We start from the raw sequence: 55,508 nt of genomic DNA, 5'->3' as shown, positions 1-55,508 counted from the left end.
AGGCGGACGTCGGGGTTGGCGTGCGTCAGGTCCTCGTAGCGCAGGGCCGTGATCGTGGTGGAACCGTCGGTGTTCTGCACACGCTCGTTGAGGTGTACGCGCACGCGTTCGGTGCCGGCCGCGTCGACGCCCGTGTAGAGGTCGGTCGCGGTGTTGATCCAGACGCCGTTGACGAAGACGGCGCTCGAGGGGTTGGCGAACGACACGGATGATGTGCCGTCGGCCTTAACGGCCAGCTCGAGGCCGTAGACGCGCAGGGCGTTCCAGCGGTATTCGCCGAGCTCGGAGCGGTCGGGAACCTGCGTGAATTCGCCGACCGACGCGGTGGCCGAGCCATCCGCCCCTGTCGCGACCGTCACGTCGCGGGCCGTTGCCGGGAAGCCGTCGTCGGCCTGGAGCAGGTCGGCGGTCTCGGTCGCGCCGGCGCGAGTCACGCTCGGCTTGCCGTCGATGAGCTCGGTGCCGTCGGGAGCTGTGACGCGCACGCCGCTCACCTGGGGCGAGGTCGCCACTGGGTCACTCGGGTTGCCGGGCGTCGGGGCCGGTGTGGGCACCGGCGCGGGAGTCGGCGCCGGTGTCGACTCGGGGGTCGGAGTGGCGGCGGGCGCGACCCCGCAGATCACCTGTCCCGCACGAACCCGCCAGATCTCCGACGCGCCCGATTCGCCCTCGACCCGCAGGGCCGTCGTGGTCTGTCGTCCGTCGGCCGCGACCGTCCGCTCGCCCACGATGATGCGCGTGGGGCCATAGATCGAATCCGGGAGCGCGTAGCTGAAGCCCGGGGATGCCAGGGCGGATGCCGTGATGTCGACGCCGTCGACAGTCAGTTTCGAGAAGTCGACCGCCGAGCCACCGCTCGTGTCGCACGTGGCCGACAGCCCCGTGAAGACGACGGGCACGCGGTTGCGCAGCGTGAACTCACCCGAGGCGATCGTGGCGGAGGCTCCGTCGGCGCGCGCCTCGGCCACCAGGCCGCTCGTGCGCGTCGTGTTGAGCTTCAACACGTCACCCGTGCTGTCGGCGGTCTGCCGCACGGTCGCCCCGGACGACCAGGCCGCGAGGGGTTTCTTGGCTTGCAGCGTGCCGCCGTCGATGTCGAAGATCTCGACACCGGATGCCTGAGTCAGGGGTGCGGTGTCGGCGGTCGCCGAGAGGGCGCCCCCGATCACGGCGCCGCCGGCGAGGAACACCGCGAGCGCGCCCGCGACGATTCCGCGAGCGCTCGGTCGCAGCGATCGCGCGCTCGGCCCAGCGCCAGCGCCAGAGCCGGATCCGGATCCGAGGCCGGAACCGGATTGGGGGTGGGTGTGCTGTTGTGGTTCCGGGGAGGGGGTCAGAGTCGTCATTTGAGCTTTCCAAAGTTCTCGATGAAGGAGGAGCCGGTCGGCACGCCCAGGCCCGTCACGTTGTCCCAGCCGCGCGCCGATTGCAGCGACTGCGGTTTGGTGTCCCAGACGAAGATCGTCTCGGGGTAGAGCGCATCCTTCTCGGTGCCGTTCGGCGACCACGTGGCGGCCGAGGCCGGGGTCACGTCGCGCAAAGCATCCGTGCCGGCGAGCTCATAGAGGAAGGGAGTGGCCAGGCCGACTTCGACGCCGGTCTTCGCCTTGGCGAGCGCCACCATCGACGCGACCATGGGTGTCGCGAGGCTCGTGCCACCGTGGCTCACGTATTGCGTGCTCCCGACGTGAGGGCCATAGACCGTGAACCCGGTGTTGGGGTCGGCGAGCGACGCGACATCCGGAAGCAGACGCCCGGTGCCCGTCTGTCCGGGCAGGTCCAGCTGCCAGCTCGGCCGGTCGTAGACGACGGATTCGCCGCCGCCCGATCCGAAGACGAAACCGGGCGGGATGATGGCGCCGTTGCGCGCGAAACGCGTCTGCGTCTCCCAGCCGGCCTCGACCGCGAGCGAGCCGTCCTGGTTCAGGCCCGTGCTCGTGCCACCGACGGCCGTGATGTAGGGGCTCGATGCGGGCGATGTGACCTCGGCCCCACCCGCGTGGTCGCCGAAGTTGCTGTAGTCGCCGTCGTTTCCGGCCGACGAGAAGACCGAGATGTTGCGGGCGGCGGCCTCGACGAGAACGCGGTTCAGCAGGGTGCGGTCGTCGGCCGTGTCGAGCTCTTCGAGGGCTCCGAACGAGAGGGAGATGACATCCGGGTCGCCGTTTTCGACAGCGTCGAGGATGCGGGTGAACATCGACGTGGTGGTGCAATCATCCGACCCCCAGTAGATGACCCGGGCGTCGGGTGCCATGGCGTGAACGGCCTGCACGTCGAGGTGTTGCTCCTCGGTCCACGAGGACGGGCCGCCGCAGCGCGTGGGGTCGGGGTTGGATGGCGAGTGGCTCACGTATTGGCCGGGCGCGAAGGGCTGCTCCCCCTGAGCCGTGAAGTACGTGTTGGTGTTCGCCTCGACGTCGAGGTCGTCGTAGGCGGCGACGATGGCGATGGTCGCGCCGACGCCCGTGACGTCGGCGGGAACCTGCTGCACGGCGCGCAGTTGGGCCGGGGTGTAGCCGCAGAGGGAGTTCGAGCGCTTCTCGATGTCGAGGCCGGCCGGCCACTGGTCGCTCAGCTTCTCGCCCCAGTAGGTGGCGCAGTCGGGGCTGACGACGGGTGCGGCGGCGCGGGGCGACGACAGCGTGGGGCGGAAGGTATCGGCCTGGATGAGGCCGGAGACACCGACGACGGCGGGCAACTCGGTGGGCACCGAGAGCGCGCTGCGCGGTGCGATGGCGTCGGTGCCGCCCACCTCATACGCCTGGAACGAGGTCGCGAAGGCTGCGCTGACGGCATCGACGGTGCCGGTCGCGGGCAGAATGCCGGCCGAGGCGCGGTAGTCGCCCGGCTGCAGTCCGTTTCGCGTGAGCCAGGCGGCGACCTCGGGCACATCGTCGGCGCGCTTCTCGTCGATGATGACGCTGAATCGGATGTCGAGCTCGCGATCGGCGGCCGCCAAGGGCGTTCCGGTCCGATCGTCCGACCAGCTGGGCACAGAACCGGGCAGGGCCACCCGGTTCGGGTCTATCGGGGTGCTGTGGGTGGCGATGACGCCTGTGGAGACCAGAACGGCTCCGAGGGCGAAGATCCCCAAGGGAACGCGTGAGCGCATGAAGTTCCTTGCTAGATGAGGGGCGGGTAAAGGCAGCGGGCGCGTCGGTGCCGCTCGGCTGCGATCGAACTCTATCTGATAATGAGAACGTTTATCGTTAAGCGCCGACGAACAACGTCACCCATGGTCACGAGACAGGTGAACCCGATTACGGTTATCGATTAGATAGATACATTGCAATTCGTTTATGTATCTGTTTTGCTGGTGTCAACGACGTTCACCAACCGAAGGAGCCACCATGGCTGACACCGAAGTCCACGCAGAACACACCCTCGAGCAGCACCAGCACGGCACCGACTGCGGTCACGAGGCCGTCACCCACGGTGAGCACGTCGACTTCCTGCACGACGGCCACAAGCACGCCGAGCACGGCGACCACTACGACGAGCACTGAGCCTCGCCCACCCCGTGACAGACCCCGGTTCGCGCCGGGGTCTTTCTCGTTTCGGCGGGGAACGCATTCGCGATCGCTAATATGAGTGGATGACCGACGACGCCCGCCTCGCCGCCACCGCGGAGCTCTTCAAAGCGCTCTCCTCGGCCTCGCGGCTCGTCATCCTGCGGCACCTGGCCGCCGCTCCGGCATCCGTCACGGCCCTCGTCGAGGCGACCCGCCTCTCGCAGCCGCTCGTCTCCCAACACCTGCGCGTCCTGCGCACCGCCGGGCTCGTCCACGTCGAGCGCTCGGGGCGCGACGCCACCTACTCGGTGGCCGATACGCATGTCGCCCACATCGTCGACGACGCCTTCGACCACGCCTCCGAACCGGCGCGCCACTAGCCTCGCGGGCCGCTGAATCCGCAGCCCGCGCGCGGACGGCGTGGACGGCATCCCGCACAACAGCAACGAGCACACCGAGGGGACCACTCCCCATCGCCCCGGCCCCGCGCATGCCGATAGGGTCGGGCACGGATGTGGTCGATCGTCGAAAGTCGGCGGGAGGACCAGGAGGGGGCGATATGCATACGGCAAGCGGGGCACATGGTTCGAGCGATCCGGGGGTGCGGATGCGTGCGAAGGGCGGCGCGCTAGCAGTGCTCGCACTGGCCGGGGCGATCGCACTGAGCGCCTGCACGACGCCCGAGCCGCAATCGACGCCGAACCCGGTGGAGACCTCGAGCTCCGCACTGCGGGAGCAACTCCTGAAGGTCGACGGCCTCTCCGACCCGAGCCAGTCACTCGGCTACCCCGATTACACGCTGGAATTCGCCATCGAGGACCCCGACCGCGCCGAGGAGGCGACCCTCGAGGCGCTCGACCTGTTCTACGCGTCGGGTGTTCCCGAGGCCGTCACGCAAGACGTCGCCGACACCTACGACGCCCCGGCCCGCTTCCAGCTCAGCATCATCGAGGCCGGCTCAAAGGGCGGGGGGCCACACCTCGACCTGCCGATGCCCCTGGACGCCGACACACAGGCCCTTGCCGACGCTGTCGCCACCTGGAGCCGAATGGGCCAGATCGAGGGCGTCGAGCTGCAGACGAGCAGCTTCGATGCCGGCGCTTTCGAGATGACCTATGCGGTCGACTTCGAGGGCCTGCTCGCCGGGGTGCGGCCGACGTCGGTCACACCGCAGCTGCACCAGATCCTCGCCGACAGCGGCTACGACCCCGCGGCATCCACGATCAGAGGGATCATCACCGCCCCCGAGGCGGTCAACACGGTCGGCGGCAAGGAAAAGTATGTGCAGGGCACCCGCTTCGCCCGCATCTTCCTCACCCTCAAGCCCGCGGCCGGCCCGAACTACGGCTCGGTGCTCTATTTCATCCCCGACGACACCATCGTCGATATCTACGTGCTGCCCCAGCTGGCGCCCGACGGCACGCTCCTCCCCCTCGACCTGACCGCCGAGACGGCGCGCACCGCCGGCCAGACGATCCAGACCGACAATCTCAACGACGCCTGGAAGCTGAGGGACATCATCGTGTTCACCCAAGACGGCATGCAGACCTTCCCCGCCGGCGCCTGAGCTGCGCAGGCCGGGGCCGGGCGGCACCGCCCCCCCTATCGGGCATTGATGCACACCCAGCACCCATGTACAGTGAACTTGACACGTAAAGCGAACTGTACATCGAGGAGTTACGACATGAGCGAAAACACCGAGCGCACAAAATGGGGCCGCACGAAGTTTGGGTCGGGTCGACGACCGGCAATGGCAATCGCACTACCGTGCGGGCTCCTCGTGGGCATCGCCATGGGGGTTGTCGGCGCGATGAGCGGCCTGACCGGGCCCGCACCATGGCTGGGCGCCGCGGTGTTCGCGCTGTGCTTGGCCGTGCCCGTCGTCTTGCTGGTGTGGGCGATCATCGTCGACCGGTCCACATTGCAGGGGGCGGCGAAGGATCCCGAGGAGTCGATCGAATCCCGCTGGTACACGCAGGCAGCAGCTGGCGCCCAGACGGATGTCATTCTTGCGGCGTCCCTCGGAGCTTTCGTTCTCACGTTGATGCCGGGGAGCGGCCAGATCGATGCCCGCTTGGTGCTGCTCGGGGTGATCGCCGCCTCATTCCTCAGCTTCTCCCTCCGCTACCAGCTGCTCCGCCGGAAGGCCTGAGGTGCGCAACATCATCGCTGACACACGCAGGTCCCGAGAGTGGTCACAGCAGCGACTCGCCGATGAGCTCGGCGTCTCGCGTCAGACGATCATCTCCATCGAGCGCGGGAAGTTCGACCCATCCCTCCCCCTCGCTTTTCGCCTGTCCGCGGTTTTCGAGCGGCCAATCGAGGAACTGTTCTTCCCCGAGGCGCCTGATCCCGCGTAATAGTCGACCACCAGCCTCCACGGCTCACGAGCTCGATACCGCTAAGACGCGATGTCGCGCCTGCGGAATGTGAACCACGCCGCCCCGCCCAGGAGAGCGGCCCAGCCCGCCATCACCGAAGCGCCCGCGACCGGCTCGAGCAGCCCGACGCCCGGGTAGCGGGTGAGGAGTTGGATCCCGGCGAGGTCGGGAAGGTACCTCACCGCCGGGAAAAACCCCAGCAGGGATAGGGTCAGGCCGAGCACCGACGGGACGAGCACGACGAGGGTGGCGACGACGGTGCGGGTGAGCACGGTGATCGATGCGGCGATCACCGCGATGAGCAGGTAGTTGAGGGCGACACCGAGCAGATTCCAGCCCATACCGGGCGTGAACTGGTCGATCCTCAGGCCGCGCTCTCCGAGGGCAGCGTGCTTGAGCAGCACGGCCGCTGTCGTGGCGACCAGCCCGATCAGAATGGCGAGGGCCGCGATCACGATGAGCTTCGCGGCAAGCACACGACCGCGGCGAGGGGTGGCGAGAGCGGTGGTGCGCAGTTGACCGTCTACGTACTCCGTGCCGGCGATGAGCGCGGCGAGCAGGATGACGAGAGGCTGCCCGAATCCCGCGGTTTCGAACCCGTGGGTCTCACGCGGAAACGCTGCCGAGGAGGGTGCAGACGGGTCGAACGCGAGCCCCGCAGCGAGAGCTAAGGCCGGCGGTGCCACGAGCGCGGCGAGAAGGGTTACTTGAATACCGCGCAGCGTGAACGCCTTGGTCAATTCCGCGCGGATCGAGTGCGCCAGGTGGGGCTGAGGGATCGGGGGGATCATCGAGCTTCACGGATCCCGACGGTTGAAGACGATCCCCGCGATCACGAGCAGGACGAGTGCCCAGGCGGCCTGCACGAGTCCGCCGGCCAGGGGGGCGAGAAGGCCGGCAGCGGGATCGCTGTAAAGCGCAGCCCCGGCAGCGATAGGGAGGTACCTCGCGCCATCCCAGAATCCGGTGACGAAATCACCGACGCCGACCACGAGTGGCGTGATGAGGATGAGGGGCAGGATCGCGCTCCGGGCGAGGCTGCCGAGAGCGAAGGCGATAAGGGCCGTGAAGGTCCAGGCAAGCGCAACGCCACCGATATTCGCCCAGATAGCGGGTGTCAGCTCCAGCGGATCGACCCCCGTGGAGCCTGCGGCGTGAGTGATGACGACGGAGCCGGCCATGGTCAGAAATCCGACCCCCGCGACCGTGGTCGCGAGGAGCAGGACTTTCACGAAGAACACCCGCGGTCGCTGAGGCGTAGCCAGCAGCGTGACCCGGATCTGCTGGCCCGCCCCGTATTCGCTGCCGGCCGACAGGGCCGCGAGGGCGACGACGAGAACGTAGCCGAAACCGGCCATCTCGAAGCCCTGATACTCCAGCGGGATGGGCTCTGCGGCGAACAACCGCGGATCGTCGGGCGCGATGCCGACGGCCGAGGCGGCGTTGGTCCAGGCCATCACCCACGTCCCAAGGATCGCGACCAGAGCGAGAATCAACGCCGGTCGAGACGTGACCGACTTGGTCAGCTCCGAACGAACGAGTGCGATGCCGGTCACCGTGTCCCGCCATCCGGACCGGTGGAGCGGAAATCGGCGCCCTCGTCGGTGAGGGCAAAGAAGGCGTCCTCGAGCGTGCGATGGCTGCCTGTGACGTCGGCCGCAGCGCCGGAGGCGACGACCCTGCCGCGGGCGATGACCACGAAATCATCCGCCGTGTCTTCCATCTCGGTCATGAGATGGCTGGAGACGAGCACCACTTTGCCCTCATCGGCGAGGGAACGCAGCAGTCGGCGCGTCCACCGGATGCCGTCGGGGTCGAGACCGTTCGTCGGTTCATCGAGCACGAGCACCCGCGGGTCGCCCAGCAGCGCGGCCGCAATGCCCAGACGTTGGCCCATGCCGAGGGAGAAACCGCCGATGCGTCGGCGCGCAGCATCCCTCAGACCGGTGTACTCCAGCACCTCGTCGACTCGCCGCTCGGGGATCGCGTTCGACTGGGCCACCCAGGTCAGATGGGCGCGCGCGGTGCGGCCAGCGTGGGCGCCCGGGCCGCCGAGCATCGCGCCGACGCTCAGCAGCGGGCGAGACAGCGAGCGATACGGGCTGCCGTCGATAGTTGCGACGCCCGAGGTCGCCCGGTCGAGGCCGAGCAGGATGCGGAGGGTGGAACTCTTGCCCGCGCCATTCGGGCCGAGCAACCCCGTCACCCGGCCGGGCAGAGCGGTAAAACTGACATCGTCGACGACCGTGCGGTGGCCGTGACGTTTGACGAGATGGCTGACTTCGATCATCCCATCACTCAAGCAAGCGCGACGGCATCCGTCAGTCTGCGAGAGTCGACAACATCGGCACGATCAGCCGTGCGGGTCGGTGCCGACGAGTCCGCTCTCATACGCGGCGACCACCAGTTGCGCCCGGTCGCGGGCATGAAGTTTCGTCAGGATGCGGCTCACATAGGTGCGGACAGTCGTTGAGGTCACGAACAGTGCGGTCGCGATCTCGGCATTCGACAGCCCTCGCCCGATCAGCACGAGCGTTTCGCGTTCCCGGGCGGTGAGGTGCTCGACCCGCGCATCTCCTCCCCTCGGAGCGAAACGCGCAATCAGCCGCCGGGTCACCTCGGGGGCGAGCAGGGCGTTGCCCTCATGCGCGACGCGGATGGCGCGCAGAATCTCGCCCGGCGGGCTGTTCTTCAGCAGAAAACCGGAGGCGCCCGCGCGCAGGGCCTCGTACACGTAATCGTCCCAATCGAACGTCGTCAGGACGAGGACCCGCGGGCCGTCAGCGCGTTCGCAGAGCAGGCGGGTCGCTTCGAGCCCATTCATCTGCGGCATCTGAACATCCATCAGCACGACATCCGGACTGTGTGCGCTCGAGAGCCGAACCACTTCGTCGCCGTCACCCGCCACCGCGACGACCGACATCTCCGGCTCGTCCTCGACGAGAACGCTCAAGGATGCTCGAATGTCGGGCTCGTCGTCAGCGATCAACACCCGGATGCTGGTCACGACGCGCCGCCTACCGGTGCGCCGATGAGCGGCAGGGATGCCGTGACGGTGAAACCGAGCGCGCCGGCAGTGACATCGAGCACACCGCCGACGAGCGCGACCCTCTCGCGCATGCCGGTCAAACCATGCCCCTCGCGAACACCCGTCGCCGCGCCGCGCCCATCGTCTCGAACCTCGATGCCAACGCAGTCGGAGGATGCTCGCACCGAGATGACCAACGATGAGGCCGTGGCATGACGGAGCGCATTGGTCACGGCCTCCTGCGTGACCCGGTGCACGGTGACGCGCACGGGGGCGGGAAGCTCATCGATCGCGCCGAAGAGATCGAGACGGGTTCGAAGCCCCGCGCGCTCTGCGTGCTCGACGGTGTCGGCAAGAAGGGTTGTCAGCTGTGCCGAGGGTGGTGTCAGACCTTCGGGCGCGTCGGAGCTGCCGGCGCGCTCGCGGTGCAGGAGTGTTTTCAGCTCGGCCAGTGACTCCCGTGCGCCTTGCTCGATGTCCCGTAAGGCGACACGCAGGTCGGCTTCGTCGAGCGAGGTCACGTGCGCGGCAACACCGGCACGCACCCCGATGGTGCCGAGAGAATGGGAGAGCACGTCGTGCACGTCGCGCGCGAGACGGAAGCGCTCCTCCGCTCGAGATCGAGCAGCCGCCTCGACCCGCGCTTGGCGTGTGCGCACCCCCAGGACCCAGGATGCCGAGAGCACCACCGCGCTCAGCAGCAGCCCGCGAAACCTCTCCTCGACGCCCTCGGCGCTGAGCCCTGCGGACGAGATGAGCAGAACTGCCACACCCGCAACCATCCACCAGGGGAACCGGCGGGAACCGCGCTGTTCCGCGAGCGCGAAAACGGTGAAGCCCGTCAGCGCGAAAGGATCGGCGGTCAGGCCAAGCAGCACGGCAACGCCGGTGGCGGTGCCCGTGACGGCGACGGCGAGCACTGGCCAGCGGCCACTCGCCACGAGGCCCGCCACAGCAAGCGCCGCGAGCGCCAGTTGAACCCAACGTCCCTCCCCGTCCGTGGGCGCCACGGTGATCCACAACCCGGCGACGACCGCGACCCCGAACGCGAATCTCAGCACCGGTGCTCGCCACGCGCGCGGCTGCCGAGCGGCACGACCCGACGCGGCACCATGCGTTCTCCTCGTCATGCCCAGCGCCGTCTCCATGCACCCATCGTAGGAGCGCGGCCGATGTCAGCCGCGAACGTCGGCGTTGAGGTGGGCGTCGAGAATGCGCTCCGTGCGTTTGCGAGCCGAGGGGCTGTCGTCGATGAGCAGGTGGAGTGCCAGCCCGTCGACGAGCGCGTGGAGCGCGGCGGCCGAGTCGTCCAACTCCCCCTCGGGTCCATTCGTGCCCAGGCGTTGGAGGAAGTGACGGCACGCCCGTCGCAGCTTCTCGGCCGATTCATCGCGAACCTCGCGGATCGCCTCCACGTGCGCCTCGGCGAACAGCGCGACGTTGACCTCCATCTCGGCACGACGGCCCGGGTCGAGCGGAAGGAACTCGAGCAGGGCGGCCCGCACTCGACCGCGGTCGCCGGCATCAGCTTCGGCCATGATCGCTGTCACGCGCGCAGTCACCCGGATGTTGACGAGCTGCATCGCATAGACGAGAAGGTCGACCTTCGAGGGGAAAACATGCCGGAGGGACCCGGTCGACAGGCCGGCTTCGGCAGCCACGGTTCGGATCGAGACGCCCGTGATGCCGTCGCGCATGATTACGCGCCAGGTGGCGTCGGCGAGGTCGTCCCGGCGTTCCGCATGGTCGATGAGCTTCGGCATTCGGTGAGAGTAACACGCGCGTGCTAGCTTGTTGGCAACACGTTCGTGTTATCAAACATTCCGTCAACCGCGAGGACGCCGTATGGAACCCGCCACCCAGAGTCGCCTCACCGATCGCCGCCGAGGAGCTCGACCAGCCATCCGCCTGCTCGTGTCAGCCCTGTTGGGCTGGGTGTGCCTCGGTGTCGCTCTCGGCCTCGCGACCGGAATCACGAGAGCGCTCCAGCAGCATCTCGACCTGGATGCCCTGCCGGTTGCGCTCATCCAAGCCGTCATCATGGCGGCTCTCGCCATCTCGTCGATCGTCATGCTGCGTCGATACCTGGACAAACGATCACTCGGCGAGCTCGGCGTCGACCGACGTGCCGCGGCGCCTCTCGCGCTCGGGCTCGCCGTGGGCGCGGCGACGGGCATCGTCATCTGGGGATCAGCGGTCGCCCTCGGGTGGATCCGCATCGACAGCGTCGACGTCCCCACGTTCGCCACCTTCCTCGTGATCAACGGAGCCGTTCTCGCCCTGTACGAAGCACTCCCCGAAGAGCTGGCCCTTCGAGGGCACGTCTGGACCAACCTCAAGGACGGTTTCGGTGTCGCCGCCGCGACCATCGGCACGACCGCCCTGTTCCCCTTCCTCGGTGTCATCGTCGGGCCAGTAGCCTGGCTGACCGTTACCGCACTCGGAGCAGAGCCTGCCACCATCAGAATTTTTCCGGCAGGCAACGACCCGATCGTTTACATCATCCAGCTCACGCTCTTCGGGCTGGCCCTGGTCGCCGCACGCCGCATTCCGATTCGCGGAGCCCTGTTCATCGCCGTCGCTTTTCACTGGACCCAGCTGACCGTGACCCGCACCCTCCTCGGCGGCACGGGTTGGGCCGACTCCGGGTGGCGCATCGACTGGGTCGAACCGGATGCCATCGCTCTCGTGCTCGTTCACATCATCGTCGCGGGCGCACTCTTCACCACCATCCGGTGGGCCCTGACCCGCTCGCGGAAATCTACCGCGGCGCCGGCCCCTCTGCCAACCAGGCGGTGATGCGTTCGGCAAACCACTCAGGTCGCTGCAGAGGGATGCCATGGCCGCATCCACTGACTATCTCGAGGGTGCTCCTCGGCACAGCCGCATGGATGGCCTCGGCCGAATCACGCATCAAGCGGCGCTCCGTGCTGCCGACCATCACGAGGGCTGAGCCGGCGAATGACGCCCAGCCCGATGGCACGCGGAACGCGATGTTGTCCCCGACCGCCGCGAGCAGCGTCGGCACCGTGATTGCCGCGCTCGTCGCGATGTAGTCCTCCATCAGCCGGGGCGGGATGAAGAGTTCCTTCGCCTGCAGTTGTGCGAACCAGCGCTGGCGGGCCAGAGGAGCGGTGAGTTTCAGCGCCCGCAGAGTGAGGGCCGAGAAGGGCAACGGTTTGGCCTGGGCACTGACCGCGGCCACGCGTCGCACGAGGCCCGGCCACTCCGATGCGGCTCGGATGCCGAGCTGAGCGCCGAGCGAGAAACCGACGATCGAGAGGGGCCGGCGGGCAGCGATTGGTCCCACGTCGCGGCGCAGGAGCTCGAGCGTCCGCGTGTGTGACACGTACGGTTCATCCGCCGATCGGCCGTGCCCGGGAAGGTCAGGGACGACGACCCGGTGCGTTGTCTCGAGTCGCGCGCGGAGGTCATCCCACATCCAGCCGGCAACGCCCCCGCCGTGCAGCAGGAGAACCGGATCGGCGTCGGGCGGCCCGGACTCGGAGACATACATGCCGCGCCGCTCAGCTCGTCGCTCTTGAGGTTGTGGATGAGGTCGCCCCGGCAGGTTCCTCCGCGAGGGTGAGCGGCCACACCTCTTCGGCGGGGCTCGCGGGGGCACCCGACGCGGCTTCGATGACGAGCTGGCCGAGGCGCGTGCCGAGCGCGTGCAGGTCGAGGTGGAATGTCGAGAGGTGGGGCTGCAGCATCGAGCAGACGGGGTTGTCGCGAAAACCGATGACCGCGAGCTCTGAGCCGATGGCCACGCGAGCCCGCTCGAGCTCCGGATAGAGGCCGAGCGCCAGCGTCTCTTGCAGCAGCATCAACCCGTCGGGCCGCTCACCCTGCCCCGCCAGCAACCGCGAGGCCAGCTCAGTGCCGCCAGCCGCCGAGTCTCGCACGCGGATGACGGTCGATTCGGCCAGCCCGGCGGCGCGCACGGCGTCGTGCCACGCCTCAATGAAGATATTGGTGCCGGTGATGTCGCGGTCGTCGCTGGCCAGCGCGAGATGCCGCCGCCCCTCACCCGCGAGCCGCTCGACCGTCTGGCGCGCCACACCCGCGAAGTCGAGGTCGATCGCCGGATGGTCGCGGCGCTCGGTGCGCCCCAACGTCACGAAGGGCACGGCCGCGTTCTGCAGATAGTCGACGCGCGCATCGATCCAGCTCGTGTTCGTCAGCACGTAGGCGTCGGCGATCGAGCGCTCGACCATGCCGCGCACCTGTCGCAGGCCGTCGCCATCCGACCGCGTGGGCACCATCACGACATCCAGGCCGCTGTCGTTCAGGATGTCTTGCAGCCCGCCCACGAGCGAGAAGTAGAAGGTCTCACCGAGCGAGGTTCGAGCCGTATCGACGGGAACGAACAGGGCGACCGAACCCGTGGATCCGCGCCGCAGTGCACGACCCGCCTGGTTCGGGCGATAGCCGAGACGAGATGCGGCCTCGCGCACGCGCGCAACGGTCTGCGGGCTGGCCTCTGGATGCCCGCTCATGGCCCGCGAAACGGTCGAGATCGAGAGCCCGAGCGCCTCGGCGACATCGCGTATGCCGACCTGCGCCATGTGGACTCCTTTCGAGGTCATCCAAGAATGCCATACGCGGGGCTCGACTTAACGGAAACGTTTCCGGTAGCGTGTCGGCAAGCAACGTCCAAAGGAGGACACGTGGCCATTACGACCCCCACTCAAGAAAAAGCGGTCATCCGCAAACTCGCCTGGCGCGTCATGCCGCTGCTCGTGGCCGGTTATTTCATCGCCATCATCGACCGCGCCAACATCGGCGTCGCGGCCCTCACGATGAACGCCGACCTGGGCATCACACCCGCCATCTTCGGCCTGGCCGCCGGTGTCTTCTTCATCCCCTACGTGCTGCTCGAAATCCCGTCCAACCTGGCACTCGCCCGCTTCAGCGCGCGCGTCTGGCTCGCCCGCATCATGGTCACCTGGGGCATCTTCTCGGCGCTGCACGCCATCGTCTGGGATGGCACGAGCTTCCTCGTCATGCGCGCGTTCCTCGGTGCCGCCGAGGCCGGTTTCTTCCCGGGCGTCATCTTCCTGCTGACGCAGTGGTTCCCACGCGAATACCGCGGGCGCATGATGGCCATCTTCACCATGGGCATCCCCATCGCCCTCGTCATCGGCACGCCCCTCTCGGGCCTGCTGCTGCACATGGACGGCATCCTGGGCCTGCGCGGCTGGCAGTGGCTGTTCATCATCGAGGGCCTGCCCGCCGTCGTCATCGCGTTCATGCTCTTCTTCATGCTGCCCAAGAGCCTCGAAACGGCGAAGTTCCTCAACGACTCCGAACGCAGCTGGCTCACCACCACCCTCGAGCGTGAGCGCGCCGAAGCCCCCGGCGAAAAGAAGCACCAGAGCATTCTTCGGATGCTGCTGAACCCCCGCATCCTCGTCTTCGCCCTGGCCTACTACGGCCTCACCAACCTCAACGGCGCCATCAGCACGTTCCTGCCCCAGATTCTCGGACCGCTCGGCCTCGACAACACGGGCACCACGTTCGTCGCCGCCGTGCCTTACGCCTTCGGCCTGCTCGGCATGATCCTGCTCGGCCGTTACGCCGACCGGGCCAAGCGTCGATCGGATGCCGTCTACCTCGCGCTCGGCATCGCGGTCGTCGGGCTCGTGGGTGCCGCCTTGGCCCCCACCCCGATCATCCAGTTCGTGGCCCTGTGCATCGCCGCGATCGGCGTCTTCGGCGTGCTGCCCGCCTACTGGGGCGTGCCGACCGCGCTGCTCGGTGGCGCCGCCGCGGCCGGAAGCATCGCGTTCATCAACGCCTTCGGCAACATCTCGAGTGTCGTCAACCCGGCCGTCATCGGCGCCATCAAGGAGTCGACCGGAACCTTCCAGGGCGGCCTGCTGTGGCTGGCGCTCATGGGCGTGCTCGCGGCCGTCGCCCTCACGTTCGCCATCCGCCTCGCGGCGAAGCAGGCCGGCGGCATCGCCCAGGCCAGCGGAACCGCGTTCCGCCCCTCGAAGGAGCTCCGATGACCGAATACACCGAGACGCCCACCGACGCACCTGTTACCGTCGACCCTGCCGTTACCGCGGGAACCGGCGCATCCGCCCTTTCCGGGGCCTCTCCCGACACCGCGATCGCGTCCGTCCGCATCCTGAGCCTCGCGGGAACGCTGCCGACCGAGGGCGACCTCTGGGAGGACTGGCTGGTGCGCCCGGCCCACATCTACCCCGAGATCCGCGACGCGCACTACGCCGAGGGCGGCGAGCAGGGCCCCGACGGGTTCGCGGTGCAGACGTACTTCGTCGAGATCACGACGCGCGCCGGGGTGGTCGGCCGCGGCGGCCCCATCACGGCGGGCATCGCGCAGATCATCGCCTCCGACCTGCGCCCGCTCCTCGTCGGCGCCGACGGCATCGCGGGCGAGAAGCTGTGGGATGTCATGCACCGCACGCAGGTGCACGGCCGCCAGGGCCAGACGATGCTCGCCATCTCGGCCGTCGACGCCGCCCTGTGGGACCTGCGCGGAAAGTGGATGGATCAGCCCGTCTACCGACTGCTGGGCGGGCCCACGCGGACATCCATCCCGGCCTACGCCTCGATGCTGGGCTTCTCGGTGAGCGACCCCGACCTGGTCGCCGCGCGCGCCACCGCCTATCGCGACGCCGGTTACGTGGCCCAGAAGTGGTTCTTCGCCAACGGCCCGTCGAGCGGCTACGAGGGGATGCGCGCCAACGTGCAACTGGTCCGCACGCTGCGCGAGGCCGTCGGACCCGACTACGACCTCATGTTCGACTGCTGGCAGTCCTTCGACCCGACCTACACGGCCGAGCTGGCCCGCCGCATCACGCCCTACCAGCCGCGGTGGCTCGAAGAACCGCTCATGCCCGACCGCATCGACGGGTATGCACGGCTGCGCGATCGGCTCGACATCCCCATCGCCGGCGGTGAGCACGAGTACACGCGGTGGGGCTTCCACCGATTCCTGGATGCCGGAGCGGTCGACGTTCTGCAGCCCGACATCTACTGGTGCGGAGGCCTGAGCGAGACGCTCAAGATCGCTGCGGCCGCGAGCGCGCACGACGTCATGGTCATCCCGCACGGGCATTCGGCCGCCGCCACATTGCACTTCTCGCTGGCGCAGTCGCCGTCATCCACGCCCATGCAGGAAGACCTGATCAAGTGGAACGCTGTGCACCAGCTGTTCCTGCGCAACCCCGTCACACCCGTGCGCGGGCTGCTGACGCCGAACGTCGAACCCGGCATCGGCATGGAACTCGACCTGTCTCGCGCGACGGCGCAGGCCTACGTCATGGAGTGACGCTCGCCGGCGGCCCCGTCAGTCGGCGTCGAGCTCGGTGGCGTAGGTGCGGAACTCGTTGCGTTCCTTGTGCATGTTCCAGAGCAGGTCGGCGAGCGCCGCCGGGTTCTTCTGCGGGTGGTTCTCGTCGATCGATCCCGGGATGATGAGCTGCGCGACATGGATGTCGTCACCCGCGAGTTCGTCGTGCAGCATCGTCGCGAAGGCACTCTGTCCCGCAAACGCGATGGAGGTGCCCGCGAGCCGCCCGACCGGTTTCACGGCGGTCCCACCGTTGACGAACAGGATGCTTCCGCCACCCAGGAAACGCATCCCCGGCACGACCTGGTGCACCGCGGCGACGGGCCCGAAGATCGAGAACTCGACGGGTCCGACGAGGTCGGCCGACGTCGTCTCGAGCACCGGGCGCATGAAGTCCTTCTGCGGCAGCGGGCTGTACTGCAGCACCTCGATGGGTCCGAGCTTCTCGGTGGCTGCTTCGAGGGCGGCCGCGATGCTGGCGGGCTCGCGCACGTTGGCGACGAAACCGGCGGCGCTGATGCCCTCTGCGGCCAGGTCGGATGCGAGGGCATCCACGTGTTCGCGGTTGCGCGAGATGAGGGCGACGGCGAAACCTTCGCGGGCGAAACGGCGGGCGACGGCGGCACCGAGGCCACGGCCGGCCCCGACGATAGCAAGAGTAGTCATGCCTTCATCCCAGCACCGATCGGCGCATCCCGCAGGGGGCTTGCGGCACCGCCCGACCACCGTCGGTGGCCTGCCCTAGCCTGCTGGTATGCAGCCTTATCGCCTGACGATCGACGACGACGCGCTCTCCGACCTGCGGACCCGGCTCGAGCGCACGGCGCTCCCGCAGCCGATCGGTGATGCGGCGGTGGAGAGCGGTTTGGGTCTCGAGCGCCTGGGCGGGTTGCTCGATCACTGGCGGGAAGGATTCGACTGGCGGCGGGTCGAGCGCGAGCTAATGGCGGTGCCGCAGTTCACGGCGACGGTCGACGGCCAGGTCATTCACTTCGCCCATGTGCGGGCGCCGGCCGAGGCTCGCGGGCACCGAGTGCCCGTCATCGTCTTTCACGGGTGGCCGTATTCGTTCATCGAGATGCTGCCGTTGGCACGCCTGCTGACCGCGGATGGAGACGCCGACGTGGTCTTCGATGTGGTCGTCGCCTCGCTGCCCGGTTATGGGCCGTCCCCCGCGCTCGTCGACCGCCCCTTCACCGGCCCCGTCGTCGCCGAGCTCATGCACTCGCTCATGGTCGACACGCTCGGCTACGACCGCTACGTCTGTTACGGCGAAGACGTCGGGTCGACGACGAGCGACTGGATGGCGGCGCTCCACCCCGAATCCGTGCTCGGCCTCTTCGCCACCCACGCGGCATTCCCGCCGGAATCGCGCGCGCAGAACCTCACGGCGGAGGAGGCCGGCTGGGTGGCCGACCACGATGCCGCCTGGAAGCGCTCGCTCGCCTACGCGGCCATGCAGTCGACGCGACCCGAGACGCTCGCCGTCGCGCTGAGCGATTCACCCGCGGGTCTGGCGGCGTGGATCGTCGAGAAGCTGCTCGCCTGGTCGGGCGAGGGCGAGTGGTGGAGCGACGACGAACTCCTGACCACGGTGTGCCTCTACTGGTTCACGCGCAGCATCGGCACGTCGTTCGCGCCCTACCGCGACCACCGGCTGCAAGCCGAGTTGCCCGAGATCACGGTGCCCGCCGGGGTGGCGGTGCAGCACGGGGAGCGCGGGCTGCCGCGCAGCTATGCGGCGCGCACCTATCGCGACATCCGCCGGTGGACCGACCTCGACCGCGGCGGTCACTTCACGGCCTGGCAGACGCCGCAGCTCGTGGCGGCCGAGCTCACGGCCTTCGTCAGTGGGCTGCGCCCGGACGAGCGCTGACACCCGACAGCTCGTCGGCTCATCGGCTCATCGGCTCGTCGGCTCGTCGGCTCGTCGGCTCGTCGGCTCGTCGGCTCGTCGGCTCGTCGGCCAGGATAGGGGCATGACGCCTGCCGCCCTCGACGCCCAATTGGACCGCATCTTCGCCGGCCGCAACCGCGACGACATGGGGCCCACGATCGCGGCGCTCCTGCCGATCTACGAAGCGCACCCGTCCGAGCCTCGCGTGCTCTACGAGGTCGGCGGCGCCTATGACACGGCGGGCGAGGAAGAGACCGCCGTCGGGTTCTATGAACGCGCGATGGCCGCAGGGCTGTCGGGAGACATCCGCCGCCGCTGTTATCTGCAATACGGCAGCACCCTGCGCAACCTCGGGCGGCTCGACGAGTCCCTCGACATCTTCGCGCGAGCCCGCGAGGAGTTCCCCGGCTCGGTCGCCCTCGGCGCCTTCGAGGCGCTCACACTGCACGCCGCCGGCCGCGCGAACACGGCCCTCGGCAGCCTGCTGACACTCCTCGCCGACCACGTGCACGCCGACGAGCTCGAACGCTACAAACCCGCCCTACGCGGCAACGCCGACTACCTCGCCTCCCTCGATGCCGACGGCGCCTAACTGCGACTGAGGCAACAGCGCGCGACAGTCGACATCGTGCTGGCGACACCACTACCGGCATGAAATCGCTCTGACGGCTCCTGTCTCGGCACCACTCTCAGAAGTTATTGACAGATGGTCAGACCATCAGTTACTTTGTTGCGAGACGTCATTGGTCTGACCATCTAGCCGAGACCGCGTCCCACTACGAAGGAGTAGCCCATGAACCTGTTCAGCTTGATGCAGAAGCGCACGGCCGAAGCCGGCCCCATTCGAGTCGGCGTCATCGGCGCCGGCAAGTTCTCGTCGATGTTCCTCACCCAGGCCGTCGGGAGCGACAACATCCACGTCGTCGGAGTCGCCGACATCGACCCGACCAAAGCGAAGGCGGCGCTCGCTCGCACGGGCTGGCCGCAAGAGCGTTACGCCGCGGCATCCATCGACGAAGCGCTGCGCACGGGTGGCACCGCCGTCATCGACAACTCCGACGCGCTGCTGAAATCAGACGCCATCGAGGTCATCCTCGAGATCACCGGAAACCCGCTCGTCGGCACCTATCACGCCGTCACGGCCATCGATCACGGCAAGCACGTGATCATGGTCAACGTCGAGGCCGACTGCATGGTCGGGCCCATCCTGCAGCGCCGCGCCCAGGCAGCCGGCGTCATCTATGCGATGGCCTACGGCGACCAGCCGGCGCTCATCTGCGAGCTCGTCGACTGGTGCCGCACCGTCGGTTTCGACGTGGTCGCGGCCGGCAAGGGAACGAAGTACCTGCCCGAGTACAACTACTCGACGCCCGACACCGTCTGGGACTACTACGGCTTCAGTGCCGAGCAGCTCGAGAGCGGCGACTACAACCCGAAGATGTTCAACTCGTTCCTCGACGGCACGAAGTCGGCGATCGAGATGGCGGCTGTCGCAAACGGAACCGGGCTCATCCCGCAAGACGAGGGCCTGCTCTTCCCGGCTGCGAGCAAGGATGACCTGCCCACCGTGTTCCGCGAGAACGCCCACCAGGGCGGAAGCCTGACGCGTCGCGGAACGGTCGAGATCGCATCGAGCATGTATCGCGACGGCACCGAGGTTCCCGACAACCTGCGCTGGGGCGTCTACGTCACGTTCGAGGCGACGACCGACTACGCGGTGCAGTGCTTCCAGGAATACGGCGTGCACACCGACGAAACCGGTCGCTACGGTTCGCTCTACCGGCCGTACCACATGATCGGACTCGAGCTGAATGTGTCGATCGCCGCGGCCGTGCTGCGCGGCGAGGCGACGGGCGCCCCGACCGGGTTCCGCGGCGACGTGGTCACCACCGCGAAGCGCGCGCTGAAGGCCGGCGAAACGCTCGACGGCGAGGGCGGCTACACGGTGTTCGGCAAGCTCGCGCCCGCCCACATCTCCCTGGGCCGGAATGCACTCCCCCTGGGCCTCGCCCACGGCGCGAAACTCATCCGCGATGTGCCGAAGGACCAGACGGTCTCGTGGGACGACGTGCAGCTCGACGAGTCGCAGTTCGCCGTGCAGATCCGTCGCCAACTCGAAAACGAGTTCCGCGCCGAGCACACCGCCGCGTTGGTCTAACCATTCACCGCGAGAACTACGATGGACATCATCACCGCGGGATCAGCCGCGCTGGGGGGACCTGAGGAGTTCGACAATGGCATCGACCGAGCAGTGGGAGCCGGTGCAGCGACTCCGCACCTACGAACAGGTGATGGCCCAGATCGAGCAGCGCATTCTCGATGGACGGCTCAAAGCGGGAGACCATCTCCCCAGCGAGCGGGACTTCGCCGCCCTGCTCGGGGTGTCCCGCCCGTCGCTGCGAGAGTCGCTGCGGGTTCTCGAGGCCCTCGGCGTGGTCGAGATCCGTCGCGGCGGCGGCCCGGATGGTGGCGCAGCACTCGTTCAGACGCCCGGCGACGGCCTCGTCAACCTGCTCAAGCTGCAGATCGCCCTCGCGCATTTCAGTTCGAACGACGTGGTCGAGACCCGGCTGACGCTCGAAGAGTGGAGCGTGCGCGAAGCGGCGGCCCGAGCGAACGACGACGACCATCGCGAGCTCGCCAAGATCCTCGACAGGATGGACGACCTCGGCATCGACTCGGCCGAATTCAACCGACTGGATGCCGCATTCCACGTGAGGATCGCCGAATCGACGGGTAATGCGCTCACCGCCCACTTCATGAGTTCGCTGCGCACCGCCATCCACCAACAGATGGTCGACCGATATGCCGAACTCGCCGACTGGCGGGCAACGGCAACCATCGTGCGGGCCGAGCACCGAGACATCCTCGCCGCGATCATCGAACGCGACGGGTTGCTGGCCTCCCAACGGGTGAACACCCACATCAACGATTTCTACAAGACGACGAAGGCACGCGGGACGACGCCCATCGAGTGACGGGCGGTCTCCCGCGACGGCCGGGGCGCCGCCCCGTCCGATTATCAACGGAGATAAGGACCACGCGATGACCACCACCAGCCCCGCCCCCGACCTCGCGCGCCGCGCAGAACACGGGTCACCCGACAAGTTGCGCACGGCCATCGGCAGCGCCGTCGGCACGACGATCGAGAACTACGACTTCCTCGCCTACGGCACCGCCGCCGCGCTCTACTTCAACACGGTGTTCTTCCACGCCGAAGACCCCGTCGTGGGCGTTCTGCTCGGCTTCGCCACCTTCGGCATCGGGTTCGCGATGCGTCCCCTCGGCGGCGTGATCGGCGGATATCTGGGCGACAAGATCGGCCGCAAACCCGTCCTCGTCGGCGCCCTGCTGCTCATGGGCATCTCGACGGTGCTCATCGGTGTGCTGCCGACCTACCAGCAGGTCGGCCTCCTGGCCCCCATCCTGCTCACGCTTATCCGCGTCATCCAGGGCATCGCCTTCGGAGCGGAGTGGGGCGGCGCCATTCTCATGACCTTCGAACACGCCCCCTGGAAGAAGCGTGGTCGCTACACCGCCATCCCCCAAGCCGGCGTGCCGCTCGGCCTGCTGCTCGCCAACCTCGTCTTCCTGTGGTCGAGCACGCTCGACAGCGAACTCGCGTGGCGTCTGCCGTTCCTGCTGTCGTCGGTGCTGATCGTCGCGGGCCTCATCATCCGCTACAAGGTCTCGGAATCGCCCGAGTTCACCGACACCAAGACCGCCGGCCTCGTCGTGAAGAACCCCATCAAAGAGGTCTTCAAGCGGGACTGGCGCACGATTCTGCGCGTCATCTCGCTGCGCCTCGCCGAGTCGGGTGGCTTCTACGTGATCGTCACCTACATGCTGTCCTACCTGACGACCGGTGATCAGCCGATCGCCGAACGGTCCACGGCGCTGTCCGGCCTCATCATCGCCGCGGCCATCGGGCTCGTGACCACGATCCTGTTCGGGCGCCTCACCGACCGCATCGGCCGACGGCCCGTCTACATCGCCGGCTCCGTGCTGCTGATGGCCTTCGCGTTCCCCATGTTCCTGCTCGTCAACACGGGGCTGCCCTACCTGATCGTCTTCGTCTACATCGTCGCGATGTCGATCATCCACGACTCGCTGGCCGGCACACAGGGCGCCTGGTTCTCCGAGCTGTTCTCCACCAACACGCGCTCGTCGGGCGCATCCATCGGCTACCAGTTCTCGGCGGCCATCTCGGGCTTCATCCCGCTCATCGCCACGGCCGTCGCCGTTCCTCTCGGCTGGCAGGGCGTCGCCTGGGTCTATCTCGGATGCGGCCTCCTCGGTTTCATCGGAGCGCTCCTCACCCGTGAAACCTGGGGCCCCGCCGAACGGGCAGCCGCCGACCGCGTGATCGCCGGCGAATAACCCCTGCCGACCCGGTGCAGGGCGCACGGGGACCCGCGCCCTGCACCGTTCCACCCCAGCGTTCCACCCCCACCCACCAATTCGCCCGACGGCTCAGATCGCCGGCCCGCATACGCGGTCAGCGACAGGCGAACGCCGCCCGCCGATTGCAAGGAAAGCGACCTCATGAAGACAATCGTTCTCGACGACGACCCGACCGGCACGCAGTCGGCGACCGGCGTCACCGTGCTCCTCGAGAGTGACGCCGCCCTCTTGACCGACGCGCTTCGGCACGCCGACAGCGTCTACGTGCAGACCAACAGCCGAGCGCTCGACGAAGCGGCCGCGGTGACCCTCGCCCGTCGGATTCGCGCAGACGGCGAAGCGGCCGGCGCTGCACTCGGCGAGCCGGTGAGATTCGTGCTCCGCGGGGACTCGACGTTGCGCGGCCACGTGTTCGCCGAATCGGAGGTCTTCCTCGATGAGGGCGCCGGCGGCGTGCTGCTGTTCGTGCCCGCGTTCCCCGACGGCGGGCGGACAACCCGCGGCGGCGTGCACTACGTGCGCGTCGACGGGCACGACGTTCCGGCGCACCACACCGAGTACGCCGAAGACCCCGTTTTTCCGTTCGCGAGCAGCGATCTTGCGCAGTACGTGGCCGAGAAATCGGGCCGGTTGGGCATCCCGGTCGCGCTCGACGTCGTCCGCGCGGGTGGGTTCGCAGACGTTCTGACGAGCGCCGCCCCCGGCACGGTCGTCGTGCCGGACGCTGTCGATGCCCATGACATCCGGATGATCGCGGCGGCCGTCGATACCGCCATCGATGCGGGCGCGAGCCTCGTCATCCGCTCGGCGGCACCCCTCGCCGCCGAACTCGCCGGGGTGGCCAGTGACGGCCTGTTGCCCAGCCCCCTCGTCGATACCCCCGTCGCCACATTGCTCGTCTGCGGTTCACACACCGCGGGAGCGGCCAAGCAATTGGCCCCGGTAGTAGCCACCTTCGGCGAGGCCGCCGTCGTCGACACCGAGGAAGCTCTTGCTTCTGCTGCGCTGGCCGGGCTCGATGCCGCCGAACGGGCGCGGCCGGGGCTCGCCGATCACGCCCTCGCCGTCGTGACGAGCGAACGCGTGCGGTCGGGTGGCCACAACACCCTCGAACACGGCGAACGGGTCATGACGGCGCTCACGACGGCGGTGCGCACACTGCTGCCCGAGGTGTCCGCCGTCGTGGCGAAGGGCGGCATCACCTCGGCCGAGGTCGCCCGCACCGGAATCGGCGCCTCCTCGGCCTACGTGCTCGGGCAGATCTTGCCCGGCGTGTCCGTGTGGCGACTGAACGCCCACGACGGCCGCGAGCTGCTCTACGTCGTCGTGCCCGGCAACGTCGGCGACCCCGACACGCTGGTCGACGTTCTGGCGGCGCTTCAAATAACGCCCTGAACCGTCGTCGCCGGTCGACTGCAAAGAAGCGGCTGTTCAGGAGCACGGGACGCGTGCTGGTCCTGGGGAATCACAGCTGAAGTGTAGCCCCCGACGATGCCCGCGCCACCGCGCATCTCGGGCCGCCGCGCCCCGCGAAGGCGGCGCGACTCCCGGAGTGGGGGTGCCGCGCGGGGTGGGCACGGCGCGGGCGGCCGGGGCGGGTTGTTACGGTGAGGGGAGTGTTGTCGAGGGGAAGAGGGACACTGTGCTCGTGACGTTGACGTCGACCGCGCCGGAGGCTTCGAACCTGAGCCACCTTTTGCGCAAGCATCCGGGCAAGGCGCAGGTGTTCGACCTGTCGGTCGGGCAGGCGCACGTGTTCTACCCGGAGGCGAACGACGAGTGCTGCACCGCGGCGATGATGCTCGAGGTCGACCCCGTCGGCCTGGTGCGCGACAAACGCTTCCGCGGCGGAGATGCATCGACCCTCGCGCAGTATGTGAACGACCGACCGTACGCCGCCTCATCAATGGTCGCCGTGGCCATCGGGCAGGTGTTCCGCACGGCGATGGGTGGCCGCAGCGACGCGTTCCCCGAGCTCGCCGCCGGCACGCTGCCCCTGACCGTGACCGTCGCCGCCGTCTCGGCCCGCGGTGGTGCCGACCTCGTCCGGCAGCTGTTCGAGCCAATCGGCTGGCAGGTCGATGCGCGACCGATCGCGCTCGACCCCGAGCATCCCGAGTGGGGCGACTCGCGCTACGTCGACCTCACGTTGACGGGCGACATCCGGTTGTCGGATGCCCTGAGGCACCTCTATGTGCTGCTGCCCGTGCTCGACGACGCCAAACACTATTGGGTGTCCGACGACGAGATCGGCAAATTGATGCGCGCCGGCGAGGGATGGCTGGCCGAGCACCCCGAGCGTGACCTCATCACGCGGCGCTACCTGGCGCATCAGCGCGGCATGGTCGGGGACGCCGAGGCGTTGCTCGACGGCGATGCGAGCGCCACGGACTTGTCAGCGAGCTCGGATGTCGCAGCGGCAGATGCTGCGGCCGGAGATGTTGCGGCCGACGGCCGCGCGCGAGCCGTTCAAGAACGTTCCCCCTCACTCGCCCGCCTGCGCGCCGCCGCCGTTCTGCAGGCGCTCTCGGATGTCCGCGCCCACAGCGTCGCCGACGTGGGCTGCGGCCCGGGCGCACTGCTCGTGCACCTCATGGCCGAACCCGCGTTCTCGCGCGTCATCGGCACCGACGTGTCGGCTCGCGCACTCGAGGAGGCGGCCCGCCGCCTGAACCTGCGCGAGGCCAGCGACCGGGTGCGCGACCGCATCCAGCTGCTGCAGTCGTCGGTGACCTACCAGGATTCCCGGCTCGCGGGGCTCGACGCGATCGTGCTCATGGAGGTCATCGAACACGTGGATGCCGCACGCCACGGTGCGCTCGAAGCATCCGTTTTCGGCGCCGCCGCCCCCGCCGCCGTCATCGTCACCACCCCGAACAGCGACTACAACGCGTTGTACCCGTCGCTGCCCGCGGGCGAGTTCCGGCACACCGACCACCGGTTCGAGTGGAGCCGGGCCGAGTTCGAGGCGTGGGCCGCGAGCGTGTGCGAACGGTTCGGCTACACGGTCGAATACCGCACGGTCGGCGACGTCGATGCGGCCCTCGGGTCGCCCACCCAGCTCGCACTCTTTCGAAAGGGCGGTCAGCGATGAGCCAGCACACCGAACCCGGTAGTCCCGAGTCGACCGTGGCCGAGCATGCCGCGAAGCCGCCGCTGGCGCTGCCCGACATGTCGCTCGTGCTGCTGGTCGGCCCCAGCGGCTCGGGCAAGTCGACGTTCGCCGCGAAGCACTTCGGTCGCTTCGAGACCCTCTCGAGTGACTTCTTCCGCGGGCTCGTCTCCAACGACGAGAACGACCAGTCGGCGACCGCGGCGGCCTTCGAGGCGCTCAAACACGTGGCCGGCCAGCGGCTGCGCAAGGGCCTGCTCACCGTGATCGATGCGACCAACGTGCAACCCGAATCGCGGCGGTCCCTCGTGGAGCTCGCCCGCGAACACGATGTGTTGCCCGTGGCGATCGTGCTCGACATCCCCGAAAGCGTGTGCGTCGAACGCAACGCCCAGCGCACCGACCGCACGTTCGGCGCCTCGGTGATCAAGCGGCAGCACGACCAGCTGCGACGGTCGCTGAAGCACCTCGGCAAGGAGGGGTTCCGCAAGGTGCACCTGCTGTCGAGCGAGGAGGAGGTGGCCGAGGCGCGGTTCGTGCGCGAGCCCCTGCTCAATGACCGGCGCGAGGAGCGCGGGCCGTTCGACGCGATCGGCGATATTCACGGCTGCCGCTCCGAACTCGAAACCTTGCTCGGAAAACTCGGCTACGAGCTCGTGCGCGACGCCGAAGGCCGCCCCGTCGACGCCGTGCACCCCGAGGGCCGACGCGTGATCTTCCTCGGCGACCTCGTCGACCGCGGACCCGACGCCCCCGGCGTGCTGCGGCTCGCGATGGGCATGGTGCGCGCGGGACACGCCCTCGCCGTGCCCGGCAACCACGAGGCCAAACTGGTGCGCGCGCTGCAGGGCAAGAAGGTGCAGACCAGCCACGGCCTCGCCGAGACGCTCTCACAATTGGCCGGCGAGACCGACGAATTCCGCGCCGCGGTCGAGCGCTTCTGCCGCGAGCTGGTGTCCCACCTCGTGCTCGACGACGGCGCCCTCGTCGTGGCCCACGCCGGGCTGATCGAGAAGTATCAGGGTCGGGCCTCCGGGCGCGTGCGCTCCTTCGCGCTCTACGGCGACACCACGGGCGAGACCGACGAATACGGCCTGCCCGTGCGCCTGCCGTGGGCCAACGAGTACCGCGGCGACGCCACCGTGCTCTACGGCCACGTGCCCACGCTCGAGGCCGAATGGGTGAACAACACCATGTGCCTCGACACGGGCTGCGTGTTCGGCGGCAAGCTCAGCGCGCTGCGGTGGCCCGAACGCGAGGTCGTCGACGTGCCCGCCGAGCAGGTTTGGTATGAACCGGCCGCTCCGCTCGGACGTGCCGCGCAGGCATCCGTCGACGAACGCGACCCGGGCCTGCTGCGCATCGACGATGTGCTCGGCAAACAGATCGTCGAGACGCGCGTGTTCGGCAAGGTCGGCATTCGCGAGGATGCCGCGGCCGGCGCCCTCGAGGTTATGAGCCGTTTCGCGACCGACCCGCGCCACCTCGTCTACCTACCCCCGACCATGAGCCCGCCGGCCACATCGAAGCGCGACGACCTGCTCGAACACCCCGCCGAAGCGTTCGAGGCCTACCGCCGCGAGGGGCTCGGCCAGGTGATCTGCGAGGAGAAGCACATGGGTTCGCGCGCCGTCGTGCTGCTGACGCGCGACCCCGGCCGGTTCGACGCGCCCGACGGATGGCGGGGCGTGGTGCACACGCGCACCGGGCGGCCCTTCTTCGACGACGCCCTGACCGACGCGTTCCTCACGCGGCTCGACGCGGCCGTCTCGGCGGCCGGACTCTGGGACGAGCTCGACGCCTCGTGGCTGCTGTTCGACGCCGAGTTGCTGCCCTGGTCGCTCAAGGCGGGCCCCATCATCCGCGAGCAGTACGCGTCGGTGGGGGCGGCCGCGACCGCCTCGCTGCCCGCCGCGGTGTCGGTGCTCGAGCGCGCCGCCTCGGCCGGCATCGATGTCGGCGACCTACTCGACCGCACCCGCCGACGATCCGAGGATGCTTCGGCCTACGTCGACGCCTACCGTCGTTATGCCGCACCGTCGCAGGGTCTCGAGGGCGTGCAGTTGGCGCCGTTCCAGCTGCTCGCATCCGAGGGGGCCAGCCACCTGGGCCGCGAGCACGCGTGGCACCTCGACATCGCGCGGCGACTGGTCGACGCCGACCCCGACTTCATCCGCGCCACCCGCTCGGTGTCGGTCGACCTCACCGACCCCGCGTCGGAGGATGCGGCGATACTCTGGTGGGAGGAGCTGACGGGCGCGGGCGGCGAGGGCATGGTCGTGAAACCCGTCGCCGGCCTGACCCGCGGCACGAAGTCGCTCGCACAGCCGGGCATCAAGGTGCGCGGCCGAGAATACCTGCGCATCATTTACGGCCCCGACTACACCGAAACGCGCAACCTGTCCCGGCTGCGCGACCGCGACATCGGCCACAAACGCTCCATGGCGCTGCGCGAATACGCGCTGGGCGTCGAGGCCATCGAGCGCTTCGTCGCCGGCGAACCCACCTGGCGCGTGCACCAGGCCGTCTTCGGCGTGCTCGCCATGGAGTCGGAGCCTATCGACCCGCGCCTATAGGCGGTCGAAGCGAGGGTGGATCGCTCAAGGCAACGATCAGCGTTCCGCCCGAGCGAGTCATGCGACGTGGGTTGATCGAGCGGGCGCTCGAGTCTAAGCAGAGGGCGGCATGCGCTCGGGCAGCTCGATGCCGGTCTCGGCGGCGAGCGCGTCGATCAGCCGCGCCTGAAACGCCAGGTCCTCGACGGATGCATGAGGCTTCTGCTGCGCGCCATGGTGCCAGTAGCCGCCGCTGATGCGGGCCTGTGGGTCGGTGGCCAGCCGCGCCTGCGTCTCATAGCCGAGGTCGAAGTCATCCGGGGCGCCCTCGCCGCCCATCTTGGTGGCGACCCAGCCGGGGTCGACCGAGTTGCCCTGGATGTCGGGCCACCGTCGTGCGACCGCCGCGGCGAGAGTCGATACGAAGAGTTTGCTGTCGGAGTAGCTCGCCGTCGCCTCGCCACCTGACCAGTCGAGCCCGTCGAGGGTGGGCTGGCCGCTCCGGTGCATGCCGCTGCTCAGATAGACGTGCCGAGTCGGCGTGCGCAGCAGCGCGGTGAAGAGGTACGGCGCGACCACGTTGACCGGCAAGACGGCGGCACCGGAGAGGATTCCGGCGTTGTGGATGACGGCATCGATCGGCCCACCGGCGTTGAGCCGCGCCGCACCGTCGATGACCTGCTCGCGATCAGAGAGGTCGGCGACGAAGAGCTCCGCGCCGCGCTCGATCAACGGTGCGACGGCCCCGGCTCGCTGCTCATTCCGAGCGTGCACGATAACCGTGTGCCCGCCCGCGAGAAGAGACTCCGCTGCCCCGCGGCCTAGCCCATCGGTCGACCCCGTGATGAGAATGTGTGACATTCCCTCATCCTCGCTGATCGGGGCGGCCAGGGTAAGACTCTGGGGGCGCCGACTCACCGCTTCCCTGCGAGAAAGGCGGGGACGACTGCGGCCAGGACTGCGGATATCCCGGCTGCGAAGCGTTCGCCTGGGGCGGCCAGGGTTGCGAGTACTGCTGCGGCTGCGGGTAGTGCGCCTGCGGCGACTGTGGGTGCTTCTCGTAGGAGGAGCGGGGCAGCGGGGCGCGCGTGACGAGGCCGTAGCGGCGGCCCCACCAGACGCTGAAGAGACCCGCGGCGAGCACGATGGCCATGGGAATCAGCATCCAGGCGTCGGCGACGCCCGCTTCGCGTTCGAAGACCTGGTCGGTCTGGTCGAGCAGGGCGGTGGGGATGAAGAGCAGCACGTTGTTGGTGGCGTGGATGAGCACGGGGGCCTCGAGCCCGCCGGTGCCGCGCGCCGCCAGTGCCATCGAGACGCCGAAGATGAAGTAGTAGGCCAGCAGCCACGGGTCGGACGCCGCGTGCGCCAGCATGAACACGAACGACGAGATGAACGTGGCCGACACGAACGCGGCCGTGGGATGTCCGAACCACGAGCCCACCGACCGCTGAATGAGGCCGCGCGCACCGTATTCTTCGCCGGCCGACTGCAGCGGCGTGGTGAGCAACACGATGACGAGCATCGAGATGGTGCTGGCGGTGAACTGCAACTCGTCGGGCGGCGTTCCGATGAACGAGATGGCCACGTAGATGAGCCAGACGGGCACGATGACGAGCGCGAGCCGCCCCATCCAGCGCCACCGGAAGCGACCCGTCACCGACGACAGGTTGCCCGGCCGCACGCCGAACAGCAGCCACTGCAGCAGCATCGAGACGGGCCACATGGCGCCGAGCGCCAGGTTGTTGGCGAGCATGACGGCGGGCGTGAGGCGCAGCGGGTTCTCGGCCCATTCGTCGAACGTGTATTGGCCGGTGGCGACGTCGAAGAAGACGCCGGCGAGGCTCAGGATGGTCGAGAGCACGAAGAAGAGGACGACGAGGGCGACGATCGCGAGGGTTCCGCGCCACCATTGGGGCTTCACGCGTAAGCCCTGGTCGTGCGTGACGACGGGACGCGGTGCCGTTTCTACCCATCCGTTATTCGGCGTGTGGTTCGTCATACATCCAGCCTAGGGACGGCTGGATTGCCGGGCCTCCCCCTCGCGTCGGACATCGACGGACCGTGACGCTCGTTCCTCCGACGAGGGAGGGACGGGGCGCGAGGGGGAAGGCGCGGCGGGGTCAGCTAGACGGCCGACGGAACGATGAGCCCGTTCGTCGCGGTGCGGGCGCGGGTGAGGCGCGCCTCGACATCCGCCCAGTTGACGATGTTCCAGAACGCCTTCACGTAGTCGGCGCGCACGTTCTGGTAGTCGAGGTAGTAGGCGTGCTCCCAGACGTCGAGCTGCAGCAGCGGCGTGATGCCGACGGGCACGTTGCCCTGCTGGTCGAAGAGCTGGAAGATGACGGGACGCGCGCCGATGCTGTCCCAGCCGAGCACCGACCAGCCGGAGCCCTGCACGCCGAGCGCCGTGGCCGTGAAGTGGGCCTGGAACTTCTCGAACGAGCCGAAGTTGGCGCCGATGGTCTCGGCGAGGTCACCCGTGGGCTCTCCGCCGCCCTCGGGCGACAGGTTCTGCCAGAACACGCTGTGGTTGATGTGACCACCGAGGTTGAAGGCGAGGTCCTTTTCGAGCTTGTTGACGGCCGCGAGGTTGCCCGAGTCGCGGGCCTCGGCCAGCTGCTCGAGGGCCGTGTTGGCGCCCGTGACGTAGGTCTGGTGGTGCTTCGAGTGGTGCAACTCCATGATCTGCGCGGAGATGTGCGGGGCGAGGGCCGAGTAGTCGTAGGGCAGGTCGGGCAGGGTGTAGCTGGGCATCCGATGTTCTCTTTCTGTTGTGGGATGGAGGGAGGCTGATCAGTCGTGACTGAGGCGCAGGAACCGGCGGTCGTGGTAGACGAGCGGTTCGGATGGGGGGCCCGTGATGACGTCGAGCACTTCGGCGACGACGAGCAGCGAGCTGCCGACGGGGACGACCTGGATGGTGCGGCAGCGCAGTGCCTGGCGGGCGTCGGCGAGGAGCGGCTCGCCCGTCGGCAGGGTGGTGAAACCCTGTTCGGGCGTGAAGCGGGGGGCGCCCGAGCGGGCGAAGGCCTCGGCCACGTCGATGTGCTGCGTGCCGAGCAGGTGCACGACGTAGGTGTCGGCCGAGAGGAGCGCGCCGGCCGAACCGGTGGCCCGCGTGACCGAGAACGAGAGCGCGGGCGGGTCGACGGCCACAGAGGCGACGCTCGACGCCGTCAGGCCGACGGGACCCTCTGGCGTGATGGCGGTGATGACGGCCACGCCCGCCGGATGCTCGCGGAAGGCGTTCTTGAAGGATTGGGCCGTGGCCGCCTGGGAGGCCAACGATTCGGTTTCGTGCATGTCCTCACTCTAAAACCTCAAGTATGGTTGAGGTCAAGGGCTGGCGAAAGGTGAGGCGATGTCACAGGCATCCGAAGAATTGCTCACGGTCGCCGAGATGTGTCGGCGCACCGGGGTGGCCGCCTCCGCCCTGCGCTTCTACGAGGATCTCGGGCTCATCACGTCGCGTCGCACCGTCGGCAATCAGCGGCGATACCCGCGGCACATGATTCGGCGAGTGTCGCTCATCTCGGTGGCTAAACGGCTCGGCATCCCCCTCAGCGACGTGCAGTCGGCGTTCGAGGCGTTGCCGCACGACGAGACTCCGAGCCAAGAGGATTGGCAGCGCGCATCCCTGCGGTGGAAGAAGCAGCTCGAAGAGCGGCGGCTGGGCATCGAGCGGCTCGAGCGTGAACTGACCGGATGCATCGGCTGCGGGTGCCTGTCGATGAAGGCGTGTGGGCTGCTCAACCCCGATGACGCGCTCGGACAGTTGGGTGCGGGGGCGCACCGACTGGGCGAATAGCCACTCAGTCGTCGAGGTGCGCGCGTTCGCCCTCCTGCGTGAAGATCGACAGGATCTCGACGGGGCCGTTGTGGGCGCCGACGGCGTGCGGCGTCATGCACGAGAACTCGGCCGCCGACCCCGCCTCGACCAGGATGTCGCGCTCCCCCAAACGCAGGTGCAACGTGCCCGACAACACCATGAACCAGTCGCGGCCCGGGTGCACGCCACCCTGCGACGCGAACTCCTCTGAATCGCGCGGCGCCAGCTTCTCTTCGATGAGCATCTTGGCGACCGTCATGTTGTGCGGGGCGCGCTCCTTGGCGAGCGTCCACACGGTGCGGCCGCGCATTTCGTTGCGCTGGGGGCGGATGACGACATCCTCGTCTTCGGTTTCGACGAGCAGGTCGAGCGTGGTCTCGAGGGCGCGAGCGATGGGCACGAGCTGGTCGAGCGCGATGCGGCGGTGACCCGTCTCGATGCGACTCAGCGTGGAGGGGCTCAGGAAGCAGCGCGCCGCGAGCGTGTCGAGCGACCAACCGCGCGCCACCCGCAGGGCCCGGATGCGTTGGCGGATGACGGCGTCGAGGTCGGGCTCTTCTTGCTTCATGCGCAAGAGTCTATGCCGTCGGCGCATGTGGCGTCTACGGTTGAGGGATGACGCAGCCACACGCTCACAGCCCGCAACACTACGGCCACGGCCACGATCACGCGGGGATCGCGCCGCTCCTCGACTTGGACGCCGAGGTTCTGCACGAGGCCCTGTTCGCGATCACGAACACCCTGCGCGCGGCCCGCGACGGGCAGCGTACGCGCCGCGTTCTGGACCTCGGCGCCGGCACCGGAACGGGCACGATGGCTCTCGCCGAGCGTTTTCCGCGCGCTGATATCTACGCTCTCGACCGCTCCGAGCAGATGCTCGACCTGGTGCGCAGCAAGGCGTTCTTCCGCGGCATCCCCGAGCGCGTTCACACCGTGCGGGCCGATCTCGACGACGTGTGGCCCGCGTTCGAACCGTTCGACGTGGCGTGGGCGTCATTGTCACTGCACGAGGTGGCCGACCCCGACCGCGTGTTCGAGAACATTCTCACGGCCCTGACTCCCGGCGGCATGCTCGCGGTCGTCGAGATGGACACGCGACCCTTCGTGCTGCCCGACGACCTCGACCTCGGCACCCCCGGCCTCGAGGCGCGCATCCACGCCGCCGTCGCGCCGGCCCGCGCCCCCATGAACCTGCACCCCGATTGGACCGACGCCCTCGTGCGCGCCGGATTCACGGATGTCGCGCGCCACCGCTTCGACATCGCCACGTCCCCTCAGGCCCTCGCCCGCTTCGCTTCCGGCCCAACGCCCGGCGAGCGCGCCTCGGTTCTCGCCCGCTATGCGCACACGTCGCTGCTGCGACTGCGCGACGCCGCGCGGCCGGGCCTGAACCAGGAAGACCGAGACACGCTCGACATCCTGCTCGCCGCAGACGGCCCCCACAGCCTGCTCAACCGAGGCGACCTCACCGTCAATGGCACGCGCAGCCTCTGGCTAGCCCGCCGACCGTAGGCAACGGGAGCCCCGGCGGCCGCTCGATAGCGCGGCCAACGGTTGACGATGAACGGTTCGCGATGAGCGGCCAGGCACGTGGGGCGACCGGTTGCCCGGCAATCTGGGCTAGTGCCCGATGTAGCGGTCGGGCCGGTGGTTGATCGCGAGGACGAGGTTGAGCAACACCGCGCCCAGCGCGGAGAGCAGCACGGTCAGCGGCGAGACGACGGCGAAGGCCGATGCCACGATGATGACGTCGAAGATCATTTGCACGTAGCCGGCCTTGAAGCCCGTCTTGTCCTGCACGAGCAGAGCCACGATGTTGATGCCGCCCAGGCTGGCGCGGTGGCGGAAGATGATGAGCAGGCCGATGCCGACGAGCAGGTTGCCGGTGAGCGTGCCATAGACGGGGCCGATGCTCGAGACATCCAACTGGGTGGGATGCAGGTAGGCCAGCAACGAGACGATGACCACGGCGATGATGGTGCGCACCGTGAAGACGACGCCCTTCTTCCAGAACGCGAGGGCGATGAACGGCGCGTTCACGAGCACGAACCAGATGCTGAACGAGACAGGCGTCGAATAGCTGAGGAGGAGGGCGAGTCCGGCGGTTCCACCGGTCACGGCGCCGGACGCCTTTAAGAGGAAGAGGCCGAAGGAGACGACGAAGGCCCCCGTGAAGAGCCCGAAGGCGTCTTCGAGGCGGCTGTGTTTGACCTGGCGCTCGCGGGGTGGGCGAGAGGTGCGCGGGGTTCGGGGCTGGCGGGGGGCCAGCGGCTGGCGAGGATCACTCGCGTTGCTGTCGGGTTGCACCCTGCAACGTTATAGCCAGCGGGGGTCGGTGCGGCACGCGGGGCGATCGGCGCACCGCGGTTTCCACGCACCTGGACAGGCCCACCCGCGTAACAGCCGCGCACGGATGTCGGCCGTGACCCGTAGCCTTCAAGCATGGACGGTTGCGTCATCCCACTCTCGACGGGCCTCGCGTGCGGCGAACCGGTCGCCTCGGGCGCGCCGATCGACCTGTGCCACGACCACCTCCTCGCCGCGCACGACTGGGTGGCCGGCGACGCGGGCGTGACCGACCTGCTGCCCTCACCGTGCCTCGCGTGCGGTTCGCGCCTCGGCGTCCGCTACCCCTCTGGGTGGATGTGCGCGATCTGCGAGTGGCGGGTCGGCGCCGTCGTCGACCAGGCCGATGTCATCGCCGTGCGCGTCGACGTCGTCTACTACTTGCGCTTTCGCGACCAGATCAAGATCGGCACCTCGGCGACGCCACGGCATCGGCTCGCGGCCATCCGCCACGACGAGCTGCTCGCGTTCGAGCGTGGCAACCGGTCGCTCGAGCAGCGGCGCCACGCGCAGTTCGCGGCCCACCGCCTGGGCCGCTCGGAATGGTTCGCGGCCCACGACGAGCTCTTGGCCCACATCGACACTCTGCGCCGGGGCGTCGACGACCCGTGGCAGCTCTACGCGCTCTGGCGCAGCGAACAGCTCGCCCTGCGCGGCTGACCGGCGGCCGCGAAAGAAGTGCGGAACTCAGACAGCCACCGCTCGAGAGTCTCTCTACTTCGGAACGGTATCGGTTCTTCTCCGCACGTACGACAGCTGGTGTGATCGTTTCGCACCTGCGCGCCCGCCGGCCAAGCACTCAACGCGACTACTTTACGTTCGGCAGCCAGGCTCAGGCCGCTCCTCACCCGGACAACCTGTCACGTTTCGCCGAGGGGGCGGTCCTGCAGGTATCTGGCGGGCGCCGTGATCGCCCGGCTCCGTAATGATCCCGGCGAGGTCGCGCATCTGGCTGGTTAGTCGTCGAGTTCTCGAACAAAAGTCGCGACATCCGAAACGTCCCAGGCTTCGATCTCGGCGCGCACCGCGTCGAGCCCATTCAGTTCCCGCTTCACGAGCCACAGATTGACCTCGCCCGTTCGACGGTCTTTTGCGCTCAGGGGCAGACGTTGCCAGAGTTCATACAACGCTTGAGCAAAGGCCCAGCGACTTTCCTGCAGCGCTGCGAAAGACGTGTCTTCGAGAGAAGAGGCCTTATACGTGTGTGTCTCGGACGTGGGCGACTACGAGTCATCCACAGGTGCACGAGCCGCAGATGACGGCGAATCTATTGCTGCCGATGAAAGCAAGTTCCGCAAAATAACTTCGGGCGAGTGGATTTTGGAAACTCCACCCGCCCGAAGTTACTTACGTATCCCTATGCGGCGCCGCGACGGGTGCGACGAATTACGACTAGACCGGCTCCTACGAAAAGCAGGATGATCGCGCCGATGCCTAGAGGCAGCACGTTGGCGCCGGTAGAAGCGAGCCCCGGACCAGGTGTCGACACCTTGACTGTCGACACCTTGACTGTCGACGGTGACGACTCGATCGGCGGACCGGTGGGCGGGACACCCGTAGCGGTCGCGGTGTTACTGATCGATCCGGCGGTCAGATCGGCCTGCGTCACCTTGTAGGTGGCGGTGCAGGTGATTTGCTGACCAGGCGCGAGGGAAGCAGCTTCCGCCGGGCAGATGATCGCTGAAAGCGATCCTGCTCCAGTGAACTTACCTTCATCAACCGCTACGTTGCTCAGCGTCACGTTACCGGTGTTGGTCACCTGGAACGAGTAGGTGATGAGCTGACCAACCGCGGTCGCCTTCTCAACGTTCGCAGTCTTGACGACCGCGATGCCCGGCGCAGGCGGCGACGGGACCGTGACTTCGGACGGCGGCGAGGTGGGCGGGGTGCCCCCGTTCGGTGGCGTACCGGTAACAGTGGCATTGTTCGTGATCGTGCCCGCATCGACGTCTGCCTGCACCACCGTGTAGGTGGCGGTGCAAGTGATCTGCTCGCCGGGTGCCAGGGCGGCCGGTTCTGCAGGACAGGTGACCTCGGAGAGCTCACCCGCACCTGAGAACTCACCCTCATTCACAGTGATGTCGGTGAGTGAGACGTTGCCGGTGTTAGTGACGAGGAAGGAATAAGTGACGACTTGACCGACGACGTAGTCTTCCTGGGCTGCAATGTCGGCCGTCTTTACGACGGTGATCGCCGGTGCGGAAACTGAGGGAACCTCGACCGTCGATGGCGGCGACTCAATGGGGGGACCGGTGGGCGGAACGCCCGTGGCCGTCGCCGTGTTCGCCGTGTTCCCGCGATCAACATCCGCCTGCGTCAGTGTGTAGGTCGCCGTGAACGTCGTCGACGCTCCAGGAGCGAGCGTCGCAACCGATGCTGGCGTAACTGCGCCCAGTTCGCCCGAACCGTTGAAGTCACCTTCGTTCACGACCACATCTGTCAACGTCACGTTGCCCGTGTTCGTGACCAGGAACGAATACGTCAACTCCTCACCCACCTCATACGAGGTCTGATCAGCCGGAGCAACCGTCTTCGCAATCGTCAAAGCCGGTGCGGGGACTGAGGGAACCTCGACCGTCGATGGCGGCGACTCAATGGGGGGACCGGTGGGCGGAACGCCCGTGGCCGTCGCCGTGTTCGCCGTGTTCCCGCGATCAACATCCGCCTGCGTCAGTGTGTAGGTCGCCGTGAACGTCGTCGACGCTCCAGGAGCGAGCGTCGCAACCGATGCTGGCGTAACTGCGCCCAGTTCGCCCGAACCGTTGAAGTCACCTTCGTTCACGACCACATCTGTCAACGTCACGTTGCCCGTGTTCGTGACCAGGAACGAATACGTCAACTCCTCACCCACCTCATACGAGGTCTGATCAGCCGGAGCAACCGTCTTCGCAATCGTCAAAGCCGGTGCGGGGACTGAGGGAACCTCGACCGTCGATGGCGGCGACTCAATGGGGGGACCGGTGGGCGGAACGCCCGTGGCCGTCGCCGTGTTCGCCGTGTTCCCGCGATCAACATCCGCCTGCGTCAGTGTGTAGGTCGCCGTGAACGTCGTCGACGCTCCAGGAGCGAGCGTCGCAACCGATGCTGGCGTAACTGCGCCCAGTTCGCCCGAACCGTTGAAGTCACCTTCGTTCACGACCACATCTGTCAACGTCACGTTGCCCGTGTTCGTGACCAGGAACGAATACGTCAACTCCTCACCCACCTCATACGAGGTCTGATCAGCCGGAGCAACCGTCTTCGCAATCGTCAAAGCCGGTGCGGGGACTGAGGGAACCTCGACCGTCGATGGCGGCGACTCAATGGGGGGACCGGTGGGCGGAACGCCCGTGGCCGTCGCCGTGTTCGCCGTGTTCCCGCGATCAACATCCGCCTGCGTCAGTGTGTAGGTCGCCGTGAACGTCGTCGACGCTCCAGGAGCGAGCGTCGCAACCGATGCTGGCGTAACTGCGCCCAGTTCGCCCGAACCGTTGAAGTCACCTTCGTTCACGACCACATCTGTCAACGTCACGTTGCCCGTGTTCGTGACCAGGAACGAATACGTCAACTCCTCACCCACCTCATACGAGGTCTGATCAGCCGGAGCAACCGTCTTCGCAATCGTCAAAGCCGGATCTGAGATGGGGTTCGTGGTGCAGGCAAGGTTGTCGGGGTCGCACGACGTTGGTGGAGTTGTACCGGTAGGGATGACATAGTTCGACAGCTGTCGGTCACCAGTTGCTGGGTCGTTGATCGTCACCGCATAGGTGATGGTTGTCTGACCGCCGACCGGAATAATCCCACTTATCCTAAAGCCGTTATTCGCGACGGGGTCGATAGTCAGCGCGGTACCAGACGAAACTGCGGGTGCGCTTGTGACCGTCGCGTCGTCGAGAACCGACGAGAGGTCATCAGTGAGGTCGACCTGCGCAGGAGCGGTCCCGTTCGCGTTCGCCAGCGTGATCGAGTAAGTCACCGTCTGTCCGAGAGCCACCAAGGTACCCGACGTTGGATCGGATGATTTTGCGATGGTCAGCTCGGAGCATAAGCCGCTGTCCTGCTGAGACGTGGCACCAAAGAGAGTAAGCCCTGTCGTTGCGATGGCCGTAGTGGCCACTGGTGCTGTCGAGGCAGCCGTGGGGATCGACGTGATCTCGTAGATAGTGCCAGTGGAACCCGCAAGGAAGACCTTGCCACCGCTTTGTGCCGCGCCGAACGATTCGGGGACAGTACCGACCTGGGTCACCGCGAAGCTTGGCGAGATGCGGAACAGTGCATTGCCGTTCGATCCCGCACCAACCGCGAGGATGTCGCCGTCCGCAAGGGAGAGGAAGTCGCCGGCAGATCCGAAGCCCGTTGGGAAAGCGGCTTCGTAAAGCGTTGCGACGCCGGACGCGGGGTTGATGCGGAAGATTTGCTGGGCGGTCGCTCCACCGCCTGGCGAGGCACCGACCAGGAGCGAACCATCAGCCAACGAACTCAGAGCATTGACGAAGTAGTTGCTTGCCGGGAGGCCCGTTATGGCGATTTGTGCAGTCTCCGCCCCGGTGTTGGGGTCGATTGTGTACAAAAACGGCACGCCGGGGAGGATGCCGTAGAGGGTCAAGCCATTGCTGGAGAAAGCGATGTCCGTATACGAATGCGGAACCGGCACGCTGCTTTCGAGCGCACCTGCGTCTGAATACTGGTTCAGGACAGGTGTAGCACTTCCTGTGTTTACGTAGATGTTCCCGGGTGCGCAGATCGGCGCCGCAAGGGCAGTCTGAGTTGGGATGAACACGTTCAGGACGGTGATCATGCCCATTAGGAGGGCGAATAGCACGGCAGCCGCGGTGCTTTTCTTGACCGTTCCGGTATTGCCTCCGGCGGTCGGTGGTCTTGTTGCGTGCATGGGGTCCTTTCGGAGCAGGTTCCTAGGTGCTAGTTCAGAGCTATGCCACGCATTCAGACGTGGCATACGTCGTTGCAGCGCCTTGGTTCGATCAATCAGCAACTGACAAAGCCCTCGAACTAACAGACGGAATTGATCCAGATTTATGACGCCTAGTTGGCGAATTTTCGCCAAAAAAGTTGAGCGTTGTTCTTTGGTGGATCTGATCCTGATTCGGCGAACCAGTCTCACCGGCTCGATCTGTAAGCAGAAAGGGAGAGATTCAAGCTAAACCAGGAGGGAGTTCGCTGCGAATCACAGCCATAGCCACAATGATGCGGCCCGCCCGATACTGGTCTGGGGAGCCACATTGGACACCCTCACAGCAGCGCAGCTGGCAAGGCAGCGCGTCCACCTCGTCAAACGCCTGCGACCGCACTGTGGACGTCTCGATCCGGAGGATGTCCTGTCCGAGCCCATACTCCGGCTAGCGGAGAGATTTCGTGCCGGGGGAACCTTGCCCCGAAATCTTGGCGCCCACGTTCTCCGATCAGCAAAAAATAATGCGATCGATTTCTACCGATCACGATTGTCGCGAGAGGACCCCATTGATCCGCACGGACACGGGCTCTCAGATCTACTTATCGATGAAGACGACGATCGACGACGCTAAATCGAGATAGCCGACGATGTTCAACTTCTCGATCAGGCGGTGGCAAGCCGGCCGTCACGCCAAGAGGGCCTCTTGTTCGAACATCCATGCGCAGGGCCGCCCTAAGGAGCTCACCCGGGAGTTCTGCCTCTCGGCAACACTGATCGCAACCCGAGCAGTCAGCACGTTTAGCGCTCAGAATTTCAGAGTTTCAAATGATGCGGCTCTCGCCCGTATCGGGGGATGGAGCAAGAGCCGCATCCTGGAAGGTTGTCTAAGCCATCCATATATAACGACGCGAAATCTCGAAAAACATGACGCATATCTCCTAACAAATATTGCGCAGCCGTCCTCGACTGTGTATCCACCACTACCGGCCGAGATATATGCACTCGATCGTCAGTCCAATAAAAGAGCCGCCGGTAGCAGCCATCATCAGCTGCACCTATATGTCGACGTATCCGACCTTCTTTGGATGGAAGCCACCCCCTCCCCTGGCCGCCAGACATAAGACGAGGCAGTTTTCTAAACGGCCGCGGCCTCTAGCAACGAAAATCCTCGACACGTCTATTACCGTGAGCGCCCACAGTTGCGACCCGACCGGGCGTCAAGCGACACCTCCCACTAAAGCCTTCGGAGCGTGACTTGTCGCGGAAATTGATGCGAGTCGGTTCTTACCAGCCATGCTCTTCCTCTTTGGCGAAGAAGGAGTCCAGCGCCAAGGGTCTATTTGTTCACGGCCTCGCCCACGCGTCACGTAACGCGTCAGAATCCCTCCTATCTGATATCGAGTACAACTTCAGAAAAGGAAAAAAGAGGCGTCGACGAACCAGGTTGAAAAGTTTCACCACTCTGACGACGTTGTTCCTGGCTCAAGTATGTGCAGCCAACGCCTGCCGATCTTTTGGGCTCGGCATCAAGCAGAGAGAAGGGTCATATGCGGAGGTCTGCACGCATCACGTTGAAAGCTAGCCAGGAGGAAGCGCGGAGCGACTCAGGTGTTGCGAGGATCGCCTGGTTAGTGCTCCTACCGTCATGGATCGCTGTGGGCCTGACCCTTTCCCTATACGGCATAGCGGCGCACATACACGGCTAGGAGCTCTCCGCATCGGCGCATTCTGGCAACCACGGCGCGTGAGCCAACGTGCCTATTTCATGTCGAAAACGTCTATCGAACCTGTGATCTCAGTGAGATCAGATCTTTGTCCGAGCAAAAGTTACGGGGCATCATTGCGCGGTGAAACTCTGGATGCGCGTGGGTCCGAAACGACCAAAAGAGGGATCAACGTATCGCAGCCCAAGGGCCATTTCTCCGACCGGTGCAGAGAACGATTGCACGAACTCTCCGTCATCATCCAAGAGCATGATTTGGTCCCGAAAGGAACCGTTTGCGATGCGCTGCATTGTCGCGTTCGGTTCACCAACAATTTCCATCACATAGCTGCTGCTGTCGACAAGGTCACCTTCTTTCGGAGAAATGAGAGTGGGTGGTTCAGTGATCTCAACCGTCGATGAGCCGCTGAGCTGAGACATTCGTGCACCATTTATCTGTCGGACGGCGAAAGTTTGTGCACCCCAGCCCATTCCAGGTAGATCAGTGATTTGCCACTCACCTCCGTCAGTGTCGACGACGCTGCCCAGTAGTGCCCCTTCGGATGACAACACTTGAATAGTCGCCCCAACTTCCGCCTTACCCCCGGAGATGATTGGAAGGTAACGGCCGGTTGGGTCACTTTCTACAACCAATGAAAGTACCTGCATGTCTGCAACCTTCATTCCGGACTTGCCCTCGAGTCCCTCCTGGGGTGCTGGGGTGGTCTCGTCCGAAGAGACGACCGGAGTTGAGTTCTCGAGGACCGTTTCAGGTTTGGGCGGCGATGTCGGTGCAGATTGGGTTGGCGGCCCAGGGATCGGTGCTGTGTTGGATTCCGCGTCGGGATCATTCGTTGGAGTGTAAATGGGCGTGTCCGACGGAGTCTCTGTGGGTTCCGTTTCGTGCGGGTTGATCGATTCGCTCGCGGATATTGGGCCTTTAGCCGTGGGCTCTGCCACAATCGCGAAAGTGACGATAGCGCTCAGCGACACGGCGACCAGTCCACAGGCCGCTCCGGTGAAGAGGCTACGTGAGCGCGTTCGGTCAGCTGCTGCCATCGCGCTTGCCGACGACATTGCCATCGCTGATGAGTCAGCACCGACAATCGACGGTGCGATTCCAGCCACCGTGAACAGCATTGGAAGGAGGACCCATAGCAAACCTGACGCAATGGTCCTGGCTTCCTCGAGGGATGCGGAGCATCCGTCACAGCTTCCAATGTGTTCGTTTATTGCTGCCTCTCGCTCTGGAGTGAGGGCACCTCGCAAGTATCCGGGAATCTGGTTGATAACGCTTTCACAGAAAGGGCTCTGCGAGTGAGAGAGGTGATCTCGCAACCAAGCGTCGCGCATACCTTTCCTCGCACGGGCGTGGAGTGCGGAAACTGCGTTCGGTTTCAGATTGAGTAACGGCGCGATTTCCCGTGGCTTGAGACCTTCGATTTCGGATAGCCATAGAACCTCCTGCCAGCGCTTGGGCAGCTGTTGGAAAATCTTTATGCCGACGTTTTTGGCCGCGTTTCGTAGAGCGAGGGTCTCGACGGAGGGGCCGGCAAAAACCTTATCGAGTCGTTGCTCGACGTTCGCCGGATCTATCGGCAAAGGCAGATGTGTCCGTTCGTACCCGAGGTGTTTGATTGTTGTGAGCAGGTAGGGGCGGAAGGATTCTTCTGGCCCCTTCCCGTTCTGAACGGCTGCGAGTATGCGTGTGAAAGCTTCCGACACTAGGTCGTCCGCTGAATGGTCGGGGAATCGTGCAGCAGCAATGCGTCCCGCTGGCGCATGGCGCTTCCACAATTCAGCGAGAGCTGCGGTATCTCCGGTTCGGAGATACACCACCAATTCCTGTTCACTTGCAGACTCGTACTTCGGAGGGTAATTGAACATATCACTCAGATTCTCTAAAGGCGGGACGACTTCTAGCTGCAGGTAGGCTCACTTCGCCGCCGAATTTCTACATGCTTAACGACGCACGGAATTGGTTTTCGTGATGCACATATCTTTTTTTATGAGGAAACTCACATTCGCTCACGAAGCCCCCAAGTCAGATGGCATCTAAGTCATCCATCTGCCCCATATTGAGATAACTTCGCGAATCGAGATGCTTCCACTTGGGACTTCGCTGTTCCGTCTGAGCGTCTAATCTCGAATTCGCCGCTTTCAAGCGTTGGGAGCCTCGAGCTTCACGCCTATTACGCGCCCAGTGGAGTGCCTCGCGAAACGCCCACTGCGTGAGCTGCTATTTAGGCGTTCGGCGAGGGAGCCGCTCCACCATCGGGCGAAGTGTTGGCCATGCTGATCCATCCGATTATGAGAAGTGGTTCAGAGCGACACCGCGCACTCCGAAGCGATGATTGTCGTCGCAACGCTCAGTTTCGATCGGGCGGATTCGACGGACAAAGCTCACCTAAATGTGGACGAGGTCGAGCCGGATTTATGACACGCGATGGAGCAATTCTCAGAAAGACATTCGACATCACTCTCCGGGTTCACGTCTCCCTCCAACTGGCCTACTTCGCGCCACAATCGGCATCTCGCAAGTGAGGAAATCCGAACCAAACCAGAACGGGCTCCATTACGAACCACTCTCATGTTCACAACGAAGTGGGCATGTTCGTTTTGGTCGAGGGGGCCACATTGGACACCACCGTCGCTGCTATGGCGCAACTGGCGGAGCAACGCGCCTATTTGATCAGTCGTTTGCGATCCCACTGTGGACGCCTCGATCCTGAGGACGTCTTATCTGAGGCAATACTTCGACTTGCCGAACGATCTCGTGCAGGCAAGCCTTTACCAAACGATGTCGGCGCCTATGTGCTCCGATCAGCAAAGAACATCGTGATCGATTTCTATCGATCGCCAATGTCGCGAGAATACGTCACTGATCCACGCGACCTTGAGCTCTCGGAACTGTTCATCAATGAAGACGACAATCGACGACGCCAGATTGAGCTTGCCGACGATGTAACACTTCTCCATCAAGCTGTTGCAAACCTGCCGGAAGGCCAACAGCGCATTTTGATCGAAACCGCAGTACGCGGGCGCCGCCCGAAGGAACTCGCGCGCGAATTCTGTGTGACGGCGGCAGTCATCGCAACCCGATCACGCCGAGCGCGCGTAGCACTCGGAAATGAGGTCTGTCGTCTGCTTCTCATGCGAGGTGGCCCTGAATGCAAGCGTCACGCGGCACGAATCTCGACCCGGCCAGCCTCGCTACCAAAACTGGCTGCACATCACCTTCGCACATGTCCATGCTGCGCGCGTCACCTCAGACAGTTCGAAAGTCTTCGCTTCTTCGAGTGACGCTGCCCGTTCGCCGCTGAGCGCAAAGACTCGTCGCTCTTAGCCTGCGCTAGATGGGGTTCAGGTTTTCACACGTGCCGTGTGCTGTTCCTCGAGGTGGCCGCCGCGGCCGCAATTGATCTTCTCGTTGGCATCGCGAATGCGCCACGGAGATCTGGCCGTTCTTCACGCCCTCTCTCGTTGAGAACGCGACGATCGCGACGCACCACGCGTGCCCTGAAGCCCAACTCGCCGACTAGAGCAAAGTGCCAGCAGCGGCGCCCGAAGTGAGTCCTGCTTAGATTGCCCCGGTGGGTCCGAATAGCCTTGACATAGTCATAGCTGGTCGCGTTCAGCGGCGATCCAACCTTGCTGGGCCGAGATTCAGTCCGGTGCGGGGCCCGCGATGCTTGCTCCGGAGATCAGGACGGTTTTCTCACTCATAGCTTTTGATCCTTCTGGGTCGTCACTTCATTGCGAGGTTCGCGACTAGCGGCGCGGGGCGGCTGGCGGAGGGTAACGTGAGTCATCTGTCCGCGGTGTCCGAGCTGGAAATCGATCTTGTCGGCGCAGTGCAGTTCCCAGAGAGCGTTGTGGACCTCGAGGGTGGTGCAGCGTAATCGTGATGCGAGGTCCACGTAGGTGTGTGGGCTCCCTGCGATCAGCTGGTCGAGTACATGGACGGCACGCGTCGTCAGCTGGGTCGTTCTTGGGTGCGCGGGCCCGTCAGTCATACGGGGGCATTCGTGTCGCTCGTGGCATCACTGGTGTCGGCGAATTCGTCTTCGCGGCCTTTCTTCGGAAACAAGAAGGTGAGGGCCAGGAACACGACGAGGAAGCACGCTTGGATGAGAAGCGTCGTGCGGAACGCGTCCGCCGGAGACCCGGACGTGATTGCGGAGAAGAAGGCTGACCCGAAGACGGCGACACCGATCGAACTCGCGAGGGACTGCACAGCGGTCAGTACACCCGACGCGGATCCGATTTCGTCGTCGCGGACCGCGGCGAGGATGATGCTGAACAGCGCAGCGATTACCAGGCCGGACCCGACGCCGGCAATGGCAATACCGGGGACGATCTGCCAGATGCTAAAAGTCCCGCTGGCTCCTAATTCGACCCACAACAGGGCTGCGCCGAGGATCTGCACCAAGGCACCGATCTGGAGCACTGCCCGGCCAAGCTTTTCAGCGAGGAACGCGCCGCTGATCGCTCCACCGACTGCTGTGCCCAAGGCGACGGGAAGGTTGCCGAGTCCCGCTTCGCCCGCGGTGAAGCCCTGTCCGATCTGCAGGAACAGCGTGAGGATCAGCTGGGTTCCGATGAGAGCGCTGAAGAACAACGCGATACCGGCCAGTCCTAGCGTGTATGCGGGCCGGGAAAAGATCCCCGGTACCACCAGAGGTGTGCGCCCTCGTGCTGATGCGGCACGTTGCTGCCACGCGAACAGTACAAAGCCCAGCAGGCCGGCAGCAATGCTGAGCCACGTCCACAGCGGCCACCCTTCTTCCTGACCGAAGTTCAGCGGCAGCACCAGCAGCGCGGAAGCAGCCACGATGATGGCCGTCCCGACTACGTCGACGCCTACCGTTTTGTCGCCGGTCCGGTGCGGCAGAATGCGCCACGCGATGATTAGCGAGGCGACCCCGATCGGGACGTTGACGAGGAAAACCGCGCGCCACCCCAACCCGAAAAGGTCTGCTTCGATGAGCCCACCGCCGATAAGCGGGCCGAGGATGCCTCCCAGACCCAGCACCGGACCGAACACACCGAATACCTTCGCGAGCTCTTTCCCGGAGAAGTTTTCACGGAGAAGTCCGAGCCCCTGCGGCAGGAGCATCGCACCAGCGAGGCCTTGCACCAGCCGGACGATGATCAAAACTTCGATTGTCGGAGCGATCGCGCAGAGAAGCGACGCGACCGTGAAGCCGGCGAGCCCGACGAGGAACATCAGGCGGCGACCGAACCGATCACCCAGGCGCCCACCGAGGATGAGACCGGCGCCCAGTGTCAGGGCATATCCGCCGATCACCCACTGCAGGCCCAGAGCCGAGGCTCCCAACGAGCTCTCCAGGTCAGGCCCGGCGACGTTCACGATCGTCGAATCCAGCAGGTCCATGATCTCCGCCGCGAGCATCACGCCGAGAATCACCCACCGCCATTTGTATGTGCCTCGCACCGTCTGATCCGACATGATCGTCCCATTTCTTGATTATCAACCTTTTTAGCAAGTATCAGTAGTACCATGGGCGAATGAGCAAAGCAACCTCTGTCAGGCCTACGCCCGAGCGCGACGATCGGCGCGACAGAGAAGCCGCCAGACGTGACGGGCGAGCCATGGCGGACGACGATATCCGGGCTCGGATTCAGCAGCTCGGCGTGCGCCAGCAACGATTCGAACGCCACCTCGCCAAAGAGCTCGGCGTCGACGCGGCCGGCATCGAAGCAATGGACCACCTCATATCTACTGGACCAGCTACACCCACAGAACTCGCCCGACGTCTCGAAATATCCACCGCCGCGACCACGCTTGTTCTTAACCGCCTCGAGACGGCGGGCCACATCCACAGAGAACGCCACCCCACCGACGGGCGAAAACTCGTGGTCACCGCCGAGCAGAACTCGGCGGAACTGGCGTACTCGCACGTCCTACCAATGATTGAAGGCGTCGAACAACTCGTGGAATCCATGACTCCGGAAGAGCGAATGACGATACAACGCTTCCTAGACCAACTCATCACCATTTATGACGACGCCACACGGAAGACACATCAGAATTTCTGACCGTCACTCGAGGCCGATTGGTCGATCTAGCGCTACACGGACCGAGCTAGCTGCCAGATAACGGCGCAAGCACCTGGCCAAGGCCGGTACGCGGTCAGATAACGCTGCGAACTGGCGGCCAGTTAGTGCTGGGATTCACAGACACGCCAGTGCGCGGATCTCGCACTCCAAGGATGGCGTCCGGTGAAGGATCCCTATCGGACACGCTGGGGGCGCCGGTCCGGTGCACCGCGATGGGTAGTCGTGCCCGTTCCAGCCGATACCACACACCGTTATCGTGGGCGCATGACCGACCACACGTTTCTTGGGAACCGATTGCGGAACCCCGCACGCATTCTCGCGACCGCAGCTATTCTCGCCGGCGTCATCATCAGCACATCTGCGTGCGGCGTCATCAGCCCGAAAACCGAGCCAACCCCGGAGCCGGTCCCGACCATCGTCTAGCAAGACGGGGCACCGACCGGGGAGCTCGAGTCCAACGAGTACGTGCAGGTACTCCGCAAAGCACTCCCCGCCATGGCCGCCGCACACAACCAACGCAACTACACGCTGCCGGAAGCCTACGAAACCATCGGTTACCCAGACCTCGCGAACCAAGCGTCGACCGCGAAATGGGAGCTGAATCGCGATGCACCTTTCCTCATATATCCGGGGCCGAGACCCTTCACCCCGCTCACGGTGGAGAAAGGCTGGATGACCGACGACGGACAATAAATCCATGTCATAGGGTGCCAGATCGACAACTGGGCTTCCGAGGAAGGAACGGTGCCCGAGAAACCGATCCGAGTACTAGGCGCCATCTACGGTTTCACCGAGGTGGAAGGAGGCCTGAAGCTGACGTCGAGAATCAGCAAACCCGGCCTGGATTGTGAGGGCGTTGACATCAAGGTCGGGGTTTTCGACCCGGCCCCCACGCCTTCTACCGTTTCTGACGCCACGAGCGTTATCAAGCCCGTCCTCCCCAGTAAGCGCGGAACCGCAACACCCACCCCGTGAGACACCCGTTTCACGAAATCCCAGTCCGGTGAAGCATCCCCTATCGGACGCTATCCCGCACCGGATAGATCTGCTTGGTGACTAGGGGCCTCCCGGGGAAAGGTATCTTTCGATCCACGATTACCTTGCACCAACTCGCTGACGTGCTCGAGCGATTCATCGTCAACGAGTACAAGGAACGTCCACATTCAGCGACCGGCGCAGCCCCTCACATTCGCTGGCGGAGTGAGAGCTTCATCCCTCGAATACCCGCCCATCCGGAAGACCTCGATTCGCTCCTGTTGACTGCGGTCGCAACGCGACGTGTACAACGCGACGGGATCCGCTTCGCATCGACCCGATACATCTCACCGGTCCTCGCCGCATACGTCGGCGAAGACGTCACGGTGCGGTAGCATCCCCGCGACCTCGGCGAGGTGCGAGTGTTCCACGACAACACGTGCTTGTGTCGCGCGATCGCACCCGAACGCTCCTCCGAGACCGTGTCCTTCACCGATCTGCAGGCGGCGAGGAGCCAGCAAAGCCGTGCCCTGAAACAGCAGCTGCGCGAGCTCACCACTCACGCCGGCTCACTACCTGAAGACACCCGCCACCGCCCCGAAGCTGCGCCGGCAACTGAGAGCGCCCCCGACCGCGCAGCGCCACCCCGGCCCGAAACTAGGTTGGTACACCGACCGCGAGATATTGTTCTTCTATGGCCCGTGCACCCTGGAACAGACCCGGCGAATCCACACAGACACGTCGGCTCCGCATCGCGATGTTCTGGAGCGCGGTCGTGCTCGTCGTGGCGTTCGTCGCAATACTGGTGTACTTCGTCGTGGGATCGGCCGAGATCGCGGGCTTGTGAGGTCGCGCTCGATGAGGGGGTATCCCATGCCTGAAGGTCGGACTCTCGCGGTGTCGCGGCTGCGCCTGGCGAGTGTGGTGCTCTCGATCGTCGCGCTCGTCTTCTTCGCGATGGCGATGCTCCTGTCGTCGTCGCGCGTCGCCTTCCTGGTCGGACCTGTCGTCCTCGGTGCGGTCGCACTCGTTCTCGCTCTCATGGCTCGAGGATCCGCCGTCGCTCGTCCCGGGCCCGTCATCGCGTTCATGCTGGCTACGCTGGCAATGATCGTTCCCGCTGTCGTCGTCGGCTCGGTGATCTACTCAGGGGCCGCGGCCCCGTCCTCGGTCTACATGATCGAGGTCGACTCCCCGGATCCTGTCGACGTGGTGATCAGGGACGGTGCCGATCGCACGAGCGTGACGTGGGACTCGGGAAACACCATCACCCTCGACTCGAACGCGACGGTCATCGGGATCAACGCGCGAACGGCGGTCTCCACCACGGTCATCTCGTGCGAGATCCGCCGCGACGGCACCGTCTTGGTCGCCGACGAGCGCGCCGGAACAGTCGATTGCAGTTTCGTCGAGGGCGACGACTAACGAAGTATGCCCGAGCCAAGCCGGCAGATGCTCTCTCGCTCGCCTTGGTCATGGCCCGGTGTCAAACAGTACTGTTGCGGCTCGGAGCACCGAGTGTGTTTCCCCACTGTTCGGTCAATTACCCGACTGACTCCGTCGCAGAGTGTTGACAACAGGGTGCGGATGCCACGCCCGTTCAGGGGTTATGAGTGGCCGTCGGCCAAGTGCTGAGTCCCGCGATGCCGATGAGGGTGAACACGGCGACTACTATCCAACTCTGGACGACGAGTCCGAAAACGATGAACGCGACAGCAATGACGACCGTCAAGACCGTCGCGGCCCGGAAGAGATCCACTTTCGAGTTCGATGCGCTATTCATGGTGTGCCCTTTCTGCTTATTCATCCAGGCTAGAAGGACAGCCGTCCTCGTACATCCGTCGAGTGACGGACTTCACCTCCACCGCCGTGCTCTTCGACTGGATCCCCTCACAGTCGACCCGTGAGCCTAAAAGGCGGCCTGCCAGCGCCCGCCCACAAGCGGAATCGCTAACCGGTGCACTGCTGGCACGGTGATGCACGTCCCTTCCGATTGAATGCTCGGTCACGGGGGCCAGTGCTCGCCGTCTGCCTGGTGAGCCGTCAGCGACTTCCTCGCGGATGGAGCATCTGGGCGCACCTCTTCGTCGTGGCGATGCTGCTCTGCGTTGTGCCGTTCTTACTGTTCGCGTGGGCACAACAGCATGTCCCGTCAAGCGTGGCGAGCATCATCAATGCGACGACCCCATTGATGACCATGGCCGCCGCGCTGCTGGCGCTGCCTTCCGAGCGTTCGGACCGTTGAAAAGTGGGCGGTCTTGGCATGGGGTTCGTCGGAATCCTGCTCGTTCTCGATCCGTTCAGCGGATTCGACGGCGACACCGGCCCGCTCGGCTATCTCGCCTGCCTAGGAGCGACACTCAGCTACGGGATGGCGTTCGTCTACATGCGCCGGTTCGCCTCTCCCCCGAGGGCTCGCCGCGATCTCTATCGCGACTGCACAAGTAGGCCTGGCGGCAATCGTCATGGTGATCCTCAGCCCACTCATCGCCAAACAACCAGTCGCGCTCTCGCCCGCGGTGGTGGCCTCGATGCTCGGACTTGCTGGCTGAGATGACGGTGCCACCCGACATCCGAATCGAGCCTCGCCCCCGGGAGGATGCTGGACGGGCTGGCGCTCCGTCGATACCCTGGCCACATGATCATGACCATTGTCGTTGGCGTGCAAGAGCAGCACACCGTGATGTTTTCTTTCGACAAGGTCTGGGGCCGCCTCAGCATCATGGTCGATGGCCAGAGCGTCGTCGACACCGTGCGAATCGCATCCCTCAGCACCGTCGCGACGTGGGAGTTCCCCGTAGGTTGGAATGAACGACACATCGTCCGGATCGAAAAGCACCGAGCGACATTCTTCGCTGGATTCCGGCCGCAACCTGTGTACGCATACGTGGACGGAGATCTCGTCGCCCAAAATAGTGCGTGAAGTACGCACGTCGTGACCGCGTCACGGATCGACCTCCTGTCAGGCGTCCGCTGGCATCCCAATGAAAGACCGGTAGAGACCTGTGAGTGACAGCGCCTTCGCGATCGGGAGCATCGTGCGCTTCCACCGGCTTCTCTCGCGGCAATCGCCAGAGGAAACCCAGAGTGCCGTCTTACAAGCCCTGCACCATGAGGGATTCACCATCGAGACGAACAGTTACGAGTTCGAGGGATGGAATGTGCGGTACGGAGTGATCGGAAGCAACAGCGCTTCCACACGGAACGCATTCCTGTTGGAGGTGGTGCCGCTGCTGAGCTTGGTGGGGGTGGGGCGCCCGTTTGCGCGGTGCGCCGTGCCCGTCGCTGTGCGTTCTCGAGGCAACGGCGCGCAACTGTTCGCAACTACGGTCTGGGGCCATCGTGGCGACGCCGGGACTGTCAACCTGGTAGCCAAACGCACGAAGAGCGCCATCGAGAGCGCCGCCGCGCACCTCGGAGCCGAACACTCCTCGTCCGTGCCGCCGATCGACCCGTCAGCTCCGATCGATGGGCGAAGCTTCGAACGGCTCACCGGCTGGCGGCAACAGCAATGACGACATGCGCCAGATCGCACGCTGACGACAAACGCATAAAGTGGACACGCATGGCTGAGGAAGCGGGAACAGCTGTCGAACGCGGCGGCGCCGCGGGCGAGATCGACCGATGACCACCGGCGCGACTCTGGTCGTGGGCTATGACGAGGCCCGCCGCGCATCCGTCGAGAAGACTCTCCACAGGCTTGCCCGCCGCCAGGGTATTTCGATGCTCGTTCTCGGTGTGTTCTTCGGGCTCCTGATCGTGGTGCCGATCGGCGCCGCAATCGTCGAAACAAACGACACCGCTGATGGATCCGCTTCCCGGCGCGATCCCGGCCGCGCTTATGAGGTTTAGCCGGGTGATCCGGTTTGGGTGAACCTCCATTTGAATGCGACCTCAAACGAGTTCGGGGCGCCAAATAGCGTGTGAAAACGCGGCCACTTAGCGCTGCGATTCACAGGACACGCCGTTGCGCGGATCTCGACCGGCGAGAAAGGCGTCCGGTGAACGATCCCCTATCGGACAGAGTGTCGGGGGCGGTCGCTAGCGTGCTGGCATGAAGATTCTCCTCCTCTCACGCCACGTCGGAGCGATGGCCCCCTTCCTTGCAGAGGCGACCGGCGCAACGCCCAGCTCCCTCCACATCGGTTATATCGACGACGCGCAAGTCGCCTTCTCTGGGGCGCCCTTCGTTCAGGCAGAGAGCGAGTCCGTAGAGAAACTCGTCCACAGGGTGACGCGAATCACCACCCGCGAGACAAGCCCTGCTCGCTTTGATCGAATGCTTGCAGAATTCGATGCGGTCTACGTCGCGAGCGGAAGCACGTTCGCGCTCCTCGAGGCATTGCAAACAACGGGCAATTCCGCCGTGCTTACTGAACACGTGCGAAAAGGTTTGCCGTACGTCGGGGCCAGCGCAGGGTCGATCATCGCTGGGCCGGATGTAACCCCAGCCTCATTGATGGACGATCCTGCAGACGGGCCCGCTCTCACAAATTTCGCTGGGCTGGCTGTGATCGACAAAACGATAATTCCGCACGCCGATGGGCAGCTCCCGCCCTACCCACTTGAGCTCATTCGCCGAACACTGGACACATTCGGCGACAAATACCCCTTGATTTCACTCCGCGACGATCAAGCACTCCTCGTCGATGGGGACACGGCAACCGTGGTCCACTCGAGCTGCTGAACACGAAAACTCTATGAGAGCGGTCGCTCGAGGACCAATCCGTTTCACGTCTCGGGTGCCCGGCTAAGCATCCCCTATCGGACACACCTGAGCCTTCATTGGTTCTATCGGTCAGTAACGCCGGCGGATCGAGCGTGTAGGCGATCAATGTGGCCTCCGCCGCCTCCTAACGGTGTGTCGCCTGTGTCGTCTGTGAAGGAAAAGTCGTCCAGTTCGTTGCGGAGCCGGTGGAGCGCGCGGCCGTAACGGGTGCGCGCGGTAGATGCATTCATCGACAGAATCCGTGCCGCCTGCGCGATGCTGAACCCGTCCCAGTGGATCAGGATGACGAGCTCCCGAGAGCGCTCATCCAGTCGCCGAACGGCTCGACGCACTGACCGCGCCTGCAGGTCCGAGTCGAGAACCGTGTCCGCGGATTCGCCCGCAGACGCAGAATCGGCAAGGTAATCCCGCAGAGCATTCGCAATCGACGTACGTTTCGTTGCACTCCGGTAATGCTCGCGAAGCAGGTTGCGTGCGATCCCGAAGCACCACATCCGTGCCGCCTCGTCAGCCGCAGGCACCTTTCGCGCGCTTTCCCACAATGCGAGCAACGTTCGCCCCAAAAGGTCGGCGGCATCCTCCGGCTCATCGACGCGACGACGAAAATAGCGAAGAAGGTCGTCGGCGTTGGTAATGATGACCGTTTCGGCCCAGCTGTCGGGGTCTGGGGCGGCGGGTCGAGTCATCGGTGCAGCTCTCCCGTGCAATCTGTCGCCGAACTGTAGACCGTGCCCTCTTCTTCCCCCGCCCCTCGGAGAGAGGCGGGGATTTCCGCCTCGATCAGCCGGCTCGCGGCGGCCGAGAAGGATGCTTGGTCGAAACCCGGTTCCGTGCCACCGTCGCGTTCCGGGATGATCGGAGTGGCGAGGGCGTCTTCGTAGATCCGTTGGCCGATACCCGTCCAGTCATGGGTGCGCATGAATTCAGCGATGCGGACATCCGCCTCGTCGCGTTCGCTCGGTTCGCCGAAGAAGATCTGTTCGCGACAACTCACGTTCACGCCGGTGTCTGTCGTATAGACGATCGGGATCTCAACGTCGGGTTCGACCTCCACGCCGCTGACCGACAGGGTGAGCGGGATGAGTATCGCCCCGCCCGTGAGCGCGACGATGCTCACGACACTGATCGGCAGAAGGGCGCGAGGCCGCTTCCACCACTGTGCTGCCTCCGCGGAGCTTTCCTCGGCCTGGAGTCGAGCAGTAAGTGCCATCTGCCCCACTAGCTCATGAAGCTTGTCGTCACCGTCGGCTGCGACCGGGTTTGCCGACTCGAGGTCGGACATGTCACGTTCTTTCATCGCTGGTCCCTTCACCATGATCACTCATCAAGAACATGACAAACCCGAGCGAAAACGTCTCAGTCACATGAAAAGTAGCGAATCGAAAAAACACCGCTCAAAGAAAGCCGGCGCCTAGCCGCGCGAACACAGCACGGTACTCCTTGCTAGCCAACTCGATCCGTTTCACGCGTCGGGTGCCCGGCCAAGCATCCCCTATCGGACGCGTCTATCATCCGTCGTGAAGCCTTCTCGTGTTCCGCGTTGTTCAAGCGACTCGACTTCTTGGAAGAACGTGACCTGCCAACCGGCGGGCCCCTGCACCCGTGCGTTGATTGTTTGGAACGGGGTATCCGTGGGTCGCGCAAGAACCTCCGCGCCTGACTCCTCCGAGGCCGCTACCGCCAGCGCCGTGTCTGCCACTTCGAGCGCAATACGCAGCGTCGCTCCATCAGACGTAGGAGCTTTCTCTAACGCGTCGATCGCACGCACGTGCGTAGGCGTGGCCAATTCAATCGTGGCAGCGCCTACCTGCAAGATCGACACACGATCATCTCCCTGGGTGGCAAACGCCGGTTGCTCCGGCATCCCGAGAACATCGCGATAGAAGCGAACAGCCTCATCGAAGTCGTCGGTCTCGATGATCAAACGGAGCTGGCGCGGCGGCTGGTGAAGAGTCATGACCACCACCCTGCAGGCTGACACGGGTGTCAGGTGCAAGCCCCAGCCGCAACCGCATAGCGTTCAGCGCGAGAAGCTCTGCCTCAATCGACTCTTTCTCGCTCTCGAGCCGGGCCTCGGCCGCATCAAATGCAGAGCGAAGTTCCTCGGCATCTCGGCGGGACGAGCCGAGAACCGGCAATAGCTCCTGAATCACTGAGCTGCAGAATCCGGCTCGGAACAACTCTTGGATCTGAAGTACGAAACCGAGCTGTTCTTCTGAGTAGACACGTTGGCCTCCCGTAGTGCGCCCCGGGCTCAGCAGGCGCTGGGTCTCGTAGTACCGCAGTGACCGAGCGCTCACCCCGCTCCGGGCAGACAGTTCTCCGATTCTCATACGTCGATCTTTGCCTATACAAACGCTTGTCGCTGTTGGCCGGGTATCGCTTACCGCGAGCCCCATCGGCGACACGCGCAACCTTCACACTCGAGCCGCTCGTTGAAGACACCGCACCATGCCGGCGCAACGCCACCGTCCGGCCAGGGATCCCCTATCGGACTCTGCCCTCGGACGCTCAGCACGCCCGGCGGCTACTCCGTCGCACGTTGGATCGAGAGCGGGTACTTCCGATCGAGGCGCGGTCCGACGACAACGAAGAGCAGGAAGATCGACAGAAGCCACCCGCCCACCCAGTAGCCCGGAACAATGAGTAGCGCGATATTGGGCCACAGGTCGGTAGCTATGGCAGCCAGAACACCCAACGTCAACAGAGCCCCGACCCCGTAGTACAGGCTCT

The 55,508-nt window shown here is 65.5% G+C and carries 58 protein-coding genes (2 of these 58 running past the window's edge); 31 read left to right on the top strand and 27 right to left on the bottom strand.

The features are described 5' to 3' along the window. A protein-coding gene (locus ACUWEX_RS01395; RefSeq protein WP_445996860.1) for a hypothetical protein crosses the window boundary here: on the bottom strand, positions 1-1,346 show its start. Its footprint begins 1,471 nt before the window's first position; 1,346 of the gene's 2,817 nt are visible here — the first part of the coding sequence; its start codon is at positions 1,344-1,346; its stop codon lies beyond the left edge, outside the window. Beyond that, complete coding sequence (locus ACUWEX_RS01390) at positions 1,343-3,112, bottom strand: S53 family peptidase (protein WP_445996859.1); 1,770 nt, start codon at positions 3,110-3,112, stop codon at positions 1,343-1,345. The genes ACUWEX_RS01395 and ACUWEX_RS01390 overlap by 4 nt, the downstream gene beginning before the upstream one ends. 238 nt (positions 3,113-3,350) lie before the next feature. Between ACUWEX_RS01390 and ACUWEX_RS01385 the strand changes: the two genes are divergently transcribed. The 5 genes from ACUWEX_RS01385 to ACUWEX_RS01365 all read left to right on the top strand — a co-directional run bounded on the left by ACUWEX_RS01385 (position 3,351) and on the right by ACUWEX_RS01365 (position 5,872). Next, complete coding sequence (locus ACUWEX_RS01385; protein ID WP_079726494.1) at positions 3,351-3,506, top strand: zinc transporter permease; 156 nt, start codon at positions 3,351-3,353, stop codon at positions 3,504-3,506. Between the two features lie 89 nt (positions 3,507-3,595). Further along, positions 3,596-3,892, top strand: a complete 297-nt coding sequence (locus ACUWEX_RS01380; protein ID WP_079726493.1) for an ArsR/SmtB family transcription factor — start codon at positions 3,596-3,598, stop codon at positions 3,890-3,892. 227 nt (positions 3,893-4,119) lie between these two features. Then, positions 4,120-5,079 carry a hypothetical protein gene (locus ACUWEX_RS01375; RefSeq protein WP_445996858.1) on the top strand — a complete coding sequence of 320 codons (960 nt, stop codon included), beginning with the start codon at positions 4,120-4,122 and terminating at the stop codon, positions 5,077-5,079. Positions 5,080-5,196: 117 nt separating this feature from the next. Next, a complete protein-coding gene (locus ACUWEX_RS01370; RefSeq protein ID WP_445996857.1) occupies positions 5,197-5,664 on the top strand; it encodes a hypothetical protein in 468 nt (155 codons plus the stop codon). 1 nt (position 5,665) lies between these two features. After that, positions 5,666-5,872, top strand: a complete 207-nt coding sequence (locus tag ACUWEX_RS01365; protein ID WP_077054447.1) for a helix-turn-helix transcriptional regulator — start codon at positions 5,666-5,668, stop codon at positions 5,870-5,872. Between the two features lie 41 nt (positions 5,873-5,913). Here the strand turns inward: ACUWEX_RS01365 and ACUWEX_RS01360 are convergent, their stop codons facing one another. The 6 genes from ACUWEX_RS01360 to ACUWEX_RS01335 all read right to left on the bottom strand — a co-directional run bounded on the left by ACUWEX_RS01360 (position 5,914) and on the right by ACUWEX_RS01335 (position 10,684). Next, a complete protein-coding gene (locus ACUWEX_RS01360) occupies positions 5,914-6,684 on the bottom strand; it encodes an ABC transporter permease (protein WP_445996856.1) in 771 nt (256 codons plus the stop codon). A gap of 6 nt (positions 6,685-6,690) precedes the next feature. Further along, positions 6,691-7,449, bottom strand: a complete 759-nt coding sequence (locus ACUWEX_RS01355) for a hypothetical protein (RefSeq protein ID WP_445996855.1) — start codon at positions 7,447-7,449, stop codon at positions 6,691-6,693. After that, the gene (locus tag ACUWEX_RS01350) at positions 7,446-8,183 is read right to left on the bottom strand and encodes an ABC transporter ATP-binding protein (RefSeq protein WP_445996854.1); all 738 of its coding nucleotides are present in this window, start codon (positions 8,181-8,183) and stop codon (positions 7,446-7,448) included. Before ACUWEX_RS01350 ends, ACUWEX_RS01355 begins: the two co-directional genes overlap by 4 nt. Before the next feature lie 63 nt (positions 8,184-8,246). Beyond that, the gene (locus tag ACUWEX_RS01345; RefSeq protein ID WP_143785271.1) at positions 8,247-8,900 is read right to left on the bottom strand and encodes a response regulator transcription factor; all 654 of its coding nucleotides are present in this window, start codon (positions 8,898-8,900) and stop codon (positions 8,247-8,249) included. Beyond that, positions 8,897-10,051 (bottom strand): sensor histidine kinase, encoded by a 1,155-nt coding sequence (locus tag ACUWEX_RS01340; RefSeq protein ID WP_445996853.1) that lies wholly within the window; start codon positions 10,049-10,051, stop codon positions 8,897-8,899. The genes ACUWEX_RS01345 and ACUWEX_RS01340 overlap by 4 nt, the downstream gene beginning before the upstream one ends. A gap of 45 nt (positions 10,052-10,096) precedes the next feature. Next, a complete protein-coding gene (locus tag ACUWEX_RS01335; RefSeq protein WP_079726486.1) occupies positions 10,097-10,684 on the bottom strand; it encodes a TetR/AcrR family transcriptional regulator in 588 nt (195 codons plus the stop codon). 82 nt (positions 10,685-10,766) lie between these two features. On the opposite strand from ACUWEX_RS01335, the gene ACUWEX_RS01330 reads away from it, so the two are divergent. Beyond that, positions 10,767-11,720, top strand: a complete 954-nt coding sequence (locus ACUWEX_RS01330) for a CPBP family intramembrane glutamate endopeptidase (protein ID WP_445996852.1) — start codon at positions 10,767-10,769, stop codon at positions 11,718-11,720. Here ACUWEX_RS01330 and ACUWEX_RS01325 read toward each other — a convergent pair. Together ACUWEX_RS01325 and ACUWEX_RS01320 are read right to left on the bottom strand one after the other, a co-directional pair. Next, a complete protein-coding gene (locus ACUWEX_RS01325; protein WP_079726484.1) occupies positions 11,683-12,438 on the bottom strand; it encodes an alpha/beta fold hydrolase in 756 nt (251 codons plus the stop codon). The genes ACUWEX_RS01330 and ACUWEX_RS01325 overlap by 38 nt on opposite strands. A gap of 10 nt (positions 12,439-12,448) precedes the next feature. Continuing rightward, positions 12,449-13,489 (bottom strand): LacI family DNA-binding transcriptional regulator, encoded by a 1,041-nt coding sequence (locus ACUWEX_RS01320; RefSeq protein WP_445996851.1) that lies wholly within the window; start codon positions 13,487-13,489, stop codon positions 12,449-12,451. Positions 13,490-13,591: 102 nt separating this feature from the next. On the opposite strand from ACUWEX_RS01320, the gene ACUWEX_RS01315 reads away from it, so the two are divergent. Both ACUWEX_RS01315 and ACUWEX_RS01310 read left to right on the top strand, forming a co-directional pair. Beyond that, positions 13,592-14,935 carry an MFS transporter gene (locus ACUWEX_RS01315; RefSeq protein WP_445996850.1) on the top strand — a complete coding sequence of 448 codons (1,344 nt, stop codon included), beginning with the start codon at positions 13,592-13,594 and terminating at the stop codon, positions 14,933-14,935. Then, positions 14,932-16,224 carry an enolase C-terminal domain-like protein gene (locus ACUWEX_RS01310; protein WP_445996849.1) on the top strand — a complete coding sequence of 431 codons (1,293 nt, stop codon included), beginning with the start codon at positions 14,932-14,934 and terminating at the stop codon, positions 16,222-16,224. Before ACUWEX_RS01315 ends, ACUWEX_RS01310 begins: the two co-directional genes overlap by 4 nt. 18 nt (positions 16,225-16,242) lie before the next feature. Here the strand turns inward: ACUWEX_RS01310 and ACUWEX_RS01305 are convergent, their stop codons facing one another. Continuing rightward, entirely contained in the window at positions 16,243-16,911 is a 669-nt protein-coding gene (locus ACUWEX_RS01305) for an SDR family NAD(P)-dependent oxidoreductase (RefSeq protein ID WP_445996848.1), read from the bottom strand. Between the two features lie 88 nt (positions 16,912-16,999). Between ACUWEX_RS01305 and ACUWEX_RS01300 the strand changes: the two genes are divergently transcribed. From ACUWEX_RS01300 to ACUWEX_RS01265, 8 genes are all read left to right on the top strand, one after another. Continuing rightward, on the top strand, positions 17,000-18,121 hold the full coding sequence (locus ACUWEX_RS01300; RefSeq protein WP_445996847.1) for an epoxide hydrolase family protein: 1,122 nt from the start codon (positions 17,000-17,002) through the stop codon (positions 18,119-18,121). A gap of 103 nt (positions 18,122-18,224) precedes the next feature. Beyond that, positions 18,225-18,734: a tetratricopeptide repeat protein gene (locus ACUWEX_RS01295; RefSeq protein WP_445996846.1), complete on the top strand. Its 510-nt coding sequence runs from the start codon at positions 18,225-18,227 to the stop codon at positions 18,732-18,734. Positions 18,735-18,935: 201 nt separating this feature from the next. Then, positions 18,936-20,300 (top strand): NAD(P)H-dependent oxidoreductase, encoded by a 1,365-nt coding sequence (locus ACUWEX_RS01290; RefSeq protein ID WP_445996845.1) that lies wholly within the window; start codon positions 18,936-18,938, stop codon positions 20,298-20,300. A gap of 76 nt (positions 20,301-20,376) precedes the next feature. Further along, entirely contained in the window at positions 20,377-21,120 is a 744-nt protein-coding gene (locus ACUWEX_RS01285) for a FadR/GntR family transcriptional regulator (protein ID WP_079726476.1), read from the top strand. 67 nt (positions 21,121-21,187) lie between these two features. Further along, positions 21,188-22,522 (top strand): MFS transporter, encoded by a 1,335-nt coding sequence (locus ACUWEX_RS01280; protein ID WP_445996844.1) that lies wholly within the window; start codon positions 21,188-21,190, stop codon positions 22,520-22,522. 165 nt (positions 22,523-22,687) lie between these two features. Beyond that, a complete protein-coding gene (locus ACUWEX_RS01275; RefSeq protein WP_445996843.1) occupies positions 22,688-23,941 on the top strand; it encodes a four-carbon acid sugar kinase family protein in 1,254 nt (417 codons plus the stop codon). 247 nt (positions 23,942-24,188) lie between these two features. Further along, the gene (locus ACUWEX_RS01270; protein ID WP_445996842.1) at positions 24,189-25,640 is read left to right on the top strand and encodes a 3' terminal RNA ribose 2'-O-methyltransferase Hen1; all 1,452 of its coding nucleotides are present in this window, start codon (positions 24,189-24,191) and stop codon (positions 25,638-25,640) included. After that, positions 25,637-28,234, top strand: coding sequence for a polynucleotide kinase-phosphatase (locus tag ACUWEX_RS01265; protein WP_445996841.1), 2,598 nt, complete (start codon positions 25,637-25,639; stop codon positions 28,232-28,234). The genes ACUWEX_RS01270 and ACUWEX_RS01265 overlap by 4 nt, the downstream gene beginning before the upstream one ends. 93 nt (positions 28,235-28,327) lie before the next feature. Here the strand turns inward: ACUWEX_RS01265 and ACUWEX_RS01260 are convergent, their stop codons facing one another. The 4 genes from ACUWEX_RS01260 to ACUWEX_RS01245 form a co-directional block, all read right to left on the bottom strand. Further along, positions 28,328-29,074 (bottom strand): SDR family NAD(P)-dependent oxidoreductase, encoded by a 747-nt coding sequence (locus ACUWEX_RS01260; RefSeq protein ID WP_445996840.1) that lies wholly within the window; start codon positions 29,072-29,074, stop codon positions 28,328-28,330. A gap of 4 nt (positions 29,075-29,078) precedes the next feature. Then, positions 29,079-30,215: a CPBP family glutamic-type intramembrane protease gene (locus ACUWEX_RS01255; RefSeq protein ID WP_445996839.1), complete on the bottom strand. Its 1,137-nt coding sequence runs from the start codon at positions 30,213-30,215 to the stop codon at positions 29,079-29,081. 125 nt (positions 30,216-30,340) lie between these two features. After that, positions 30,341-30,973 (bottom strand): superoxide dismutase, encoded by a 633-nt coding sequence (locus ACUWEX_RS01250; RefSeq protein ID WP_079726469.1) that lies wholly within the window; start codon positions 30,971-30,973, stop codon positions 30,341-30,343. Positions 30,974-31,012: 39 nt separating this feature from the next. After that, positions 31,013-31,522 (bottom strand): flavin reductase family protein, encoded by a 510-nt coding sequence (locus ACUWEX_RS01245; protein WP_445996838.1) that lies wholly within the window; start codon positions 31,520-31,522, stop codon positions 31,013-31,015. Positions 31,523-31,580: 58 nt separating this feature from the next. On the opposite strand from ACUWEX_RS01245, the gene soxR reads away from it, so the two are divergent. Continuing rightward, positions 31,581-32,027: a redox-sensitive transcriptional activator SoxR gene (gene soxR, locus ACUWEX_RS01240; protein WP_445996837.1), complete on the top strand. Its 447-nt coding sequence runs from the start codon at positions 31,581-31,583 to the stop codon at positions 32,025-32,027. Positions 32,028-32,031: 4 nt separating this feature from the next. Here the strand turns inward: soxR and ACUWEX_RS01235 are convergent, their stop codons facing one another. Beyond that, positions 32,032-32,616 (bottom strand): helix-turn-helix domain-containing protein, encoded by a 585-nt coding sequence (locus ACUWEX_RS01235; RefSeq protein WP_200811461.1) that lies wholly within the window; start codon positions 32,614-32,616, stop codon positions 32,032-32,034. Between the two features lie 47 nt (positions 32,617-32,663). Between ACUWEX_RS01235 and ACUWEX_RS01230 the strand changes: the two genes are divergently transcribed. Then, positions 32,664-33,560, top strand: coding sequence for a class I SAM-dependent methyltransferase (locus ACUWEX_RS01230; RefSeq protein ID WP_445996836.1), 897 nt, complete (start codon positions 32,664-32,666; stop codon positions 33,558-33,560). A 108-nt stretch (positions 33,561-33,668) separates the two neighbouring features. Here ACUWEX_RS01230 and ACUWEX_RS01225 read toward each other — a convergent pair whose 3' ends face one another. Beyond that, positions 33,669-34,355: a YitT family protein gene (locus ACUWEX_RS01225; RefSeq protein WP_077054473.1), complete on the bottom strand. Its 687-nt coding sequence runs from the start codon at positions 34,353-34,355 to the stop codon at positions 33,669-33,671. Between the two features lie 135 nt (positions 34,356-34,490). On the opposite strand from ACUWEX_RS01225, the gene ACUWEX_RS01220 reads away from it, so the two are divergent. Next, positions 34,491-35,054, top strand: coding sequence for a GIY-YIG nuclease family protein (locus ACUWEX_RS01220; protein ID WP_445996835.1), 564 nt, complete (start codon positions 34,491-34,493; stop codon positions 35,052-35,054). A gap of 296 nt (positions 35,055-35,350) precedes the next feature. Here ACUWEX_RS01220 and ACUWEX_RS01215 read toward each other — a convergent pair whose 3' ends face one another. The 3 genes from ACUWEX_RS01215 to ACUWEX_RS01205 all read right to left on the bottom strand — a co-directional run bounded on the left by ACUWEX_RS01215 (position 35,351) and on the right by ACUWEX_RS01205 (position 42,874). After that, entirely contained in the window at positions 35,351-35,521 is a 171-nt protein-coding gene (locus tag ACUWEX_RS01215) for a hypothetical protein (RefSeq protein WP_445996834.1), read from the bottom strand. Positions 35,522-35,751: 230 nt separating this feature from the next. Further along, positions 35,752-39,177, bottom strand: coding sequence for a DUF7507 domain-containing protein (locus tag ACUWEX_RS01210; RefSeq protein ID WP_445996833.1), 3,426 nt, complete (start codon positions 39,175-39,177; stop codon positions 35,752-35,754). A 1,945-nt stretch (positions 39,178-41,122) separates the two neighbouring features. Beyond that, positions 41,123-42,874 (bottom strand): sigma-70 family RNA polymerase sigma factor, encoded by a 1,752-nt coding sequence (locus tag ACUWEX_RS01205; protein WP_445996832.1) that lies wholly within the window; start codon positions 42,872-42,874, stop codon positions 41,123-41,125. Between the two features lie 750 nt (positions 42,875-43,624). Here ACUWEX_RS01205 and ACUWEX_RS01200 point away from each other — a divergent pair. Next, positions 43,625-44,290 (top strand): RNA polymerase sigma factor, encoded by a 666-nt coding sequence (locus ACUWEX_RS01200; protein ID WP_445996831.1) that lies wholly within the window; start codon positions 43,625-43,627, stop codon positions 44,288-44,290. A gap of 709 nt (positions 44,291-44,999) precedes the next feature. On the opposite strand, the gene ACUWEX_RS01195 is transcribed toward ACUWEX_RS01200, so the two are convergent. Next, positions 45,000-46,460, bottom strand: a complete 1,461-nt coding sequence (locus tag ACUWEX_RS01195; protein WP_445996830.1) for an MFS transporter — start codon at positions 46,458-46,460, stop codon at positions 45,000-45,002. Between the two features lie 59 nt (positions 46,461-46,519). On the opposite strand from ACUWEX_RS01195, the gene ACUWEX_RS01190 reads away from it, so the two are divergent. The 6 genes from ACUWEX_RS01190 (at position 46,520) to ACUWEX_RS01165 (ending at position 49,471) form a co-directional block, all read left to right on the top strand. Next, a complete protein-coding gene (locus ACUWEX_RS01190; protein WP_079726458.1) occupies positions 46,520-47,050 on the top strand; it encodes a MarR family winged helix-turn-helix transcriptional regulator in 531 nt (176 codons plus the stop codon). Positions 47,051-47,335: 285 nt separating this feature from the next. Beyond that, positions 47,336-47,494 carry a hypothetical protein gene (locus ACUWEX_RS01185; protein ID WP_445996829.1) on the top strand — a complete coding sequence of 53 codons (159 nt, stop codon included), beginning with the start codon at positions 47,336-47,338 and terminating at the stop codon, positions 47,492-47,494. A 72-nt stretch (positions 47,495-47,566) separates the two neighbouring features. Next, positions 47,567-47,764 carry a hypothetical protein gene (locus ACUWEX_RS01180; protein ID WP_445996828.1) on the top strand — a complete coding sequence of 66 codons (198 nt, stop codon included), beginning with the start codon at positions 47,567-47,569 and terminating at the stop codon, positions 47,762-47,764. 359 nt (positions 47,765-48,123) lie between these two features. Next, positions 48,124-48,441, top strand: a complete 318-nt coding sequence (locus ACUWEX_RS01175; RefSeq protein WP_445996827.1) for a Mu transposase C-terminal domain-containing protein — start codon at positions 48,124-48,126, stop codon at positions 48,439-48,441. A 299-nt stretch (positions 48,442-48,740) separates the two neighbouring features. Further along, positions 48,741-48,893, top strand: a complete 153-nt coding sequence (locus tag ACUWEX_RS01170; protein WP_200811534.1) for a hypothetical protein — start codon at positions 48,741-48,743, stop codon at positions 48,891-48,893. A gap of 26 nt (positions 48,894-48,919) precedes the next feature. Next, the gene (locus ACUWEX_RS01165) at positions 48,920-49,471 is read left to right on the top strand and encodes a cytochrome d ubiquinol oxidase subunit II (RefSeq protein ID WP_143785262.1); all 552 of its coding nucleotides are present in this window, start codon (positions 48,920-48,922) and stop codon (positions 49,469-49,471) included. A 175-nt stretch (positions 49,472-49,646) separates the two neighbouring features. Here the strand turns inward: ACUWEX_RS01165 and ACUWEX_RS01160 are convergent, their stop codons facing one another. After that, positions 49,647-49,829 carry a hypothetical protein gene (locus tag ACUWEX_RS01160; protein ID WP_143785260.1) on the bottom strand — a complete coding sequence of 61 codons (183 nt, stop codon included), beginning with the start codon at positions 49,827-49,829 and terminating at the stop codon, positions 49,647-49,649. A gap of 174 nt (positions 49,830-50,003) precedes the next feature. Here ACUWEX_RS01160 and ACUWEX_RS01155 point away from each other — a divergent pair, with 174 nt between their 5' ends. From ACUWEX_RS01155 to ACUWEX_RS01135, 5 genes are all read left to right on the top strand, one after another. Then, entirely contained in the window at positions 50,004-50,291 is a 288-nt protein-coding gene (locus ACUWEX_RS01155) for an EamA family transporter (RefSeq protein WP_079726454.1), read from the top strand. 393 nt (positions 50,292-50,684) lie between these two features. After that, entirely contained in the window at positions 50,685-50,969 is a 285-nt protein-coding gene (locus ACUWEX_RS01150; RefSeq protein ID WP_079727868.1) for a hypothetical protein, read from the top strand. An 82-nt stretch (positions 50,970-51,051) separates the two neighbouring features. Beyond that, a complete protein-coding gene (locus tag ACUWEX_RS01145; protein WP_079726453.1) occupies positions 51,052-51,561 on the top strand; it encodes a hypothetical protein in 510 nt (169 codons plus the stop codon). 109 nt (positions 51,562-51,670) lie between these two features. Beyond that, positions 51,671-51,898, top strand: a complete 228-nt coding sequence (locus ACUWEX_RS01140; RefSeq protein WP_445996826.1) for a hypothetical protein — start codon at positions 51,671-51,673, stop codon at positions 51,896-51,898. A 202-nt stretch (positions 51,899-52,100) separates the two neighbouring features. After that, positions 52,101-52,733 (top strand): Type 1 glutamine amidotransferase-like domain-containing protein, encoded by a 633-nt coding sequence (locus ACUWEX_RS01135; protein ID WP_445996825.1) that lies wholly within the window; start codon positions 52,101-52,103, stop codon positions 52,731-52,733. 104 nt (positions 52,734-52,837) lie between these two features. Here ACUWEX_RS01135 and ACUWEX_RS01130 read toward each other — a convergent pair whose 3' ends face one another. The 5 genes from ACUWEX_RS01130 to ACUWEX_RS01110 form a co-directional block, all read right to left on the bottom strand. Continuing rightward, on the bottom strand, positions 52,838-53,461 hold the full coding sequence (locus ACUWEX_RS01130; RefSeq protein WP_445996824.1) for an RNA polymerase sigma factor: 624 nt from the start codon (positions 53,459-53,461) through the stop codon (positions 52,838-52,840). Continuing rightward, positions 53,458-54,096 (bottom strand): hypothetical protein, encoded by a 639-nt coding sequence (locus tag ACUWEX_RS01125; protein ID WP_445996823.1) that lies wholly within the window; start codon positions 54,094-54,096, stop codon positions 53,458-53,460. Before ACUWEX_RS01125 ends, ACUWEX_RS01130 begins: the two co-directional genes overlap by 4 nt. A 171-nt stretch (positions 54,097-54,267) precedes the next feature. Then, positions 54,268-54,732 (bottom strand): VOC family protein, encoded by a 465-nt coding sequence (locus ACUWEX_RS01120; RefSeq protein ID WP_200811460.1) that lies wholly within the window; start codon positions 54,730-54,732, stop codon positions 54,268-54,270. Continuing rightward, the gene (locus ACUWEX_RS01115; RefSeq protein WP_445996822.1) at positions 54,671-55,108 is read right to left on the bottom strand and encodes a MerR family transcriptional regulator; all 438 of its coding nucleotides are present in this window, start codon (positions 55,106-55,108) and stop codon (positions 54,671-54,673) included. Before ACUWEX_RS01115 ends, ACUWEX_RS01120 begins: the two co-directional genes overlap by 62 nt. Positions 55,109-55,302: 194 nt before the next feature. Further along, positions 55,303-55,508: the 3' end of a helix-turn-helix domain-containing protein gene (locus tag ACUWEX_RS01110; RefSeq protein WP_079726446.1), read on the bottom strand. Its footprint extends 280 nt past the window's final position; the window shows 206 of its 486 coding nt (coding positions 281-486); its start codon lies off the right edge, out of view; its stop codon occupies positions 55,303-55,305.

The sequence above is a fragment of the Okibacterium fritillariae genome, assembly GCF_052783725.1.
The sequence above is the reverse complement of the archived record's forward strand: the minus strand, read 5'-3'. Positions and strand labels throughout refer to the sequence as shown.

What these genes read in the sequence shown, in the direction of transcription:
- ACUWEX_RS01340 (WP_445996853.1), bottom strand. Translation starts at nt 10,051, where the DNA reads ATGACGAGGAGAACGCATGGTGCCGCGTCGGGTCGTGCCGCTCGGCAG.
- ACUWEX_RS01325 (WP_079726484.1), bottom strand. Translation starts at nt 12,438, where the DNA reads ATGTATGTCTCCGAGTCCGGGCCGCCCGACGCCGATCCGGTTCTCCTG.
- ACUWEX_RS01140 (WP_445996826.1), top strand. Translation starts at nt 51,671, where the DNA reads ATGACCACCGGCGCGACTCTGGTCGTGGGCTATGACGAGGCCCGCCGC.
- soxR (WP_445996837.1), top strand. Translation starts at nt 31,581, where the DNA reads ATGTCACAGGCATCCGAAGAATTGCTCACGGTCGCCGAGATGTGTCGG.
- ACUWEX_RS01305 (WP_445996848.1), bottom strand. Translation starts at nt 16,911, where the DNA reads ATGACTACTCTTGCTATCGTCGGGGCCGGCCGTGGCCTCGGTGCCGCC.
- ACUWEX_RS01375 (WP_445996858.1), top strand. Translation starts at nt 4,120, where the DNA reads ATGCGTGCGAAGGGCGGCGCGCTAGCAGTGCTCGCACTGGCCGGGGCG.
- ACUWEX_RS01180 (WP_445996828.1), top strand. Translation starts at nt 47,567, where the DNA reads ATGGCCGCCGCACACAACCAACGCAACTACACGCTGCCGGAAGCCTAC.
- ACUWEX_RS01170 (WP_200811534.1), top strand. Translation starts at nt 48,741, where the DNA reads ATGGCCCGTGCACCCTGGAACAGACCCGGCGAATCCACACAGACACGT.
- ACUWEX_RS01385 (WP_079726494.1), top strand. Translation starts at nt 3,351, where the DNA reads ATGGCTGACACCGAAGTCCACGCAGAACACACCCTCGAGCAGCACCAG.
- ACUWEX_RS01190 (WP_079726458.1), top strand. Translation starts at nt 46,520, where the DNA reads ATGAGCAAAGCAACCTCTGTCAGGCCTACGCCCGAGCGCGACGATCGG.
- ACUWEX_RS01160 (WP_143785260.1), bottom strand. Translation starts at nt 49,829, where the DNA reads ATGAATAGCGCATCGAACTCGAAAGTGGATCTCTTCCGGGCCGCGACG.
- ACUWEX_RS01150 (WP_079727868.1), top strand. Translation starts at nt 50,685, where the DNA reads ATGATCATGACCATTGTCGTTGGCGTGCAAGAGCAGCACACCGTGATG.
- ACUWEX_RS01390 (WP_445996859.1), bottom strand. Translation starts at nt 3,112, where the DNA reads ATGCGCTCACGCGTTCCCTTGGGGATCTTCGCCCTCGGAGCCGTTCTG.
- ACUWEX_RS01120 (WP_200811460.1), bottom strand. Translation starts at nt 54,732, where the DNA reads ATGACTCTTCACCAGCCGCCGCGCCAGCTCCGTTTGATCATCGAGACC.
- ACUWEX_RS01275 (WP_445996843.1), top strand. Translation starts at nt 22,688, where the DNA reads ATGAAGACAATCGTTCTCGACGACGACCCGACCGGCACGCAGTCGGCG.
- ACUWEX_RS01255 (WP_445996839.1), bottom strand. Translation starts at nt 30,215, where the DNA reads ATGACGAACCACACGCCGAATAACGGATGGGTAGAAACGGCACCGCGT.
- ACUWEX_RS01380 (WP_079726493.1), top strand. Translation starts at nt 3,596, where the DNA reads ATGACCGACGACGCCCGCCTCGCCGCCACCGCGGAGCTCTTCAAAGCG.
- ACUWEX_RS01320 (WP_445996851.1), bottom strand. Translation starts at nt 13,489, where the DNA reads ATGGCGCAGGTCGGCATACGCGATGTCGCCGAGGCGCTCGGGCTCTCG.
- ACUWEX_RS01185 (WP_445996829.1), top strand. Translation starts at nt 47,336, where the DNA reads ATGACCGACCACACGTTTCTTGGGAACCGATTGCGGAACCCCGCACGC.
- ACUWEX_RS01135 (WP_445996825.1), top strand. Translation starts at nt 52,101, where the DNA reads ATGAAGATTCTCCTCCTCTCACGCCACGTCGGAGCGATGGCCCCCTTC.
- ACUWEX_RS01210 (WP_445996833.1), bottom strand. Translation starts at nt 39,177, where the DNA reads ATGGGCATGATCACCGTCCTGAACGTGTTCATCCCAACTCAGACTGCC.
- ACUWEX_RS01115 (WP_445996822.1), bottom strand. Translation starts at nt 55,108, where the DNA reads ATGAGAATCGGAGAACTGTCTGCCCGGAGCGGGGTGAGCGCTCGGTCA.
- ACUWEX_RS01330 (WP_445996852.1), top strand. Translation starts at nt 10,767, where the DNA reads ATGGAACCCGCCACCCAGAGTCGCCTCACCGATCGCCGCCGAGGAGCT.
- ACUWEX_RS01335 (WP_079726486.1), bottom strand. Translation starts at nt 10,684, where the DNA reads ATGCCGAAGCTCATCGACCATGCGGAACGCCGGGACGACCTCGCCGAC.
- ACUWEX_RS01205 (WP_445996832.1), bottom strand. Translation starts at nt 42,874, where the DNA reads ATGTTCAATTACCCTCCGAAGTACGAGTCTGCAAGTGAACAGGAATTG.
- ACUWEX_RS01165 (WP_143785262.1), top strand. Translation starts at nt 48,920, where the DNA reads ATGCCTGAAGGTCGGACTCTCGCGGTGTCGCGGCTGCGCCTGGCGAGT.
- ACUWEX_RS01260 (WP_445996840.1), bottom strand. Translation starts at nt 29,074, where the DNA reads ATGTCACACATTCTCATCACGGGGTCGACCGATGGGCTAGGCCGCGGG.
- ACUWEX_RS01130 (WP_445996824.1), bottom strand. Translation starts at nt 53,461, where the DNA reads ATGACTCGACCCGCCGCCCCAGACCCCGACAGCTGGGCCGAAACGGTC.
- ACUWEX_RS01295 (WP_445996846.1), top strand. Translation starts at nt 18,225, where the DNA reads ATGACGCCTGCCGCCCTCGACGCCCAATTGGACCGCATCTTCGCCGGC.
- ACUWEX_RS01245 (WP_445996838.1), bottom strand. Translation starts at nt 31,522, where the DNA reads ATGCACGAAACCGAATCGTTGGCCTCCCAGGCGGCCACGGCCCAATCC.
- ACUWEX_RS01280 (WP_445996844.1), top strand. Translation starts at nt 21,188, where the DNA reads ATGACCACCACCAGCCCCGCCCCCGACCTCGCGCGCCGCGCAGAACAC.
- ACUWEX_RS01235 (WP_200811461.1), bottom strand. Translation starts at nt 32,616, where the DNA reads ATGAAGCAAGAAGAGCCCGACCTCGACGCCGTCATCCGCCAACGCATC.
- ACUWEX_RS01250 (WP_079726469.1), bottom strand. Translation starts at nt 30,973, where the DNA reads ATGCCCAGCTACACCCTGCCCGACCTGCCCTACGACTACTCGGCCCTC.
- ACUWEX_RS01265 (WP_445996841.1), top strand. Translation starts at nt 25,637, where the DNA reads ATGAGCCAGCACACCGAACCCGGTAGTCCCGAGTCGACCGTGGCCGAG.
- ACUWEX_RS01300 (WP_445996847.1), top strand. Translation starts at nt 17,000, where the DNA reads ATGCAGCCTTATCGCCTGACGATCGACGACGACGCGCTCTCCGACCTG.
- ACUWEX_RS01195 (WP_445996830.1), bottom strand. Translation starts at nt 46,460, where the DNA reads ATGTCGGATCAGACGGTGCGAGGCACATACAAATGGCGGTGGGTGATT.
- ACUWEX_RS01290 (WP_445996845.1), top strand. Translation starts at nt 18,936, where the DNA reads ATGAACCTGTTCAGCTTGATGCAGAAGCGCACGGCCGAAGCCGGCCCC.
- ACUWEX_RS01360 (WP_445996856.1), bottom strand. Translation starts at nt 6,684, where the DNA reads ATGATCCCCCCGATCCCTCAGCCCCACCTGGCGCACTCGATCCGCGCG.
- ACUWEX_RS01310 (WP_445996849.1), top strand. Translation starts at nt 14,932, where the DNA reads ATGACCGAATACACCGAGACGCCCACCGACGCACCTGTTACCGTCGAC.
- ACUWEX_RS01370 (WP_445996857.1), top strand. Translation starts at nt 5,197, where the DNA reads ATGAGCGAAAACACCGAGCGCACAAAATGGGGCCGCACGAAGTTTGGG.
- ACUWEX_RS01220 (WP_445996835.1), top strand. Translation starts at nt 34,491, where the DNA reads ATGGACGGTTGCGTCATCCCACTCTCGACGGGCCTCGCGTGCGGCGAA.
- ACUWEX_RS01285 (WP_079726476.1), top strand. Translation starts at nt 20,377, where the DNA reads ATGGCATCGACCGAGCAGTGGGAGCCGGTGCAGCGACTCCGCACCTAC.
- ACUWEX_RS01230 (WP_445996836.1), top strand. Translation starts at nt 32,664, where the DNA reads ATGACGCAGCCACACGCTCACAGCCCGCAACACTACGGCCACGGCCAC.
- ACUWEX_RS01350 (WP_445996854.1), bottom strand. Translation starts at nt 8,183, where the DNA reads ATGATCGAAGTCAGCCATCTCGTCAAACGTCACGGCCACCGCACGGTC.